We start from the raw sequence: 56,184 nt of genomic DNA on the forward strand, positions 1-56,184 counted from the left end.
GATCCAGGCGTTCTCGCTCGCGATGGTGACGTTCACGGTGCACTACCTGATGTTGCGCGGCTTCTACGCCAACGAGGACAACCGCACCCCCTTCTTCATCCAGGTCGTCATCGCGACGGTCAACATCGGCTTGGCCTATCACCTCGCCACCAACGTCGAGCCCGCTCGCGTCGCGATGATGCTCGCGCTGGCGTTCGGCATCGCCTATTTGGTCGGCGCCATCCTCTCGGCGTCACTGCTTGCCTTTGCGGTGGGCAACGTCTTCGACTGGGAGATGGTGGTGTTCTTCCTCCGACTCGTCGTCGCGTGCGCCTTGGCGGGGTTCGTCGCCCTCGGCTTCCTGCACGGCCTCGACACCGCAGGCATCGAGCCGGCCCGGGCGGTCGGGGGCGCGATCACGACGGTCGTTGCCGGATTGGCCGGTGCCGTCACGTACGTCACCGCTGCCCGCGTGCTCGGGATGGACCAGCTGACGTACGTCGTCGACACCCTGCGGCGCCGCGGCTGAATCGTCTGCCTCCGATCCACCCGCGGACTAGCATGGAATCAGTCCAAAGAGGGGTGTCGATGAGCGAGAGGCGGCTGCTGGCCTCCGGTGATGTGCTCGCACACCGTTACGAGCTCCAGGACCTCGTCAGCGAGAAGCTCGGCTCGACGACTTGGCGGGCACACGATGAGGTGCTCAACCGCAACGTCGGCATCGAGATGCTGTCGAGCTCCGATCCGCGCGCCGAGCACTTCCTGCAGGCCGCCCGTGAGTCGACGTCCGTCACCGATCCGCGGTTCCTCCGGGTCCTCGACCTGATCGAGGACGAGCAGCACCATCACCTCGTGGTCCGCGAATGGGCGCGGGCCTTCCCGCTTGACCAGCTGCTCGCGCAGTCACCCCTGCCCAACCGCCGCGCGGCGACCGTCATCGCGGAGGTCGCCGAAGCGCTGGCGCATGCTCATGAGCACGGGGTCTATCACCGCCGGCTCGCGCCGCACCAGGTGTTGCTCAAGCAGTCCGGCGCGGTCCGCGTCGTGGGCCTCGGCGTCGCGACCGCCCTGTCACCCGTCGGCCGGCAGGACTCCCTGGAGGACCTCCAGGGCTATGAGCAGCTCGACGTCCAGGCCATCGGCAAGCTGTTGTACGCCTGTCTGACGAGTCGCTGGCCCGGTGCACACATCGACGGCCTGGAAGCCGCCCCGACCGAGCACGGCCGGTTGCTCCGCCCCCGCCAGGTCCGCGCCGGCGTCTCCCGCGATGTCGACACCACGTGCGACCGCATCCTCGGCACGCCTCCCCGCAACCACGCGACGCCGCTGCGCAAGGCCGCCGACATCGCCCGGACGCTCCACCTGTCCGGCGAGGACGACGACCTGCACGACGACCAGCCGAGCCTCGCCAGCATGTCGTCGCCCGATCTCCTGCGCCTGGACCCCGTGATCGTTCCCGAGGGACCACCACCGGGCCTGGAGCCGCCGCGGCGCCGCCCCAAGGCGTACGAGCCGGCGCCACCGACGACGCTCGAGCGCGGCAAGGCGCGCGCCCGACGGGCTGCGAGAGGCGACCGGGGCCTGGTCCTGCTCGGCATCGTCGGGGCGCTGGTCATCGCGACGGTGCTCGCATTCCTCGTCGGCCGTTCGACCAACGACAGTGCCGACCCGATCGAACGCAGCAGCCCGTTGCGCATCCTGCCGATCCAGCGCGCGGGCGACTTCGACCCACACGGTGACGACAAGAGCGAGAACTCCGACGAGGCCCGGCTGGCGATCGACGACAATCTCACGACCGGTTGGCGCACCTCGACCTACCTCGGCTCGGCCGAGCTGGGCGGACTCAAGGACGGGGTCGGGCTGGTGCTGGACCTGGGCGGCCAGCGCGACGTCGACTCCTTGCGCGTACGCCTCGCCGGCGAGCCGACGAGCTTCTCGATCTACGCCTCGCCGTCGACTGCCACCAAGATCCCCACCAGGCTCCGCGACCTCCGTCGGGTCGCCGTTCTCAATGACGCCGGCACCGACGCGACGGTGTCCCTGGGCTCCGGCATCCTCACTCGGTACGTCGTCGTGTGGCTCCGATCACTGCCCGCGGTCGATGACGGGGGCTTCCGCGGCGAGATCCGCGAGGTCGTCATCCGCGGCCGCTCCTGACTCGCCGAGACGCTGTCGGGCACGGGAATGCCCAACACCTAGTATTCGTTGATACCCGTACCACGATCAGAAGGCATTTCATGAGCGACTCAGTCCGCAACCTCATCATCATCGGGTCGGGCCCCTCGGGCTACACCGCGGCCGTCTACGCCGCACGAGCGAACCTCGAGCCCCTGGTGTTCGAGGGCTCCGTGACCGCCGGCGGCGCCTTGATGAACACGACCGACGTCGAGAACTTCCCAGGCTTCCCCGACGGCATCATGGGCCCGGACCTGATGGACAAGCTGCGCGCCCAGTCCGAGCGCTTCGGCGCCGAGCTCATCAGCGATGACGTGACGGCGGTTGACCTCACCAGCGACATCAAGACTGTCTCGCTCGCCGACGGCACGACCTATCGCGCCCGCGCCGTCGTGCTCGCGATGGGTTCGGGCTATCGCAAGCTCGAGGTCGAGGGCGAGGACCGGCTGTCGGGTCACGGCGTGTCCTGGTGCGCGACGTGCGACGGCTTCTTCTTCCGCGAGCAGAACATCGTGGTGGTCGGTGGCGGCGACTCCGCTCTCGAGGAGGCGACGTTCCTGACGCGCTTCGCGTCCAAGGTCACGATGGTGCACCGTCGCGACCAGCTGCGTGGCTCCAAGATCATGCAGGACCGCGCCTTCGCCAACGACAAGATCGCGTTCGAGTGGAACGCCGAGGTCGCCGAGCTCCACGGTGAGGACAAGCTCGAGGGCATCACGTTGCGCGACACGGTGACCGGCGAGCTCCGCCGCATCGACGCGACGGGGCTGTTCATCGCGATCGGTCACGACCCTCGCTCCGAGCTGCTCAAGGGTCAGGTCGAGCTCGACGACGAAGGCTATGTCCTGGTCAAGCCCGGCAGCACCGCGACCAACCTGCCCGGCGTGTTCGCCGCCGGCGACCTGGTCGACCACACCTACCGTCAGGCCGTCACCGCGGCCGGCACCGGCTGCGCCGCTTCGCTTGATGCCGAGCGCTACCTGGCCGACCTCGAGCACGCCGGATCGCCCGCCCCGGCCGCCGCGCTGGTGGAATAACCACCGCCCCCAGACGTTGAACTCAAGACAGACCTGAAGGAGAACCCATGGCAGACATCACCGCCGTCACCGACGCCGACTTCGACGAGAAGGTGCTGAAGGCCGACGGCCCCGTGCTCGTCGACTTCTGGGCCAGCTGGTGCGGCCCGTGCCGCCAGCTCGCGCCGATCCTCGAGGAGATCGCCAAGGAGAAGGGCGAGAAGCTCACGATCGTCAAGATGGACGCTGACGCCAACCCGGTCACGCCGGCGCAGTACCGCGTCACCGGACTGCCGACCATGAACCTCTACTACAAGGGTGAGGTCGTCCGGTCGATCGTGGGCGTACGTCCCAAGAGCGCGATCCTCAGCGAGCTCGAGGAGCACGCCAGCTAGTCATCTGCAACAGACCAAGAGAAGCCCCGGTGATTGCTCACCGGGGCTTCTTATTGCTTTATCTATTTGTCGACTTATAGATTTAGTTCTTTTTGGGGTCCATGAGCTCGACGATGCGTTCGAGGTCCTCGAGGGTCGCGAACTCCACCGTGACCTTGCCCTTGGAGCGGCCGAGGTCGACCTTGACCCGGGTGTCGTAGCGCTCCGAGAGCCGGGCAGCCAGGTCGGCCAGACGTGGCGCCGACGGCTTGGCCGACTGCCGAACGGACGGCCGTTTGGCCGACTCGGGCCCGACCGTCACGATCTCCTCGAGGGCTCGCACCGACAGCCCTTCGGCCACGACCCGAGTGGCGAGCCGGTCCTGGATCTCGGGGTTGGCGACACTGACGAGAGCCCGTGCGTGGCCCGCCGAGAGCACCCCCGCTGCGACGCGCCGCTGGACAGCCGGCGACAGCTTGAGGAGCCGCAGCGTGTTGCTGATCTGCGGTCGTGACCGGCCGATACGATCGGCCAGCTCCTCGTGCGTGCAGCCGAAGTCCTCGAGCAGCTGCTGGTAGGCCGACGCCTCTTCCAGGGGATTGAGGTTCGACCGGTGGAGGTTCTCGAGCAACGCGTCGCGAAGGAGGTCCTCGTCGGACGTGTCCCGGACGATCGCGCCGATCGTGTCGAGACCCGCCTTGCCGCTGGCACGCCAGCGCCGCTCCCCCATGATCAGCTCATAGCGGTCCTTGGCGACCTCACGAACCACGATGGGCTGGAGCAGGCCGACCTCCTTGATGGAGTGGACCAGCTCGGCCATGTGGTCCTCGTCGAACACATGCCGTGGCTGCCGCGGGTTAGCCACGATCTGGTCGAGCGGGATCTCGGCAAATCGCGCGCCGTCGATCTCCTGCAGGCCGGAAGCCTTGGCCTCGGCCGGGCTCGACGGGATGAGCGACTCGAGCCCTCGTCCCAGTCCGCGTCGTTGACTCATCGTGCGTCCTCCCGAACCTGGTCGATGGTGCCGTTCATCGCGATCTCCCGCGCCGCTTCGAGATAGGACAGTGCGCCGGAGGACGCGCCGTCGTACGTGATGACGGTCTGCTGGTAGCTGGGCGCCTCCGAGATGCGGACCGATCGAGGGATCGCAGTCTTGAGCACCCGCTCATCGAAGTGGCTGCGCACCTCCTCGGCAACGCCCGCGGACAACCGGGTACGCGCGTCGTACATCGTCAGCAGGATCGTCGAGATGTCGAGCTTGGGGTTGAGGTGTGAGCGGATCAGCTCGATGTTGCGGACCAGCTGGCCGAGACCCTCGAGTGCGTAGTACTCGCACTGGATCGGGATCAGCACCTCGCGCCCGGCGACCATCGCGTTGACGGTCAGCAGGCCGAGCGAGGGCGGGCAGTCGATGAGGACGTAGTCAATGCGGTCCCCCGCGTCTGCGCAGTCAGCCAGGTACGCCTGCAGGGCCCGGTCGAGTCGTGACTCACGTGCGACGAGCGAGACCAGCTCGATCTCGGCGCCGGCCAGGTCGATCGACGCCGGCAGCACCGTGAGCCCCTCGATGTCCGGACACGGCTTGATCAGCTCGTCGAGGTCCGTGCCATCGACGATGGCTTCGTAGACACCCGGCGTGCCCTCCGCGTGAGGCACGTTCAAAGCCGTCGACGCGTTGCCCTGCGGGTCGAGGTCAATCACCAGGACGCGCAACCCCTTGATCGCCAGGGCCGCCGCGATGTTGACGGTGGTCGTGGTCTTGCCGACCCCGCCCTTCTGGTTGGCGACCACGAAGACGCGGGTCTCGGCCGGTGGGTCGAACGTGGGAGTCGCCGAGGCGCGCCGGACGAGAGCGATGTGCTCCTCGACTTCCGCGGCCAAGGGTGTCGAGTCGTCGTGCGACGGGACAGGCACTCGGTAGTTCGATGCGGTGGTGGGACCCGGTGTGTGCGGCGTCCCGCTCATGCCATGAACCCCGGTTGGCGCTCGATCATGAATTCCCCTCGTTGGTTTCACGTGAAACATGCAGGTGGTGGGGCGTCGATGCGCTCACTTGCTGACCTCCACGACAGTCGTCGGCACATCGCCGTTCGCGTACGTCGAGACCACGATAGTCGTCGCGCCGAGCCGGTGGAGGGTTGCCGTGGCCGCAGTGACCTCTTCTTGTGCCGTACGCCCCTTGAGCGCGAGCAGCACGCCACCCTTCTTGACCAGAGGAAGGCACCAGCGACCCAGCTTGTCGAGCGCAGCAACCGCGCGGGCGGTGACGACGTCGTACGTCTCGTGGACGTCCTCAGCCCGCGCCCGAAGTACCGTGACATTGTCGAGGCCGAGTTGCTCGACAGCGTCCTCGAGGAACCGGGTTCGACGCAGCAGTGGCTCGACAAGTGTCACCGCGAGGTCTGGCCGCGCGATCGCCCACACCAGGCCCGGTAGGCCAGCCCCCGTGCCGATGTCCGCGACGGAGGCGCCCTCGGGGACGCGCGGCACGACGACGGCCGAGTTCATCATGTGCCGGTCCCAGATGCGGGGGACCTCGCGAGGTCCGATGAGACCCTTCACAACTCCGTCGGTCGCGAGGATGTGTGCATACTGCTCCGCCACCGGGAGCCGGGAAGCGAACACCCCCGCCGCGTGCGACGGGGGTGTTTCACGTGAAACATCCTGATGGCCGGTGTCAGCCGGATCGGATGTGGACCCTGTCATCAGCGCACCTACTCAGCCGCCGTGTGGACGACGACGTAGCGATGCGGCTCGGTGCCTTCCGACGAGCTCGTCAGGCCAGCGTCGGCCACGGCGTCGTGAATGACCTTGCGCTCGAACGGCGTCATGGCGTCGAGTGCCACGGCCGGTTCGCCAGCGTTGACCTTCTCGATCGCGCCCTGCGCAATCGTGACGAGCTCGGCCCGACGGGCAGCCCGGAAGCCGGCGACGTCCAGCATCAGCCGGCTGCGCTCACCGGTCTCGCGATAGACCGCGAGACGCGTCAGCTCCTGCAGGGCGTCCAGCACTTCACCATCGCGGCCGACCAGGTGGTCCAGGTTGCCGCCGACGATCTCCACCGCGGCACGATCGCCATCGACGTCCATGTCGATGTCGCCATCGAGGTCCGCGATGTCGAGCAGACCCTCGAGGAAGTCCGCGGCGATGTCGCCTTCCTTCTCCAACTTCTTCGCGAGCTCGCTCACTTGGTGCCGTCCTTGTCCGTCTCGTCGTTCTTGCTCGTGATGTCGGGCTTTCGCTTCGGCGGGCCGGCGGGCTTCTTCTTCCGCTGGCTGCGCGCCTGGTTCTTGGGCTGCTGACGCGGCGGAGGCTTGGGCGCCTCCTCGACGACAGGCTTGAGGGGATCCTCGGCGACGGTCTTGCCGTGCTTGGCGTCGCGCTCCTGCTTGGCCTTGAACGCCGGCGTGCCCGGTGCCGGGTTGTTGCGGATGACGTAGAACTGCTGGCCCATGGTCCAGAAGTTCGAGGTCGTCCAGTAGAAGAGGACACCCAGGGGGAACGCCACGCCGCCGACCGCGAATACGATCGGGAGGATGTAGAGGAGCAGCTTCTGTTGCTGGGCGTACTGACCCGTCATGGCATCGGCCGGCATGTTCTTGGACATCAGCTGACGCTGCGTCGTGAACTGCGTGATGCACATGATGATGACGAGCGACATCGTGAGGATGCGGGTCTCGGTCAGCTCGGTGTTGACGAACGTGTCGGCGATACGCGCGCCGAGCAGCTTGGCGTTCGAGAGCGACAACGCATCCGACGAGTCAAGAAAGCCCTTGTGAAAGGCACCATCGGTTTCGGGGTTGTACTTCGCGGCGTGATCGATCGTGCGGAACAGCGCGAAGAAGATCGGCATCTGAAGGATCAAGGGAAGGCAGGAGGCGAACGGGTTGGTGCCCGTCTCCTTCCACAGCTTCATCTGCTCCTGCGTCAGGCGCTCACGGTCGTGCTTGTACTTCTGCTGGAGCGCCTTGATCTGCGGCTGGAGCAGCTGCATGTTGCGGCTCGACTTGATCTGCTTGACGAACAGCGGGATCAGCAGCGTGCGGATCGTGATCGTGAGGCCGATGATCGACAGGGCCCACGTCCACCCGCTGTGCGGGTCGAGCACGGTCGAAAAGATCTTGTGCCAGACCAGCAGGATCCCGGACACCGCGTAGTAGAGCGGCGTCATGATCGCCGATCCGATGTCGCCTAGGAAGCCGAACATTGTTCTCCTCTATGTGACTGTGGCACCGGGTCGTAGCCTCCGGCGCTCCAGGGGTGGCAGCGCAGGACACGACGTCCGGCCAGCCAGGTTCCGCGCACCGCTCCGTGAGTCTCCACGGCCTGCAAAGCGTAGGCCGAGCAGGTGGGGTGGTAGCGGCAGACCTGACCGTAGAGCGGACTGATGGCGAAGCGATACGCCTTCAGCAACCAGATCAGGGGGTACTTCATCGGGCACCGGCTCGCGCCAGCGCGGCATCCAGATGCTCCGCGAGCGTCGCTGAACGGACGCCGTGGGCGGCCGGAAGAGCCCGCACCACGACCCGGCTGCCCGCGGGCAACCCGTCGATGCGGTCGCGCATCAGGTGACGCAGCTGGCGCTTGACGCGGTTGCGGTCAACCGCCGAGCCCACGGCCTTGCTCACGACGAAACCGACGGACGTGGGTCCGCCGGTTCCCGGAACGACATGTGTGACGAGGGTGGGTTGTACGCCTTTGGCTCCACGACGGATCGTGTGCCGGAAGTCATCCCCGCTGCGCATGCGTTGGCCGCGCGCGAGCAACGGATCAGGCAGACAGCTTGGCGCGGCCCTTGCGGCGACGGTCCGCGAGGATCGCGCGGCCGGCGCGGGTGCGCATGCGGAGGCGGAAGCCGTGCTTCTTGGCACGACGACGGTTGTTCGGCTGGAAAGTACGCTTGCTCACGATGTGTTCCTCACGGATCTCAGTCTGGGCCGGTCGACGGCCACCGCTCGCCCACGACCGAGAAGTGCAGTTGTCGTGGGCATGCGGCGGAAGTCGTTCTAGGACGACTAGACAACGGTACGGGCGCCCCGGATCGCGGTCAAACTGATCCCCATACGCGTCGAACGCTTCGTCGTCCACACGACACGCCGAAGGTTGAGGACGAGCTGGGGAATTCCGCTTGTATGCACCCCTCATCGCTGCTAGCGTCACCGCGGTATCGAGTTTTCCACAAGGCAACCTCAACTCTCGAGTTCGCATTCACACCATGTGGAAAACCATGTGGACGTGTCGGGAGGCATTGGATGAACGACGGCCAGGAAACCAGCCCGGAAGAACATCTCAACCGAGTTTGGCAAGGTGCCGTCGACACGCTCTCCCCGGGCGCCAAGGTGTGGGTCTACTCCGCCAAGCCGCTGACGCTCCACAACAACATCCTGATCGTCGCGGTGCAGGACGATCTCACCCGCGCCCAGCTCGAGTCGCGGGTCAGGCCGGCACTCGAGCACGCGATCAGCTCGACCCTCCAGCAGGAGACGAGGCTCGTCGTCACGATCGAGCCCTCGCTGATCGAGATGCAGAGTCGACAAGACGATTTATCGACAAATGCTCCCAACGCGTACGGCCAGGACAACGACCTCGACGACGAGGACGATGACGACCAGGACGAGTTCGTGCCAACCTGGGCCGAGCGCAAGACCACACCGCCTCGCATCGGCAGCGTCGCGGAGGCCCGGCTCAACCCGCGCTACCTGTTCGAGAACTTCGTCATCGGCTCGTCCAACCGGTTCGCCCACGCCGCGGCAGTCGCCGTCGCCGAGGCGCCCGGCAAGGCGTACAACCCGCTCGTCATCCACGGCGAGTCCGGACTGGGCAAGACCCACCTGTTGCACGCGATCGGTCACTACGTCCTCAACCTCTACCCGTCCTCGCGCGTTCGCTACGTCAACAGCGAAGAGTTCACGAACGACGTCATCAACGCGATCCGTGAGAACCGCACCGCTGCGCTCAAGCGCAAGTACCGCGAGATCGACGTCCTCCTGGTCGACGACATCCAGTTCCTGGAGGGCAAGGAATCGACCCAGACCGAGTTCTTCCACACGTTCAACGCGCTGCACAACGAGAACAAGCAGATCGTGATGACGTCCGACCGGCCGCCCAAGAACCTCACGACCCTGGAGGACCGGCTGCGCAACCGGTTCGAGTGGGGCCTCACGACCGACGTTCAGCCCCCCGACCTCGAGACCCGCATCGCGATCCTCCGCAAGAAGGCCGCCAACGAGAAGCTCACGGCGCCGGCCGACGTGCTGGAGTTCATCGCCAGCAAGGTGCAGACCAACATCCGTGAGCTCGAGGGTGCACTCATCCGCGCCACCGCATTCGCCAACCTCAACGGCACGACGGTCGACCTGCAGCTCGCGCAGATCGTGCTCAAGGACCTCATCGCCGAAGGTGAGGAGCCCGACATCACGGTCGGCATGATCATGGCCCAGACCGCCGCGTACTCCGAGTTCTCGATCGACGACCTCTGCAGCACCAACCGCAGCCGCAACCTGGTGCTCGCCCGCCAGATCGCGATGTACCTGTGCCGCGAGCTCACCGAGATGTCACTGCCCAAGATCGGCCAGGAGTTCGGCAACCGCGACCACACCACGGTGATGCACGCGGACCGCAAGATCCGCAAGCTCATGGCCGAGAAGCACGCGGTCTACAACCAGGTCACCGAGCTGACGGCACGCATCAAGCAGCAAGCCCGTCAGTCATGACACGTGAATGGCCCGTCAGGACCATTCACACCTGGGACATACACAGCTGGGGATGGCACTGTGGGAAAACCCATCAGTCACGTGGACATCATCGGCCGCTGTGTGAACACCGTGTGAACGCAGATCACACATCCACAGGAACGTGTAGTTTCGCCGCCCGGCCGAACACAGGTTGTCCACCGGTCTCAACACCGGGATTCGACGCTGAATCAGGGTTGTCCACCGAATCCACAGACGCTACTACGACTACTACTCTTCTTTATCTCGGCAAACCCAGCGGAAGTCATGTCGCGGCCTGTGTGTGGATGACATCTTTCGCTCTTCCCCTGAATACCTCCGGTCACGGATACCGTGGCAGGATTCATCCCGACGGCTCCCGTCCTCGGAAAGGCCCCATCACGTGAAATTCCGCATCGACCGCGACACGCTTGCCGACGCCGTCGCCTGGACAGCCCGCAGCCTGCCCAACCGTCCGAGCGTTCCTGTGCTCGCCGGCCTGCTCATCGAGACCGCCGCGGACGGCCTCACCCTGTCCGGATTCGACTACGAGACCTCGACGCGCGCCACGCTTCCGGCCGAGGTCAGCGGTGACGGCCGCGCGCTCGTCTCCGGTCGCCTGCTCGCTGAGATCGTGAAGGCCCTCCCGGCCAAGCCGGTCGACATCTCGCTCGACGGCACCAAGGTGCAGGTCATCTGCGGCAATGCCCGCTTCAGCCTCCAGACGATGCCCGTCGAGGAATACCCCCAGCTGCCCGAGATGCCCACGGCCTCCGGCACGATCAAGGCCGACGACTTCGCCACCGCGGTGTCCCAGGCCAGCGCCGCCGCCGGACGCGACGAGATGCTCCCGCTGCTGACCGGCGTACGCCTCGAGCTCGAGGGCTCGACGATCTCGCTCATGGCGACCGACCGGTTCCGGGCCAGCCTCCGCGATCTCGAGTGGTATCCCGAGGCCAGCGACCTCTCGGCGCAGGCTCTCGTGCCGGCGCGTGTCCTCAACGAGACCGCCCGCTCGCTCACCTCAGGCGGCGACGTCACGATCGCGGTTTCGTCCGGCGAGACCGGCGACGGACTGATCGGTTTCGAAGGCGTCGTCGGCAACGGCACCCGTCGCACGACGACCCGCCTGCTCGAAGGTGACTTCCCGCGCGTACGCCAGCTGTTCCAGGCGCAGGCCGAGACCGTCGCCTATGTCGAGACCCAGGCGCTGGTCGACTCGGTCAAGCGCGTCGCGCTGGTCGCCGAGCGCAACACCCCCGTACGCCTGACGTTCTCCGACGGCCAGCTGTTGCTCGAAGCCGGCAGTGGCGACGAGGCCCAGGCGTCGGAGTCGATCGAGGCGACGATCAACGGCGCCGACATCTCGATCGGGTTCAACCCGACCTACCTGCTGGAGGGGCTCGCCGTCATGTCGGACCCCGTCGTGCACCTGTCGTTCACCCAGCACACCAAGCCGGCGGCCATCTCGGGCGTGCGCGAGATCGGAGCCGACCCCGATGTCGCGTTCCGTTACCTGATCATGCCCGTACGCCTGCAGAACTGACTCTCGGAGGGACTCGCACATGGACATCGGACTCGTCGGACTCGGCAAGATGGGTGGCAACATGCGCACCCGCATGCGCAACGGAGACGTCACCGTCGTCGGCTACGACCGCAACCCCGACATCTCCGACGTGGCGTCCCTCGAGGAGCTCGTCGACAAGCTGCCCTCGCCCAAGGTCGTGTGGGTCATGGTCCCAGCCGGCGACATCACCCGGGCAACCGTCGAGCAGCTCATCGAGCTGCTCGGTGAGGGCGACGTCATCGTCGACGGCGGCAACTCGCGCTGGACCGATGACGAGAAGCACGCCGCCCTTGCAGCAGAAAAGGGCATCGGCTACGTCGACTGCGGTGTCAGCGGTGGAGTCTGGGGCCTCGACAACGGCTACGCCCTGATGGCCGGCGGCACTGCCGAGGACATCGCCAAGGTCCAGCCTGCGTTCGACGCGCTGCGGCCCGATGGCGAGTCTGGCTTCGTCCACGCCGGCCGCGTGGGTGCCGGGCACTTCTCCAAGATGGTCCACAACGGCATCGAGTACGCCATGATGCAGGCGTACGCCGAGGGCTTCGAGCTGCTCGAGAAGGTCGACATCGTCGACAACGTCACCGAGGTCTTCGACTCGTGGCGCGAGGGCACGGTCGTACGCTCGTGGCTGCTCGACCTCCTGGTCAAGGCGCTCGAGGAGGACCCCGGTCTGTCCAAGGTCCGCGGCTACGCCGAGGACTCCGGCGAGGGCCGCTGGACCGTCGAGGCCGCGATCGACAACGCCGTGCCGATGCACACGATCGCCGCATCGCTGTTCGCTCGCTTCACCTCACGCCAGGACGAGTCGCCCGCGATGCAGGCCGTCGCGGCGATGCGCCAGCAGTTCGGCGGCCACGCGGTCAAGGCTGCCGAGGAGAAGGGCATCACGCCGGCAGAACCCGACCCGGCAGATCCCGTCTAGTCCGTGCACGTCAGTCGCCTGACCCTGCACGACTTCCGGTCGTACGACTCCGTCGAGATCGATCTCGAGCCGGGCGCCACGGCGTTCATCGGGTCCAACGGCCAGGGCAAGACCAACCTGGTCGAGGCGATCGACTACCTCTCGCGCCTCGACTCGCATCGCGTGTCGGGCGACGCGCCGCTGGTGCGAGCCGGCTCAGAACGTGCGGTCGTACGCGCTGATGTCGTGCGCGGCGACCGGACGGCGCTGCTCGAGCTCGAGATCACTCCCGGCAAGTCCAACCGGGCCCGCATCAACCGCGGCGCCCTGCCGCGTACCCGCGACCTCATCGGCGTGCTCCGCACCGTGATGTTCTCGCCCGAGGATCTCGCGCTGGTCAAGGGCGATCCTTCCGACCGCCGCAAGTTCCTCGACTCGCTGCTCGTTCTGCGCACGCCGCGGCTTGCCGGCGTGCGCGCCGACTACGACCGGGTGCTCAAGCAGCGCAATACCCTCCTCAAGTCGGCCCGCGGCAGGCGCAACGTCGAGATCGCGACCCTCGACATCTGGGACGAGAACCTCGCGCGTACGGGGGCCGAGCTCGTGTCGACCCGGCTCCTCCTCCTCGACGCACTCGCCCCGCACCTCGCCGAGGCGTACGTCCGGGTGGCCGCGGCATCAGCGCCCGACCGCCGCGTCGTCACCGCGACCTACAAGCCATCGCTCGAGCTCGACACCGGTGTTCGCGACCAGGAGACGATCCGGCTGGCGCTGCTCGACGAGATCGCGCGGCGCCGGGGCGACGAGATGGACCGCGGCATCAGCCTGGTCGGCCCGCACCGCGACGAGGTGCTCCTGATGATCGGCGACCTGCCCGCCAAGGGCTACGCGAGTCACGGCGAGGCATGGTCGTTGGCACTGGCGCTGAGGCTCGCTTCGTTCGAGCTGCTGCGCGAGGATGATGACGACCCCGTGCTGATCCTCGACGACGTGTTCGCCGAGCTCGACCAGGGTCGCCGCCAGCAGCTGGCCGAGCTCGTCGGCGATGCGGAGCAGGTGCTGGTGACCGCCGCGGTCGCGGACGACGTGCCAGATGCGCTCAAGGGTCATCGTTTCAATGTCGCCGGAGGGGAGGTCGTTCGTGACTGAGCCGAACGAGCCCACCCCGGACGACGGTCTCGACCTGGCGAGGGACATTGCGAAGTCCTATCGCGGCAAGGGCTCACCCGTGCCGCCGTCGGCGAAACGACGGGTCCGACCGGCCAAGCCGGCCCGGGCCGCCCGCGACGAGCCGAGTCCGCTCGCCGACCTGCTCGGCCAGGTCGTCAACGACCAGGGCTGGGATGAGCGACTCGCCGCGCAGCGCGTGTTCACCGACTGGGCCGGCATCGTCGGGCCCGAGGTCGCGCAACACTCCGAGGTCATCGCGTTCGACGACGGCGAGGTCGAGGTGCGTACGGACTCGACCGCATGGGCGACCCAGCTCCGGCTGCTGGCGCCCCGCATCGTCGCGAAGCTCAACGAGCTGATGGGTGACGGGTCGGTGCTGCGCATCGTGGTGCGTGGACCGCAGGCCCCGTCGTGGAAGAAGGGGCCCCGCTCGATCCGCGGCGCCCGAGGCCCGCGAGACACCTACGGCTAGAGGTCTCGATACACCGCCTCGTCCCTCGGCGGCACTCGACCAGCGAGTACTCGGTGATCGAGTGATCCCGAGGAACGAGGGATCGTATCGAGATCACTCAGCTGGTGAGACTGCTGCGGCGGCTACGACGAACATTGCGGTCACCGCGGTGACGGCTCCGAGGACGAGGGACGCCTGGGTGAAGCCGACCCACCCGTACGCCGGGCGCACGCCGATCGCGACGAGCGACGCCAGTGCTGCGCCGCAGCCGAGCAGGGCGCTGACGAACGTACCGGTCACCGGGGTCCGGGGACCGTGGATGCACAACGCGACGATCCCCGTCCAGACCAGGCTGACCGCGAGGGCCGCGACGACATCCGCGGGTCGGTGCCAACCGGCGACGATCGTCGAGGCACCCGTGAGGGTTGTGGCGAACCCGCCGCCCGCCGCGACCAATGGGCGTACGCCGCCGGGAGCCACCAACAGCGCGGCGCCGACGGCGCTTGCGACGACGGTGGTGTGGCCGCTCGGGAGACTGTTGAGCACGCCGAGGCCGAAGTCGGGACGGTCGAGGAACGAGTGCTTGAGCACCTGCGTCGTGATGTCGGCGCCGCCGATGATGATCGCCGCGCCGATCGCGAGCCGGCCCTTGCCGCGCAACAGGGCGACGCCGGCGCACGCGATCGCCACCGCGCCGATCGCGCCGATCGAGACGTAGCCCAGTCCGCTCAAGAGAGTGAGCTGCGTGTCGCGTCCGGCGACGACGGTCTTCATCGCCTCGTCATCCCACTGCTGTCCCTGGCTCGACTGCAGGGCCACGCGGATCATGACGACGAGCGTGACCGCCGCTGCGATCGCAGCGGCGAACGCCGGCAGTGCGGTGTCGCGACGGGTGGCTGTCGTGCTCATCCCTCTAAGATGCCCGATGGCCCCCAAGGTCCTGACGCCGCGTTCGCCGGCATCGCCGAATGGGCGGCTCGATGGCCCCGCGGACATACCGGAGGCCGGTGGAGGGTCCACGGCGTCGTCACAGCCGCCGTTTTGTCGCTCTCAGGGCCAATTGACGGTCGCGACGCGCCACCCGGGAACTGTGGGTAAGCGCTGAGACGCACATAACGGCCCGTATACTGGATGAGTGAGCCAAACTCCAGATCCTGAAGCCTCGTACGACGCCAGCAACATTCAGGTCCTCGAAGGTCTGGAGGCGGTTCGCAAGCGCCCCGGCATGTACATCGGCTCGACCGGTGAACGCGGGCTCCACCACCTCGTCTATGAGGTCGTCGACAACTCCGTCGACGAAGCGCTCGCGGGCTACGCCTCCCACATCGCGGTGACCCTCCAGGCCGACGGCGGTGTGCGGGTCGTCGACGACGGCCGCGGCATCCCGGTCGACGAGCACCCCACCGAGAAGATGCCGGCCGTCACGCTGGTCCTCACCTCGCTGCACGCCGGCGGCAAGTTCGGTGGCGGCGGCTACAAGGTCTCCGGTGGTCTGCACGGCGTTGGCGTCTCCGTCGTCAACGCGCTGTCGACCAAGCTCCACGTCGAGGTCAAGCGCGACGGCTACCGCTGGACCCAGTCGTTCACCTACGGCGTGCCCGATGCCCCGCTCGAGCGGCACGAGAAGACCGACGAGACCGGCACGACGACGACGTTCTACGCCAGCGAGGACATCTTCGAGAGTGTCGTCTACAGCTACGAGACGCTCAAGACCCGATTCCGCGAGATGGCCTTCCTCAACAAGGGCCTCGAGCTCGTGCTCCGCGACGACCGCGAGGAGGCCCAGGAGGCCTCCGAGGGCGACACCCCGGTCGACGCCGTCGAGCGTGATGCACGGTTCCGCTTCGACAAGGGCCTGGTCGACTACGTCGAGCACATCAACGTCGGCAGCAAGTCGCCGATCCACCGCGACGTCATCTCGATCGAGTCCGAGGACGAGTCCAAGGGCCTGTCGCTCGAGATCGCCATGCAGTGGAACGACAGCTTCATCGAGTCGGTCCACACGTTCGCCAACACGATCAACACCCACGAGGGCGGCACGCACGAAGAGGGCTTCCGCGCGGCGTTGACGTCGACGGTCAACAAGTTCGCGACGGCGCAGGGTCTGATCAAGAAGGCCGCCGACAACCTCTCGGGCGAGGACATCCGCGAGGGCCTCACGGCGATCGTGTCGATCAAGCTCGAGGAGCCGCAGTTCGAGGGCCAGACCAAGACCAAGCTCGGCAACAGCGAGGCCAAGGGCTACGTCCAGACGGTGCTCTACGACGAGCTCGGCGCCTGGTTCGAGCAGCACCCGACCGAGGGCAAGACGATCGTCCGCAAGTCGATCGACGCCGCGACCGCGCGCATGGCGGCACGCAAGGCCCGCGACCTGGCCCGCAACCGCAAGGGCTTCCTGGGCGGCGGCGGCCTGCCCGGCAAGCTCGCCGACTGCTCCTCGCGCAACCCCGAGGAGTGCGAGGTCTTCATCGTCGAGGGCAACTCGGCCGGCGGTTCGGCCAAGGGCGGGCGCGACCCCCGTACGCAGGCGATCCTCCCGTTGCGAGGCAAGATCCTCAACGTCGAGAAGGCTCGCATCGACAAGATCCTCCAGAACGCCGAGGTCCAGGCGATCATCTCGGCTCTCGGCACGGGCGTGCATGACGACTTCGACATCGACAAGCTGCGCTATCACAAGATCGTGCTGATGGCCGATGCCGATGTCGACGGCCAGCACATCTCGACGCTGCTGCTGACGCTGCTGTTCCGGTTCATGAAGCCGCTGATCGACGGCGGTCACGTCTACCTCGCCCAGCCGCCGCTCTACAAGATCAAGTGGAGCAACTCGCCCGACGAGCTGGCCTACTCGGACGCCGAGCGCGACGCGATGCTCAAGGCCGGTGCCGCCGACGGCAAGCGCCTGCCCAAGGAGGTCGGCCAGCAGATCCAGCGCTACAAGGGTCTCGGCGAGATGAACGACAGCGAGCTGTGGGACACCACCATGGATCCGGCCAACCGCATCCTGCGCCAGGTGACTCTCGAGGACGCGGCGATGGCCGACGAGATGTTCACGATCCTGATGGGCGAGGACGTCGAGCAGCGACGCTCGTTCATCCAGCGCAACGCCAAAGACGTCCGCTTCCTCGACATCTGACCTGACAGGACACCTCAGTGACTGAGACGACACCTCCCGAGCACGACCGGATCGAAGCGGTCGAGCTGCAGGACGAGATGCAGCGCTCCTACATCGACTACGCCATGAGCGTGATCGTGTCGCGCGCACTGCCGGACGTACGCGACGGGCTCAAGCCCGTGCACCGCCGGGTGCTCTACGCGATGTTCGACGGCGGCTACCGGCCCGACCGCGGCTTCTCCAAGTGCTCGCGCATCGTCGGTGACGTCATGGGTCAGTACCACCCCCACGGCGACACCGCGATCTACGACACCCTCGTACGCCTGGCGCAGCCGTGGGTCATGCGCGCCCCGATGATCGACGGGCAGGGCAACTTCGGCTCCCCGGGCGACGACGGTGCTGCCGCGATGCGTTACACCGAGTGCCGGCTCGCGCCGATCGCCATGGAGATGGTGCGCGACATCGACAAGAACACCGTCGACTTCCGCCCCAACTACGACGGCCGCTCACAGGAGCCGACGGTCCTCCCGTCGCGCATCCCCAACCTGCTGGTCAACGGCTCGGCCGGCATTGCGGTCGGCATGGCCACCAACATCCCGCCGCACAACCTGCGCGAGGTCGCCGAGGGTGCCCAGTGGGCGTTGTCCAACCCCGACGCCAGCAAGGAAGAGCTCCTCGAGGCGCTGATCGAGCGGGTCAAGGGTCCTGACTTCCCGTCCGACGCGCTGATCGTCGGCACCAAGGGCATCGAGGACATGTACCGCACGGGCCGCGGGTCGATCATGATGCGCGCGATCGTCTCGATCGAAGAGGACACCAAGGGCCGCATCCAGCTCGTCGTGACGGGCCTGCCCTACCAGGTCAACCCCGACAACCTGATGCGCAAGATCGCCGACCTCGTCAACGCCGGGCGCATCCAGGGCATCTCCGACCTGCGCGACGAGTCGTCGTCGCGCGTCGGCCGTCGCATCGTGGTCGAGATCCGCAAGGATGCGATCGCCCGCGTCGTGCTCAACAACCTCTACAAGCACACCGAGCTGCAGACCAACTTCAGCGCCAACATGCTGGCGCTGGTCGACGAGGTGCCGCGCACCCTGACGCTCGACGGCTTCGTCAGCAACTGGATCAACCACCAGATCGAAGTCATCCAGCGCCGCACCCAGTACCTCCTCGACGAGGCCGAGGCCAAGGCGCACATCTTCCGCGGCCTTGCCAAGGCGCTCGACGCGCTCGACGAGGTCATCGCCCTGATCCGCCGCAGCCCCACGGTCGACGAGGCGCGCCAAGGCCTGATCGGCCTGCTCGACATCGACGAGCTTCAGGCCAACGCGATCCTCGAGATGCAGCTGCGTCGCCTGGCAGCCCTCGAGCGTCAGAAGATCATGGACACCCTCGATGAGCTCGAGCGCGAGATCGCCGACTACAAGGACATCCTCGCCAAGCCCGAGCGGCAGCGACAGATCGTGTCCGACGAGCTCGCCGCGATTGTCGACAAGTACGGCGAGGACCGCCGTTCCAACATCATCCCCGCCGACGGCGACCTGTCCGACGAGGACCTGATCCCCGACGAGGAGGTCGTGGTCACGATCACCAAGGGCGGTTACGCCAAGCGCACCAAGACCGACCTCTACCGCGTCCAGAACCGTGGCGGCAAGGGCGTACGCGGTGCGGCTCTGCGTGGTGACGATCTCGTCGAGCACATGTTCGCGACGACGAGCCATCACTGGATCCTGTTCTTCACGACGGCCGGCCGGGTCTACCGGGCCAAGGCCTACCAGCTGCCCGAGGCCGGACGCGACGCCAAGGGCGGCCACGTCGCCGGACTGCTGTCGTTCCAGCCGGACGAGGAGATCGCACAGGTCCTGGCGATCCGCGACTACGAGCAGGCGCCCTACCTGGTCCTGGCGACCAAGAAGGGCCTGGTCAAGAAGACCCGGCTCGGTGACTACAACAGCCCCCGCCAGGCCGGCGTCATCGCGATCAACTTCCGCGACGAGGACGACGAGCTGATCGGTGCTGAGCTGGTCACCCCGGAGGACGACCTGATCCTCATCTCGCGCAAGGCCCAGGCGATCCGGTTCCGCGCGGACGATGAGCAGCTTCGCCCCATGGGACGGGCGACCTCCGGCGTCACGGGCATGAAGTTCCGCGAGGCCGACTCGATGCTCTCGATGTCGGTCATCCGCCGGTCGGCCGGTGCGCTGGAGTCGACGGAGGTGCCTGAGGAGGACCAGCTCTACGTCTTCACGGTCACCGACGGAGGCTTCGCCAAGAAGACCCCGGTCGAGCAGTATCGACTGCAGGGACGCGGCGGTCTCGGCATCAAGGCCATGCAGATCACCGAGAACCGCGGTGAGCTCGTCGGCGGACTGGTGCTCGTCGACACCGACGATGTCATCTCCGTGACGGCCGGGGGCCAGGTCACCCGAAGCCTCGTCTCAGGTGTCAATCCGACAGGCCGTGGCACGATGGGGGTGAGCTTCGTGAAGTTCAAGGGGGATGACCGGGTCGTGACCATTGCGCGCAACACCGAGCTTCTCCAGGACGAGGCGCAGGCCGAAGAGACGTCGACCGACGAGGATCAGGATCAGTGACCGAAGACGACAAGCAGGACCCGACCTCCGCGCCGGGCTCCAGCGCGGCAGACGCGGCGCCCACCCAGCAGATCCCTCGCATTCCCAAGCCGGTGAGCCGCCCTGCCAAGAAGACACCGGCCAAGAAGACCAACGCGGCCAAGAGTGCGACATCTGGCGGACCACAGACCGACAAGGGACGACCTCGCCCGACCCCGCCCGCGCCGCCGGCCGACAATTCGGACAAGTCCGAGAAGTCTGATGGCGACTCCTCTGACGGCGACCGCACGTCGTCGCCCGGTGGCCGTCCCCTGACGGCCGCCGACTACGCGCGTACGACCAAGCCGTCGCCCGCCACCACCGCGGTGATCCCGGCGGTCAAGGACAAGGTCGACAAACGCCCTGAACAGGACGGCGCCAAGACCAAGTCCGGCGCGACACTCGCCCCGGCGCCGCAGCCCAGCACCAAGAAGGAGCGGCGCGCGAGCCTGCGGCTGACCCACATCGAGCCGTGGTCGGTGACCAAGCTGGCCTTTGCGATCTCGGTCGCGTTAATGATCGTCGCGGTCGTCGCGGTGTCGATCTTCTGGGTCGTCATGGAGGCCACGGGAGTCTGGGACCAGATCAACGGCAGCGTCACCTCGGTGCTGAGCGATGACTCGACGAGCTTCAACATCACCGACTACCTCGGCTTCGGGCGCATGGTGGGACTGACCCTCGTGCTGTCGGCGATCAACGTCATCCTGACGACCGCACTGGCGACGATCGGCGCACATCTCTACAACCTGGCGGCTCAACTTCTCGGTGGTGTCGAGGTCACGTTCACCGAAGAACACTAAGACCCCTCCCCGTTTTGGGAGACGGCAAGGCGGTGCGGTAAAGTTCACCGCTGTTGCGGGCGTATAGCTCAGCTTGGTTAGAGCGCATCCCTGATAAGGATGAGGTCCGAGGTTCAAGTCCTCGTACGCCCACTCGCACAGGAGGTTCCATGAAGAAGATCATCGCCCTCGGGCTCGCTGCGGCCGGTGTCTTCTGGGCACTGTCGAAGTCCAAGCAGGACAAGCCCACCGACACGTGGGCGGCTGCCAGCGACAAGGTCTGACCCGGGACCAGCACGATCACGGGGCCGTGGCGCAATTGGTAGCGCACCTGCTTTGCAAGCAGGGGGTTAGGGGTTCGAGTCCCCTCGGCTCCACTGGATGAAGAAGGCCCTCCACCTGTTTGCGGTGGAGGGCCTTCTGCTTGTTTGTTGCATGACCCTTGCCGGTCAGCCGCCCCTGTGCCAACCTGCGAGGTGGAGGCGATCGCATGAGCTCGTTGGCTCCGGGGGCGTTGATCGACGGCAGTGCCGTCGAGGAGCTGCAAGCCATGTTCCACGGCGAGCTCATCCGCCCCGGCGATGCGAGCTATGACCACCACCGCAAGGTGTGGAACGGCTCGATCGACCGGCACCCAGGGCTGATTGCCCGTTGCACCGGGGTCGCCGATGTCCGCGCGGCTGTCGGTCTCGCCAAGGAGCGAGGGCTGCTGGTGGCGGTGCGCGGCGGAGGGCACAGCTTTCCGGGGTTGTCGGTGTGCGACGACGGCCTGCTGATCGACCTGGGCGCGATGAAGGGCATGCGGGTCGACCCGGAGAACCGAACCGTGCGGGCGCAGGCGGGCGTGCTGCTCGGTGAGCTCGATCGCGAGACGCAGGGATTCGGACTCGCGATGACCTCCGGCATCGTCACCCACACCGGCATGGCCGGCCTGACGCTCGGCGGTGGGATCGGCTGGATCATGCGCAAGTACGGCCTCACGATCGATCAGCTGCAGTCGGTGGACGTCGTCACCGCTGACGGGGAGGTGCTGACGGCCAGCGAGGACCAGAACGCCGACCTGTTCTGGGGCGTGAGGGGCGGCGGAGGAAACTTCGGCATCGTCACGGAGTTCGAGTTCCGGCTCAACGAGCTGGGACCGTACGTCGTGGCCGGCCCGGTGTTCTGGGCGATGGAGGACGCTGGCGAGGTGCTGCGCTTCCATCGCGACTGGGTGGCGGACTGCCCGGACGAGCTCATGACGATCGTCGTGCAACGCCGCGCTCCCGCACTTCCCACCGTGCCGCCGGAGCTGGTCGGCAAGCTCATCGTCGGGATCACCGCCTGCTATGCCGGACCGATCGAGGAGGGCGAGCGGGTCGTCCGTCCGCTCAAGGAGTTCGGGTCGCCGGTGCTCGACCTGTGCATGCCCAAGCCCTACCTGGCGCACCAGCAGATGTTCGACCCGTCCTTCAAGCACGGGTGGTCGTACTACGTCAGGTCCTGTGACGTGGCCGAGCTCAGCGACGACGTCATCGACGTCATGGTCGAGCACGGCCAGCGCATCACCTCACCGATCTCGAGCATCGCCCTGTGGCAGATGGGTGGGGCGGTGGCGCGGATCGGCGACGACGCGACCGCGTTCAACGGTCGGCAGGCCGGCTTCACGTTCAACATCAACGGCAACAGCATGACCCCCGATGGGTTCGACGCCGAGCGCGAATGGGCGCGCGACTACTGGGCGGCGCTCGAACCGTTCCACACGAGCGTCTACGTCAATTTCCTGATGGAGGAGGGCGAGGAGCGGGTCCGCAAGGCGTACGGCGCAGAGAAGTACGACCGGCTCAAGGCGCTCAAGCGTACGTACGACCCGACCAACCTCTTCCGGCTCAACCAGAACATCAAGCCCGACTGAGGACGCGTACGGTCGAGGGCTAGTGTCGGGCGGGTCACGCCATACGAGGGAGCCCGCATGCCGCAGACCGTACGAGGAGTGATCGCGCGCGCCAAGGGTGCGCCGGTCACCGTCGAGAACATCGTCATCCCCGACCCTGGACCTGGCGAGGCCGTGGTCGACATCTCGGCGTGCGGGGTCTGTCACACGGACCTGCACTACCGCGAGGGCGGCATCAACGACGAGTTCCCCTTCCTGCTCGGCCACGAGGCCGCCGGTGTCGTCGAGTCGGTGGGTGAGGGCGTCACGGACGTGGCACCGGGCGACTTCGTCGTGCTCAACTGGCGCGCGGTGTGCGGGCAGTGCCGAGCGTGCCTGCGCGGCCGCCCCTGGTACTGCTTCAACACGCACAACGCCACTCAGAAGATGACCCTGGAGGACGGCACCGAGCTGTCGCCCGCGCTGGGCATCGGCGCGTTTGTCGACAAGACGCTGGTCGCCGCCGGGCAGTGCACCAAGGTCGATCCCTCCGCCTCGCCCGCGGCGGTCGGGCTGCTGGGCTGCGGGGTGATGGCCGGCCTGGGTGCAGCGATCAACACCGGCAACGTGCAGCGCGGAGACTCCGTCGCGGTGATCGGTTGCGGTGGTGTCGGCAGCGCAGCGATCGCAGGAGCCCGACTGGCCAACGCCGGGACGATCATTGCGATCGACATCGACGACCGCAAGCTGGAGTGGGCTCGCGGGATGGGCGCGACGCATACGGTCAACGCCTCGGACGGCGACGTGGTCGAGGCCGTGCAAGCCCTGACAGGCGGCTTCGGCGCCGATGTCGTGATCGACGCGGTCGGTCGTCCCGAGACGTGGAAGCAGGCCTTCTATGCCCGCGACCTCGCCGGAACCGTCGTGCTGGTCGGCGTGCCGACTCCCGACATGCAGCTGGAGATCCCGCTGCTGGACGTGTTCGGCCGCGGCGGTTCGCTCAAGTCGTCCTGGTACGGCGACTGCCTGCCGAGCCGCGACTTCCCGATGCTCGTCGACCTCTACCTGCAGGGGCGGTTGGACCTCGACGCCTTCGTCACCGAGACGATCGGGATCGACGACGTGGAGGCGGCGTTCGCGAAGATGCACGAGGGCGGCGTCCTGCGATCCGTGGTGGAGCTGTGACCGAGCGCCAGCTGGGGGCACCCCCACGAGCTCTGCGAGTAGGGGGCGGGAACCAACAAGACTGGGTCGCAGCGCCGTCTGCGTACCGTGCTCTTCCCACGCAGGCGGAGCTGCGATGACCGCCAGAATCGACAAGGTGGTCACGTCCGGGCAGTTCGCGCTGGATGGTGGCAGCTGGGACGTCGACAACAACGTCTGGTTGATCGGCGACGACGCCGAGGTCATGGTGATCGACGCGGCTCACGACGCCGACGCGATCCTGGACGCCATCGACGGGCGCTCGGTCCTGGCGATCATCCTGACGCACGGGCACAACGATCACATCAATGCTGCCGTCGATCTCGGCCGCGAGACCGGTGCCGACGTGTGGTTCCCTCCGGCGGACCGGATGTTGTGGGACGCCGAGCACGGGACCCCTCCGGATCGGGAGCTGCTGGCGGGGGCGACGTTCACCGTCGCCGGCACGACACTCCGCGCCGTGCCCACCCCGGGACATTCGCCGGGCAGCACGTGCTTGTACGTCGAACAGCTCGGCGCGGTCTTCACGGGCGACACACTGTTCGCCGGTGGTCCAGGAGCGACCGGCCGCTCGTACTCGGACTTCGACACGATCATCGACTCGATTCGTGCCCGGCTCCTGACGCTGCCGGACGAGACCGTCGTGCACACGGGCCACGGCGATGACACCACGATCGGCGCCGAGGCGCCACACCTTGACGAGTGGGTCGCGCGGGGCAGCTGAGTTGCCGAAGGGCGTCAGCCCAGTCGACGCCACAGCACGAGCACGGCGACCGCGGCCACGCCGATCAGCGCAACCATGCCTGCGCGCCGTTTGCCGGCCTCGGCCTTCGCGGCGAGCGCGTCGACGGTCTCGCTCAGATGCTCCCTCGTGTCCTCGATGTCGTGCTCGATCGCGCTCATGAGGCGGCCCCGTGGCGGGCGGCCGCGACATCGGCCTTGACGCTCTCGACCCGTTCACGCGGAGCCTCCGGGACCCGGCTGACCCTCGTCTTGCCGACCAGGGCCGCGATCCCGGCGAGGACGAACAGCACCGCACCGACGATCAGGGCGGCCAACCACGCATCCAGCGCCTCGGCGACGCCCAGAATGGCGGCCGCGACGAGCGCACCGAGACCGTACAGGGCCAGTGTGCCGGCGGTCCCGAACAGGCCGGCGCCGACGCCGAGCCGCTTGCCGCTCGTGGCGATGTCCTGCTTCGCCAGCGCGATCTCGTCGCGGACAAGGGTCGAGATGTCGGCCGTGGCTTGAGCGATCAGCTCACCGGTCGACGCCTCCGACGTCGGCGTACGGGGTTCGGTCATGACATCCCCTGTCGGTGGGCGTCCGCGATGGGGGATTCACCCGGCACCGGCGGTGGCCCGATCACCTCGTCTCCCGGGCGGTAGTTGTCGGACGTGGGATCGGAGTCGTGCCCCTTGACCTTCTCCGTGATCTTGGTCTTGGCCTCACCCGCGACGTCGGCGACCTTGGCGCCGACCTTGCTCCCGACACCGGACCCGGCGTGCTTGGCCTGGGCCTGGACGTCGTCGACGGCGCTCTTGACCGTGGGGTTGTTCCAGGCCTTGTTGGCCTGGCGCTTGATCTGTTCATAACGCTCACGTCCGGCGCGGGCGCCGAGGACGTAGCCGGCGGCGCCGACCATGAGCACTGACAACTTCTTCACATTGACCACTCCTTCAGGGCGGGCTTACCCCGTTGGGGAGTGGTCACACGTCGCGGGTCGGCGGTCCTGAACCCATCGCCCAGCGGATCCCTTCGGTGATCACCATGCCGCTCGTACGCACGGCAGTCGCCTCGACGAGCGGAAGGTAGGGCAGGCGCAGCGGCCAGCGGGTCCAGCGCGGCATCATGCCCACCGCAGCCGCCGACAGGAGTCCGTACGGGGCGCGCAGCGTGAGCGGCACCGGCGGGTGGATGAGGATGAAGCGCGCCGCCCGCCGCGCGGCTGCGGTCCCTTCGAGGTCGGGCCGGTAGTCGGCCAGTACCTGTTCCAGCTCGGCGACCGTCTCCGGGACGTCGACCGCACCGAGCGCCCGGGCGATGTATGCGGTCTGGGCGACATAGGCATCCCGTCCGGCAGCGTCGAGAGGCTTGGCACCGTAGCGGTCGTGCGCCCGGAGGAAGCTGTCGATCTCGGCGACGTGCACCCAGCGGATGAGGTGCGGATCGGAGGCCGCGTACGTTCGACTGTCCGGCGCTATCCCGCGTACTCGATCGTGCACGGCACGGACGATCTCCACCGCGCGATCGGCATCCTCGATCGTCCCGAACGTCGTCTCGGCGAGGAACGTGCTGGTGCGTTGCAGACGGCCCCACGGGTCGCCACGAAAGCCGGAGTGCGCGTCGACGGCGGCCATGGCGAGTGGATGCATCGACTGCAGCAGGAGCGCCCGGATCCCGCCGACGAACATCGACGCGTCGGAATGCACGCGGCAGATGGCTGCATCCGGCGCGAACCGCCGCGGACCCTCGGACAGGTGGATCCGGTCGCGTCGCGTCGGACCCTCGTCACCGGCGACGCGGGAGAAGATCGCCTCACCCACCTGCCGGCGTACGAGCTCGAGCGGGTTCATGGCTCGACCGTACGCCGGACAGCGTGAAGCGGCCCGTCAGGAGATGTCGGTCAGCAGGTGGCCACGCGCCTCGCGGCGACGGCGCTGCTCGTCCGGATCCGGTACGGGCACCGCGGCGATGAGCCGCTTGGTGTAGTCCTCCTGCGGGTTGCCGAGCACCTGATCGCGCGGCCCGATCTCGACGAGCTTGCCGTTCTGCATGACCGCGACGCGGTTGGCGAGGGTGTCGACGACGGCGAGGTCGTGGCTGATGAACAGGCACGCGAACTGCAGTCGCTGCTGGAGCTCGGTGAACAGCTCGAGCACACGAGCCTGCACCGAAACGTCGAGCGCCGAGGTCGGCTCGTCAGCGATCAGGAGATCGGGATCGAGTGCCAGCGCCCGGGCGAGGCTGACGCGTTGGCGCTGGCCACCCGACAGCTCGTGCGGGAACCGTCCGACGTACGACCCACCCAGCTCGACGCTGTCGAGCAGCGCTCGCACCTTGGCGTCGATCTCGGACTGCTTCATCTCGGTCTGCACGTGCAGCGGCTCGGCGACGCACTGGCCGATCGACATGCGCGGGTTGAGCGACGACGCCGGGTCCTGGAACACGAAGCCGAAGCGGGACCGCAACGGCCGCAGCTGGCGGTCCGAGAGTCCGGAGACCTGGTTGCCCGAGACGTGGATCGTGCCGCTCGTGGGCTGTTGGAGACCCACGGTCGTACGCCCGACAGTCGACTTGCCCGAGCCGGACTCGCCGACCAGGCCCAACACCTCTCCCTTGCGGATCTCGAGCGAGACGTCGTCGACCGCGCGGAACGGCGGCTGGCCGAACCCGCCGGGGAACTCGACGACCAGGTTGTCGACCTTGAGCACCAGCTCGTTCTCGTCGACGAGGCCCGGGCCGTTCTCGCGCCCGAGGTGAGGGACGGCGTCGAGGAGCGCGCGGGTGTAGGGATGCCTGGGCGCTGCGAAGAGCTGGCCGGCGGGCGCCTGCTCGACGATGTTGCCGCGATACATCACGACGACGCGGTCGGCCATGTCGGCGACAACGCCCATGTTGTGGGTGATCAGGACGATCGCGGTGCCGAGCCGGTCACGCAGCGACAGGAGCAGCTCGAGGATCGCGGCCTGGACCGTGACGTCGAGGGCGGTCGTGGGCTCGTCGGCGATGATGACGTCCGGATCGCAGGCGATCGCCATCGCGATGACGACTCGCTGCTTCTGCCCGCCCGAGAGCTGGTGCGGGTAGTAGTCGACCCGGTGCTCAGGATCGGGCATGCCGACCAGCTCGAGCAGCTCCACGGCGCGCTTGCGGGCATCCTTCTTGGAGATCTCCTTGTGCGCCTGGATGCCCTCGATGATCTGCCAGCCGACGGTGTAGACCGGGTTGAGCGCGGTGGACGGCTCCTGGAACACCATCGACACCTGGTCGCCGCGGATCGGCTGCATGTCGCTGGTGGACATGCCGAGCAGCTCTCGGTCGCCCAGGCGTGCCGACCCGGTGACCGCCGCGGTCGACGGCAGCAGGCCGAGCACGGCCCGGGAGCTGACCGACTTGCCCGATCCGGACTCGCCGACGACGGCGACGACCTCGCCGGGTGCCACGTCGAAGCTGATGCCGTTGACGGCGTGGATCCGCCCTGCGTCGGTCCGGAATGTCACCGCCAGGTCCGAGAGCGACAGGGCGGCGACGCGTTTCTCGGTCGCATCCGCGACGCGAGTCTCGACCGACGGTTCGATGTCGCCGGTCAGCTCCTCGAACTCCTGCGTGATCTCCTTCTCGTCCGCCGACGTCGTCTCGGCGCCGCGGGTGCGCAGCAACGGGTTTAGGATGTCGTTGAGGCTCTCGCCGACCAGCGTCACGCCGAGCACGACCAGGACGATCGCGGTGCCCGGGAACACGCTGGTCCACCAGATGCCGTTGGAGGCGTCGGGCAGCGCCTTGTTGAGGTCGAAGCCCCACTCGGCGGCGGCCGACGGCTCGATGCCGAAGCCCAGGAAGCCCAGACCGGCCAGCGTCAGGATCGCCTCGGACGCGTTGAGCGTGCCGATGACCGGAAGGTTCTGGGCGACGTTGGAGAAGATGTGCCGACCGAGGATGCGCGGCGTGCGGACGCCGACAACCCGGGCCGAGTCGACGTACGGTTCCACCTTGACCGCGAGCGTCGCGCTGCGGATCACGCGGTAGTACTGCGGCACGAACACCACGGTGATCGAGATGGCAGCCGCGAGGATCCCCCCGAGGGCACCGCTGGAACCACCCGTGAGGACGATCGAGACGACGATCGCCAGCAGCAGGGACGGGAAGGCGTACAGCGCGTCCATGATCAGCACGAGGACGCGGTCGAGCCAGCCACCGAGGTATCCGGAGAGCAGTCCGAGCGGTACGCCGATCAGGCTCGACAGCACGACCGCGAGGATGATGACCTCGAGCGCGGTGCGGGTGCCGTAGATGACGCGGGACAAGACGTCGGTGCCGCCGACGGTCGTACCGAACCAGTGGTCCGCCGAAGGGGCCTGCTGGGTGCCGAAGAGGACTCCACCGGACCGGTCGTCGTTGAACCCGTACGGCGCGAGCTGTGGGGCGAAGATCGCGATGAGGATGAAGGCCGCGATGATCGCGAAGCCCAGGAGCAGCATGAAGCGCTGCAAGCCGTGGGACTGGCGGACGACAGCGGGAACGGCTTTCGAGAAGCTCAAGCGGCGGGTAGGCATCAGAACCTCACTCGGGGGTCGACGAAGGCGACGATCGCATCGATCAGGAGGCTCGCGACGCAGACGATCACGGCGATCGCGGTCACAATGCCCTGGACCGCGAGGAAGTCGCGCGCCTTGAGGTACTGCGTCAGCTCGTAGCCGATGCCCTTCCACTCGAACGTCGTCTCGGTCAGCACCGCGCCGGCCAGCAGCAGCGCGACCTGCATGCCCATGACCGTGACGACCGGGACCAGGGCGTTGCGGAAGGCGTGCTTGCGTACGACCCTCCGCTCGGAGACTCCGCGGGCTCTGGCGGCCGTGACGTAGTCCATCCGCAGCGTCTGCAGGAGGTTGATGCGTACGAGGCGCAGGAACACACCGCCGGTGAGCAGGCCCAGCGCGATGGCGGGCAGGACGGCATACTGCAGGACCTCGAGGATGATGCCGGGATCGCCCCAGAGGAGTGCGTCGACGATCATGATGTTGGTGTGCGGCTCGACGTTGTCGAGGATCAGCTCGGTCTGTGTCGAGGAGCGGCCCGATGAGGGCCAGCCGAAGGGCGTGAACGCGAGCTTGAGCAGCAAGCCGACGAAGAACACCGGCGCCGCGTAGACGAGGATCGCGAACAGGCGCAGGAGGACGTCCGGCAGTCGGTCGCGATAGCGCGCTGCGAGGCGGCCGAGCGGGATGCCGACGGTGAAGGCCACCAGCAGCGCCCAGAACGACAGCTCGAGAGTCGCGGCGCCGTACTCGATCAGGATCTCCGAGATGGGCCGATGGTCGGTCAGCGTCGTGCCGAAGTCACCGTGGAGCAGGCCCGTGAGGTACTCCCAGTACTGGGTCAGCATCGGCCGGTCGAGGCCGGCGGCGTGCTTGCGTTCAGCGATCTGCTCGGCATTGAGCCGGCCGCCCTGGGCTGCCGTCACGGGATCGCCGATGACGCGCATCAGCAGGAACACCATGGTGACGAGCACCCACAGCATGGGGATGATGAGGGCGACGCGCACCAGCATGTAGCGAGCCAAGGGGCTGAGCGGACCTCGCCGCCTCTTGGACGGTGGTTCGGTGGGAGTCGGCTCGAGCGGCGCGAGGACTTCGGCGGTCATGAGTTCCTCCGGTTGTGCGGTGGTTGAGGTGCGGAGCGAAGCGTGGGGGTCCCCCCACGAGCTCTGCGAGTAGGGGGCCTCGAAACCACATGCTTCGTGGTGGTTTCGAGACGCCTCGTACTTCGGCTCCTCAACCACCGGTTCTGACCAACATACGTAAGGGGCGGGTCCGATGGACCCGCCCCTGAGCCGTGATTACTTCGACAGCGACGTGAAACGGAACTTGAACGCGGGGTCGAGAGTCTCCTCGACACCCTTCACATCTTCACCGGCAACGGCGACCTGCGCACCCGTGAGCAGCGGAAGGATCGGCACCTGGGCGGCGACCAGGTCCTGGATCTGCTTCAGCGTGGCCACGCGCGAGTCCTTGTCGGCGTCGGTCGCCTCGCTCTTGAGCAACTTCGTCATCTCGGGGACTGGGTTGTCCTTGTCCGAGAAGTTGTAGTGCGACTGCAGGAAGTTGTTCGGCGCGAAGAACGGCGTCACGTAGTTGTCGGCGTCGGGGAAGTCCGGGAACCAGCCGAGCTGGAACATCGGGTAGGCATCCTTGACGCGCTCCTCGGAGTACGTGACGTACTCCGTGGACTGCAGGTCGACCTTGAACAGGCCGCTCTCCTCGAGCTGCCGCTTGACCATGTTGTACTCCTCGGTCGACGAGGAGCCGTAGTGGTCGGTGTTGTACTGCAGCTTGAGCGTGACCGGAGTCTTGACGCCGGCGTCGTCGAGGAACTTCTGGGCCTTGGCCTTGTCGGGCTTCTCGCCGTACGTGTCCTTGAACGGCTCGGTCGCGCCGACCTGTCCCTGCGGAACGGCCGAGTAGGCGGGCGTGTAGGTGCCCTTGTAGACCTGCGTCGAGAGCTCGTCGCGGTCGATCGAGGACGCCATCGCCTGGCGGATAGCGAGCTTCTGCTCATCGTTGTCGCCCGGCATCGTCTTCATGTTGAACACGATGTAGCGCAGCTCGCCGCCGGCACCCTTGTGGACCTTGACGCCCTTGGCCTTGCCGAGGCTGTCGATGTCGGTCGGGGTAAGCGAGCGCCACGCGACGTCGATCTTGTCGTTCTGGACGTCGAGCTTCATGTTGTTGGAGTCGGCGTACGTCTTGAGCGTGATCGTCTTGGCCTTCGGCTTGTTGTACGCGCCGTTGTAGTCGGGGTTGGCCTTGAACTCCGCGATCTGGGCCTTGGTGTACTTGCCGATCGTGTACGGACCCGAGAAGCCCTGAGCCTTGACCGCGGCGTCGTCGTCCAGGACCTTGTCAGCCGGGTAGGTCTCCTCGTCGACGATCGGTCCGGCGGAGGTGACGAGCACCTGGCCGAACGTCTGGTCGTTGGGCGAATTGAGGGTGAAGACGACGGTCTTGTCGTCCTTGGCCTCGACCGACTTCATGTTGCCCAGCAGCGAGGCCGGGCCGTTGGGGTCGTTGATCTTGACGATGCGGTTGAACGAGAACGCGACGTCGGACGCGGTCAGGGCGTTGCCGTTCGCGAACTTCAGTCCGTCCTTGATCGTGCAGACGTACTCGGTCGGCTGCTCGAAGTCGCACTTCGACGCGGCATCCGGAGTCAGCGTGGTGCTGCCGGCCGGGAAGTTCAGGAGGTACTGGTAGACCTGCGTCTGAACCGTCAGCGAGCCGTTGTCGTACGAGCCGGCTGGGTCGATCGAGACGACCTTGTCGGTCGTGCCGACGACGAGCCCCGAGCCCGCGTCCTTGTTGTCGTCATCCTTGCTTTGTCCACACGCTGCCAGCGCGATGCCGGCCAGTGCGGTGACCGCGATGATCGCGGTTCCCCGACGGAACTTCATGGTGCTCTCCTACGAGTTCGAGCCGCAACGCGTGGCCGCGGCGGGATTGTCCACATGATGGACTGAGCCGTTCCGCACGCTACACGCGCTCACGGCGGCTGTGCCTGCCAGCGAGATTGCAGTTTGGTTACTGAATCCGGCAGGGCGGCGAGCTCGTCGGTCGCGGCCACAAGGACAGAGCAGGACCCAGGCTGCCGTTTGGGAGTTGCACCAGGTGCTCGCGCGCCGAGTGCGGAGGGTTTTGGGAGGGAACTGGGAGTCCTCCGCCTCGACTTCGCGGGAGAGAGATCCTGCGGCGCCGGGGTCCGGCTCTGTACGGACAAGACTTCCGCAGATGGTCCTCACGGATTAGGGACCAAAGTCCCTAACGCGTTCGGCGAAGGTGGTCTCATCTCGCTCGAAATGACTAGTCCATCATGGTTCTTCCGACTGAATCCGTACACAAGACAGGCGGTCTCGTACGGAACACCCCGGTTTTCCGGGCATTTCGTGGCGGGCCCAAGGTCCTCACAGGTACGCTCCCGACGGGAGGGAACCCATGAGCGCAGCACGTACTGCCGTCACGACTGAACGTCTCGGGGGACTGCTCGACGCCGTCGTGGCGCTGTCGTCCGACCTGTCGCTGGAGAGTCTGCTCGAGCGCATCGTGCGGCAGGCATGCCTCCTCGTCGATGCGAAGTACGGAGCCCTCGGCGTCCTCGGGCTCCACGGTGACCGGCGGCTCACCCGGTTCGTGACGCATGGGTTCTCTGACGCCGAGATCGCCGCTGTCGGCGAGCTGCCGCGTGGCCACGGGATCCTGGGCCACATCATCGATCACCCGCAACCGCTGCGGCTGGAGAACCTCGGACGCCATCCGGCGACCTTCGGGTTCCCGTCCGACCATCCCGCGATGGACACGTTCCTCGGTGTCCCCATCCGCATCCACGACCGCATCTTCGGCAACCTCTATCTCACCGAGAAGCAGTCACCGGGAGGCTTCACCCGCGAGGACGAGGAGGTCGCCGTCGCGCTGGCCTCCGCCGTCGGCGTCGTGATCGAGAACGCCCGCCTCTATGACGAGGCCGAGCGTCAGCGCCGCTGGCTCGAAGCGGCCGCGGAGATCACGACGGCCCTCCTGGGCCCCATCTCCCGAGACACTGCCCTGCAGCTCGTGACCGACCGCGCCCGCGACGTCGCGGACGCCGACTTCGTTGCCCTGTTGATGCCGGCCGAGGCCGATGTCCTCGAGATCCGCGCGGTCTCCGGGACGGCCGTTCACGAGTTGATCGGCGAGACGGTCGGAGCCTTCGAGAGCCTGGCCGGCGAGGTCGCCCGTACGCAGGTCACGGCCGTCGTGCCCAACACCGCCCTGGAGCCGCGGTACTCACCGGCGACTACACCGCTGTGGCCCGACCTGGGCTCCGTGCTGATCCTGCCGCTGCGCAGTGGTGACGTGACAGGCGCGCTGACGGTGGGGTGGCATGAAGTGCTGAAGACCGACCGGTGGGAGCTCGACCCCGAGCTCCCGCAGCGCTTCGCCGACCAGCTGGCGCTGGTGCTCCAGGTGGCACAGGCGCAGGAGGACCAGGCCCGGCTCGCTGTGTTCGAGGACCGCGACCGCATCGGACGCGACCTGCACGACGTGGTGATCCAGCGACTCTTCGCGATCGGGCTGATGCTCGACAACACGATGCGCCTGATCCAGTCACCCGGCGCGGCGTCACGGCTCTCGTCAGCGATCGACGAGATCGACGCCACGATCAAGGACATCCGCCGGACCATCTTTGCGCTGGGCACCGACGCCGAAGCGGCAGACATCAAGGGCAGCGTGGAACGGATCCTGGGCCACGCGGCCCTGACCTTGGGCTTCTCGCCGGTCCTGGAGGCGCGCGGTCCGGTCGACAGTGCCGTTCCCGACGAGGCGCGTGAGCACCTGCTCGCGGTCCTCAACGAGGCGCTCTCCAACATCGTGCGGCACGCCTCCGCAAGCAGGGTCGAGGTGGTGCTCGACGTCACGGACGACATCCGGCTCCAGGTGCGAGACGACGGCACAGGTCTTGGCGACCGGGAGCCCGGTAGCGGTCTCACCAACATGCGGGCCCGGGCCCAGTTGCTGGGTGGCCACTTCGCCGTGAGTGACCGTGCCGGCGGAGGCCTGGAGCTGACCTGGGCCGTACCGAGGGAGCATCCATGACACGGGTGTTCCTCCTCGACGACCACGAGATCGTCCGGCGCGGCCTCAAGGACCTCCTCGAGCACGAGGCCGACATCACGGTCGTGGGCGAGGCCGGATCGGCGGCCGAGGCCCTCGCCCGCATACCCGCCAGCGGCCCGGACGTGGCGGTGCTCGACGCCCGCCTGCCCGACGGTTCGGGCATCGACGTGTGCCGCAGCATCCGCTCGTCGGACCCGTCGATCGCGGTCATCATCCTCACGTCGTACGACGACGACGAAGCCTTGTTCGCCGCCATCATGGCCGGTGCCGCGGGATATGTGCTCAAGCAGGTGCGCGGCCACGACCTCGTCGAGGCCGTACGCCGGGTTGCCACCGGCCAGTCACTGCTGGACCCGGTCGTGACGCAGCGCGTGCTGACCCGCATCCGCGAGGGCGATCCGCAGGCCAGCCCCCTCGAGCGGCTCACGGCTCAGGAGAGCCGGCTCCTGGAGCTCATCGGCGAAGGGCTCACGAATCGCCAGATCGCCGCCGAGATGTTCCTTGCCGAGAAGACGGTCAAGAACTACGTCTCGCAGCTCCTGGCCAAGCTGGGACTCCAGCGCCGGACCCAGGCCGCCGTGCTCGCCGCCCGTCATCCCACGGGGCAGGCGAAACGGCATCGGCGGCCGGATACTCTTGGGCCATGAGCCACAACCAGCATCTCTCCGAGTTCGACCCTGACATCGCCGCGCTCCTCGACGCCGAGCTGCACCGTCAGCAGTCGACGCTCGAGATGATCGCGTCGGAGAACTTTGCCCCCGTCGCCTCGCTCGAGGCCCAGGGCAGCGTCCTGACCAACAAGTACGCCGAGGGCTATCCCGGCAAGCGCTACTACGGTGGCTGCGAGTTCGTCGACCAGGTCGAGACGATTGCGATCGACCGGCTCAAGCAGCTGTTCGACGCAGGCTATGCCAACGTCCAGCCACACTCCGGCGCGACCGCCAACGCCGCCGCGCTGCACGCGATCGCCACAGTCGGCGACACGATCCTCGGGCTCGACCTGGCCAATGGTGGGCACCTGACCCACGGCATGAAGCTCAACTTCTCCGGCCGCCTCTACAACGTGGTGCCCTATCACGTCGTGCCGGAGACCGGCCTGGTCGACATGGACGAGGTCCGCGCGTTGGCGCAGGAGCACCGGCCGACCGTCATCATCGCGGGCTGGTCGGCATACCCCCGCCAGCTCGACTTCGCGCTGTTCCGCGAGATCGCCGACGAGGTCGGCGCCAAGCTCTGGGTCGACATGGCGCACTTCGCCGGCCTGGTCGCTGTTGGCCTGCACCCCAGCCCTCTGCCGCACGCGCACATCGTCACGACGACGACGCACAAGACCCTCGGCGGCCCGCGCGGTGGCGCGATCCTGACGAACGACGAGGAGATCGCCAAGAAGATGCGCTCCGCGGTGTTCCCCGGTCAGCAGGGCGGCCCGCTCGAGCACGTCATCGCCGCCAAGGCTGTCGCGTTCAAGATGGCCCTCGAGCCGGAGTTCAAGGAGCGCCAGGAACGTACGATCGAGGGCGCCAAGATCCTCGCCGAGCGCCTGATGTCCGCTGACACCCGTGCTGCCGGAGTCAATGTCCTCACCGGCGGCACCGACGTGCACCTCGTGCTGGTCGACCTCCGCGAGTCCGAGCTCGACGGTCAGCAAGCCGAGGACCGGCTCCACGAGGTCGGCATCACGGTCAACCGCAACGCCGTGCCCAACGACCCGCGTCCCCCGATGGTGACCTCCGGCCTGCGCATCGGCACGCCGGCGCTGGCCACGCGCGGTTTCGGCGCCGATGAGTTCACCGAGGTCGCCGACATCATCGCCGCGGCACTGCTGCCCGGCGACGTCGACATCGAGGGACTGCGCAAGCGGGTGACCGTGCTGGCCGAGCGCTTCCCGCTCTACCCGGACGTCGCGCCCTTCTCGAAGTGACCCTCGGAACGGCGAGGCTCTGGCTCCGGCCGGGCCTCGTCGGTCTGCACGTCTTTGCCGTCGTCGCGGTCGCGTTCTGCATCTTCATGGGGCTGTGGCAGCTCGGGGTCTATGACTCGCGCCAGGAGCACGAGCAGGCCGACAAGCGGGAGGTTCCGCGCGTCGCGCTGTCCGGGCTGTGGGGCTCCGACCAGCCGTTCGACGCCACGCTCAACCACCGTCCCGTGACGGTTCAGGGCACGTTCGCCCCGGCATCGGAGCAGGTGTGGGTGACGGGCAAGCAGCAGGACGGGCGCACCGGCGCCTGGTTGGTCGCTCCTTTGCTCGTCGACGGTGACGCGCTCCTGGTCGTACGCGGGTGGGCGCCGAAGGTGACCGACTTCCCGCCGGTGCCGGCCGGCGAGGTCACGATCGACGCGGTGCTCGAGGCCGGCGAGGCCGGCGGCGCGGCGTACGACCCGGATCGCCGCGAGATCGGCTCGGTCCGCATCCCGGCGCTGACCAATGAGCTGCCGTACGACCTCTACTCCGGGTTCGCGGTCAGCACCAGCGCGTCGGCGTCCGGCGGCCTCGATCTCGTGCCGCCCCCGGAGCCCGGCGAAGTGTCGTGGACCGTGGGCCTGCGCAACCTGGCGTACGCCGTGCAGTGGTGGGTGTTCGGCGCGTTCGCGGTGTTCATGTGGTGGCGGATGTCGACCGAGAGCGTGGCCGCTTCGAGGCCGAAGGTAGCCTGACGCCGTGAAAGCCGCACTGCTCCGTTATCGCGTCATGGCCAACATCGTCGGCGTCCTGCTGATCATCCTGATCCTGATCGGGGTGCCGCTGAAGTACCTGGCGTCCGAAGGCTCCGGGGCACAGGACCTCGGCGAGAACATTACGACCTACCTCGGCATCGCGCACGGGTGGCTCTACATGATCTTCCTCGTCATGGCCGCGATCCTCGCCCGCAAGGCGCGCTGGACCATCCCGTTCGCGATCACGACATTGCTTGCCGGCACCGTCCCGATCCTCAGCTTCTGGGCCGAGCACCGTGCGACGAAGGCCGTGAAGGCCGAATACGTTGACGCCGCCTAGCGGCCGGTGAAGGTTGCCTTGCCGGGGCCGTCACGGAGGAATGACTCCATACCGTCCTGCAGGTCCTGGGTCTCGAACAGCTCGGCGGCGATCGCCGTCACCTCGGCGTTGGCCCTCGGGACCCCGCCGGCCTCGAAGTGCCGCAGCACCTCCTTGGCAGCGCCGAACGCCTGCGTCGGACCCGTCGCGAGATGCGCGACGAACGCCAGCACGGCATCGTCGAAGCCCTCGACGGGCAGCACGCGATTGACCACGTTCCAGCGCTCCAGTGTGGCGGCGTCGTAGAGGTCGCCGGTGAACACGAACTCCTTGGCCCGTCCCACGCCCGCGCGTGCGGCGAGCCGCTGAGTGCCACCCATCGTCGGGGTCAGCCCGATGACGCGCTCGACCAGGCCGAACTTCGCCTTCTCGGACGCCAGGATGATGTCGCACGCGACCGCGACCTCGAAGGCCCAGGTCAGGGTCAGCGCGTGGGCGGCGAAGATCGTCGGGAACGGCAGCGCGTCGACGCGGTTCGGGAGCTCGATCATCCGGTCGTACAGCTGCTTGGTGTCGGCCTTGGTCTTGCGCGCGTGGAACTGCGACACATCGACCCCACCGGAGACGATCTTGCCCTCGGCCCGGATCAGCAGCGCGCGCGGCGGCGACGCCTCGACCTGGTCGAGCGCGCGGTCGAAGTCGTCGTGCAGCTCGAGTGAGTAGAGGTTGACCGGCGGCGCACTGAACGTGACGATCGCGATGCCGTCGTCGGTACGTTCGACCGTGACCGGCATCAGCGCGGGTCTGCCTCGTTGGGGTCGTACGAACCGCCCTTGTCGGCGACCGCGTTGCGGACCGCGACGGCTGCGCCGGCGATCAACGCGAACAGGAAGAACTTCCGGACGGGATGTCTCTTTTCCGACTTCGACATGCGGGTCACGATAGCCGCCGAACAGGCGGCGATCCCACCCGACCGGGGGCGGAGCCGTCTTGGCATCCCATGAAAAGATGGGCGGCAGCAACCGAAAGGAATCCCCTGTGGCCTCGCAGCTCATCGCGACCTTCACGACCAACCACGGCGCCATCGTCGTGGAGCTCTTCCCCAACCACGCTCCCAAGACCGTCGACAACTTCGTCGGCCTCGCCGAGGGCACCAAGGACTGGATCGACCCGGCCACCGGCCAGATCTCGAACAAGCCGTTCTACGACGGCCTCGGGTTCCACCGCATCATCCCCAACTTCATGCTCCAGGGCGGCGACCCGCTCGGCACCGGCACCGGCGGTCCCGGCTATGAGTTCGAGGACGAGTTCCACCCGGACCTGCAGTTCAACAAGCCCTACCGGCTGGCGATGGCCAACGCCGGACCCGGCACCAACGGCTCGCAGTTCTTCATCACCCTCGTGCCGACCGACTGGCTCAACCGCAAGCACACGATCTTCGGCGAGGTCGTCGACGCTGACAGCAAGGCCGTTGTCGACGCGATCGGCGCGACGGCGACGGACGGCTTCGACCGGCCGATCGAGCCCGTCGTCATCGAGAAGCTGACGATCGAGCGACGCGAGGCGTGAACCTCCCGGCTTCGGACTATCGCTGCTACCGACATCCTGACCGCGAGGCCTACATCTCGTGCCAGCGCTGTGAGCGGCTGATCTGTCCGGAGTGCATGAACGACGCGTCGGTCGGGTTCCAGTGCCCGTCGTGCATCGCCGAGGGGGCCAAGTCCGTCCGGTCTCCTCGTACGATCGCCGGCGGCACGGTCTCGGCCGACGTGGGCCTGGTGTCGATGGTGCTCATCGGCATCAACGTTGTCGCGTTCCTGCTGACGCTGGCGACCGGCGGCAACGACGGGGGTCTGTTCCAGCACGGGGCGATGCTCGCGCAGTCCCGGCCCAACATCAGCGGCGAGCTGCTGACGGGTGTGGCCGACGGAGCGTACTGGCGGCTGCTGACCTCGGCCTTCCTGCACGAGGGCCTGCTGCACATCGCGTTCAACATGTACGCGCTCTATCTCTTCGGCCCCTTCGTCGAGAAGGCGCTCGGCCGCGGCCGGTTCATCGTGGCGTACCTGACGATGGCGGTCGGGGCCTCGGTGTTCGTCTACTGGCTGTCGGAGCCATACGTGCTGACGATCGGCGCGTCCGGCGCGATCTCCGGGCTGTTCGGCATGGCGCTGATCTTCCTGCTCAAGGCGAAGCAGGACGTGTCGACCCTGCTGGTCCTGCTGGCGATCAATGCGTTCCTCAGCACTCAGGGCAACATCAGCTGGCAGGGACACCTCGGCGGCTTCATCGTCGGGTGCATCCTCGGAGCGGTCTTCGCGTACGCCCCTCGCGACCGCCGCACCCTGGTGCAGGCGGTGGTGCTCGCAGCGACGTGGATCGGCATCGTGGTGGCGATCGTCCTACGGACGAGCCAACTCACCGGTTAGTCCACAGATGTGAATGACACCGGTGTGATTATCAACAGCTGTGCACACAGGTGTGGATAACTACAACGGTGTAACTCACTCCCACTTCATGGCGAAGCCGAAGGCCGCCACGATGAAGCCCATGCCGACGACGAGGTTCCAGCTGCCGAGGTCGTCGTACCACTGGAGGAACGACGGGTAGTCGATCGTCTGGTTGCTCAAGGTGTAGAACACGACGATCCAGATGAGTCCGATCACGCCCGAGGTGACCATCGCCGGTCCCGCCCAGCGGTTGCCGATCTTCTGGGGTTTGGGTGCCTTGGGGGCCTTGTCTTTCGCCACGACGTCTCCGGATGGTTGCTGCGGGCTGAACCGCATCGATAGGTGCTCTCGGATAGCCTAGGCCATCGAGCGAGGAGGACTTCGGCATGGCAAAGGCGGGGACGCATGCACGCCAACGCTGGCCACTCGCGGTCCTGATGATCTTCGCGATCACCGGATTTCTCTTCGTCGCTGCGTCGGTCACTGCGGGGGGCGATGACCTTCGGCCGGCGGGCGGCGACACGGCATCGCTGGCCCAGGAGCGGGACCACCGGATCGATGAACGCCGCGAGGACGCCCGGCACCTGCGCGACGACATCGACGAGCTGTCTGCGAGTGTCAAGGGCGCCAACCTCAAGAAGCTCCGCGCCCGTGCCAAGGCGCTCGAGCAGCCGACCGGGCTCACCGCGCTCGAGGGTCCGGGCCTTCGAGTGACGCTCACGGACGCCCCATCGGCGCTCGGCCTCTCCGAAGACGTCGATCCCAGACTCCTGGTGCACCAGCAGGACATCCAGGCGTTCGTCAATGCCCTGTGGGCAGGCGGTGCCGAAGCCGTGACGCTGCAAGGTCAGCGGCTCATCTCGACAACCGGCATCAAGTGCGTCGGCGCGACCGTCGTGCTGGACGGCGTGCCCTACTTCCCGCCCTACGTCATCGAGGCGATCGGTAGCTCCGCCGCCATGAACGCCGCCATCAACACCTCGGCCGCCACGACCACGTACGCGCAGTACGCCCGTGACCCGGACTACCAGCTCGGCCTCGACATCGAGACCATCGACAACGTCAAGGCCGAGGCCTACGCCGGGCCGGTCAGCCTGCGCTACGCCAAGGCAACGGGCTAGCCGCCCTCGCCCTCGGTCCCGAGCACACCGGCGCCGTCAGTCCCGCCGTCGCCTGGATCAGTGTCGGCACCGGGGTTGGCCGAGACGGTGAGCTCGATCGTCGTTCCCGGCGCCACCTTCTCGTTGGGAGCGATGTTCTGGGCGGTCACCGTGCCGTCGGGTGATGGAGCCGCGGCATCGTCCTTGGTCGTGACCTTGAGCCCGAGGTCCTCCAGCGTCTTGGTGGCGTCCTCGATGTTCTGGTTGACGACGTTGGGGACCACGACCTGGCCCTTTGACACGAAGAGTGTGACCTTGGCACCGACGTCGACCTGCTCGCCGACGAGCGGCGTGCTGTTGATGACGACGCCACGATCGGCGGTGTTGTCGACATACTCGCGTTCGACCTTGAACTTGCCCTCGCCGTTCTCGAGCTGGTCCTTGGCGATCTTGAACTGGAGCTGGCGGACGTCAGGCATCGTGACCTGCTCGGGACCTTCGCTGACGATCAACGTGACGGTGCTGCCCTCGTCGGCGTCGTCGCCTGCCGGCGGGTCGGTCTCGATCACGAGCCCTTCCTCGACATCGCTGCTGGCCTGCTTCTCGGTCTTGGAGCTGACCACGAACTTCGCGTTCTCGAGCGCCCGCGTGGCGGTCTCGACGCTCCTGCCGCTGACATCCGGGACCGCGACCTGGGTGGGTGCGTCGGGGGACTCGGTGGCCTTGAAGATCGCGAACGCGATGCCGGCGAGCAGCAGCACGGCGATGAGGCCGATGATCCACCACTTCGCCCGGCTCTCGGGCTCCTCGTCTTCCTCGTCCGGATCAGGTTCGGCTCGGCGCGCACCGCCGGAAACCGGCAGGACGGGCGCGGCCGGCGCGATCGCCGTGCCGCCGCCCACGATCGCGGTGGCTGCGGCCGGTGCTTCGACGACCTGGCCGGCGAGCACCCGATCGATGTCCTTACGCATGTCGGCCGCGCTCTGGTAGCGGTCCTCCACGCGCTTGGCGAGCGACTTGGCGACGATGTTGTCGATCGCGGCGCTCACGTCAGGGTTGAGCTGCGACGGAGGCCGGGCCTCCTCGCGTACGTGCTGGTACGCCACCGAGACCGGGCTGTCGCCGACGAACGGCGGTCGACCAGTCAGGAGCTCGTAGAGCAGGCAGCCGGTGGAGTAGATGTCGCTGCGGGCGTCAACGGTCTCGCCGCGTGCCTGCTCCGGCGAGAGGTACTGGGCCGTGCCGATGACCGCTGCGGTCTGCGTCATCGCCGACGAGGTGTCGGCGATCGCGCGGGCGATGCCGAAGTCCATGACCTTGACCTGGCCGGACGGCGTCAGCATCACGTTGGCCGGCTTGATGTCGCGGTGGATGATGCCGGAGCGGTGGCTGTAGTCGAGCGCGCTCAGCACGTCCGCCGTGATCGACAGCGCGCGCTCGGGCAGGATCTTGCGGCCGTTCTCGGCACCTCGCAGGATGTCGCGGAGCGTCTGGCCCTCGACGTACTCCATGACGATGTAGGGCACGTGGCTGCCGTGCTTGTCGATCGACTCACCGGTGTCGTAGACCGCGACGATCGACGGGTGGTTGAGCGCGGCCGACGACTGGGCCTCACGGCGGAAGCGGGCCTGGAACGTGTCGTCCGCGGCGAGGTCGCCGCGGAGCTGCTTGACGGCGACCGTGCGGCCGAGGCGCAGGTCACGGCCGACACGGACGTCTGCCATGCCGCCTCGTCCGAGCAGACCGCCGAGCTCATAGCGGCCGCCCAGGCGGATGGTCTCGTCGCCGGATTCGGTCATGGTGTCAGTCTCCCAAAGGGTGATGTGAGGTAGGTGCGCTGCATAGACGGGACCAATAGGCACACCGTCGCCAAGCTTGCTTGTGGACTCACGAAGTTCGTACTCACTTTCCGAGCACCGCCTCCATGACGGACCTCGCGATGGGGCCCGCCAGGCGGCCGCCCGCGATCTCGTCGCGCGCGGTGTCGCTCGACTCGACCAGCACCGCTACGGCGACCTTGGGGTCGTCCTCGGGTGCGAACGACACGAACCAGGCGTACGGGGGGCGGTCGGGCGTCGACTGGGCGGTGCCGGTCTTGGCGCCGACGTCGACTCCGGAGATCCGGGCCGAGGTCGCGGTGCCACGGGTGACGGTGCTGACCATCATCTCGCGCAGCTTCCTGGCGTTGGAGCTGCTCATGGCCTGGCTGAAACGCTCCGGATTGGCCTGGTCAAGGACCCGGAGGTTGGGCGATCGCACGGTCTTGACGATGTAGGGCTTCATGACGTCGCCGCCGTTGGCGATGCCCGCAGCGACCATCGCCATCTGCAAGGGTGTCGTCGCGACCTCGTACTGGCCGATGCCGGACTGGGCGAGCTGCGGGGCCTCGAGCTTGTTGTCGCCGACTGTGAACCGGCTGGCGTCGCCGGCGAGGCCGTCGAGCGGGTCCGTGCCGAAGCCGAACTTCTTTGCCTGAGCGGCGAGCTTCTCCTGGCCGATCTTGCCGGCCAGGGCTCCGAACGCGACGTTGCACGAGACGTTGAGCGCCTGCTCGAACGTGATGCGGTCGCCGCCGCAGTTGCCGCCGTTCTCGTTGGGCAGCGAGTACTGGATGCCCGGGAACGTCAGCCGAGCGCCGGCCTTGATCCTGTCGTCGATGTTGTCGACGACCCCGTTCTCAAGGGCGGCCGCGGCCGTGACGAGCTTGAATGTCGACCCGGGCGGCAGCGTCTGCTGCGTCGTCCGGTTGAGCATCGGCTTGTCCTCGTCGGCGTTCAGGGCGTTCCAGGACTTCTGGACCGCGGCGAAGTCGTGGCTGGCCAACCGGTTGGGGTTGTACGACGGCTGGCTGACCATGGCCAGCACCGCACCGGTCTTGGGGTCGAGCGCGACGACGGCGCCCTTGGTGTTCTTGCCGAGCCGCTCGAGCCCTTCGGCCGCGGCCTTCTGGGCGAGCGGGTCGATCGTGAGCTCGACGCTGCCGCCCTTGGGCTGCTTGTTGGACACGAGGTCGACGACGCGGTTGACGAACAGCCGGTTGTCGCTGCCGGAAAGGACGCCGTTCTCGGAGTTCTCGAGACCGCCGCGCCCGAAGACGTACGAGAAGTAGCCCGTGACGGGTGCGTAGAGGCCGCCGTCGGGATAGCGCCGCTGGAACTTGTACTCGTCCTTGGACTTCACGCTCTCGGCCACGGGATCGCCGTCGACGAGGATCGCGCCGCGATCGCGGGAGAACTCCTCGTTGATGACGCGCTTGTTGCCGTTCTTGGCGTTGAGATCGTCAGCCTCGACGAACTGGACGTAGTTGATGTTGAGCAGCAGTGCAGCGAACAGCACGAGACACGCGATGGCGATGTTGCGGATCGGCCGGTTCATGACAGCTTCACCACCTGGGTCTCCTCGTCGCTCGCGAACGTGGAGATCTCGGGGGCCGGGCGGCGGGTCTGGTCGCTGATGCGCAGGAGCAGGCCGATGATCGCCCAGTTCATGACGACCGACGAGCCACCTTGCGCCATGAACGGGGTCGTCAGGCCGGTCAGTGGGATGAGTCGGGTGACGCCACCGACGACGACGAAGACCTGCAGCGCGAAGGAGAACGCGAGGCCCGCGGCGAGCAGCTTGCCGAACGCGTCACGGCAGGTCAGCGAGATGCGCAGGCCGCGCTCCACGATGAGGCCGTAGATCACGATGATCGCCATGAGCCCGGTCAGCCCGAGCTCCTCGCCCATCGACGCGGCGATGAAGTCCGAGAAGGAGTACGGGGTCAGCTGCGGACTGCCCTGTCCGAGTCCTTGGCCGAGGATGCCTCCGTGCGCGAGCCCGAACAGGCCGTTGATGATCTGTCCGTTGGCGTCGGGGTCGGCGAACGGGTCGTGCCAGGCGTCGAAGCGTACGCGCACGTGGCCGAACGCGAGGTAGCCGAAGTAGGCGCCGGCCCCGAACAGCAGGGCACCGACGACGAGCCAGCCGGGGCGCTCGGTGGCGACGTAGAGCATCACGACGAACAAGCCGAAGAACAGCAGCGACGAGCCGAGGTCGCGCTGGAACACCAGGATCGCGACGCTGATGAGCCAGCCCGCGAGAATCGGCCCGAGGTCGCGGCCGCGCGGCAGGTCGATGCCCATGATGCGGCGGCCGGCGAGCGCAAGGGCGTCACGCTTGACGACGAGATAGCCCGCGAAGAAGATCGCGAGGCAGACCTTGGCCGCCTCGCCGGGCTGGAAGCTGAACGGCCCGAAGTTGACCCAGATGCGGGCGCCGTTGATCGTACGTCCGAAGTGCGGCAGCAGCGGCAGGATCAGCAGGCCGATGGCGGCGAGGCCGAACGTGTAGGTCAGGGTCTGCAGCCGGCGGTGGTCGCGGACCAGCATGAGGATCGCGGCGAACGCGGCGATGCCGATCGCGGTCCATACGAGCTGGGAGTTGGCGAACGCCGCGCGCTGGGAGTCGATCTGCTGGCGGCCGAGGTCGAGCCGGTAGATCATCGCCAGGCCGAGGCCGTTGAGCGCGATGACCAGCGGCAGCAGCACGGGGTCGGCGTAGGGCGCCACACGACGCACGATCAGGTGCGTCGCGATCGCGACGACGATCAACGCGCCCCCGAGCTTGTAGGTGTCGGCGGGGATCGTGCCCTCGACCCCGAGCCCGACCGACGCATAGGCGGCGATGCCGATGAAGACCGCGAGAACGGTCAGGAAGAACTCGGCTCCTCGCCGTTTGCGAGGAACCCATGCGGGTGTGGTCATCGCTGCCATGCCGCGTTGGACGCCGTCGACTTGGTGGTCTTGGTGGGCGTCGGCTTGCTGGAGGGTGTCGGGGTCGGCGTGGGCGTGGGCTGGACCGCGAGCTGGTCGAGCTCCGCGACGGTCTTCTCGGCGTCGGCCTTGCTCGACGCCTCGATGCCGGCCTCGACCTGCTGGCGGCGGAACGCAGGGAGCGTGGCGAGCTCGACGTCGGTCACCTGCTCGACGTGCTGGAGCGTGATGCCGGGGATGTCGGCCTGGACGCCCTTGAAGATTGCGACCTTGCCGTCCTGGGCCGCCACGAAGTACTGCTTCTGCGACCAGCTGTAGGCCCACGCGCTGCCGGCCCCGACGATCAGGGCGACGAGCACGAGCACCGCAGCCCAGCGCACCCAACGCATGCGGCTCGGCGGTCGCGGCGCGTAGCGGAGCTCCTCGGGGTCGTACTCGGAGGACGATGCCGTGGTGGCGGTGTCGCTGCCGCTCGTGCCCTCGCCCGTACGCGGCCGGGCCTGGCCGGCGGCCGCTCCCACGAGCTGCGGCTGGCCGTCGGATGACGACAGGCGGTCGTCGGGCTCGGTGCCGGCCTCGACGAACTCGCCGATGACGACCGTGACGTTGTCGTAGCCGCCGGCCTCCAGCGCTAGACGTACGAGCTCGGTCGCGGCCATGTCGATCGTCTCGGACATGAGCGCGCCGCGGATGACCTCGTCGGTCACCATGTCGGTGAGCCCGTCGCTGCACAGGAGGTAACGGTCGCCGAGCATCGGCTGGACCCAGCTGAGGTCGGCGCCGTTGTCGTCGCGTCCGAGCATGGCTCGCAGGATGAGCGAACGGTGCGGGTGGACCCGAGCCTCAGCCGGCGAGATGCGGCCCTCGTCGATGAGGCTCTGGACGAACGTGTGGTCCTTGCTGATCTGGGTCAGCTCGCCGCCCCGCAGGCGGTAGACGCGGGAATCGCCGATGTGGGCGAAGGCGAACTTCTGGCCGTCCCACAGCAGGGCATCGAGCGTCGTGCCCATGCCTTCGACGGCGGGATCATCGGTGATGAGCTGGCCCAGCCTGGTGTTGGCCTTGGTGACCGCCTGCTCGAGGGCTGCCATCGCGTCAGGCTCGACGTTGTCGCTGTCGAGCTCGCGGATGATGTGCATGACCTCGGACGAGGCCAGGTCGCCAGCCGCGGCGCCGCCCATGCCGTCGGCGATCACCAGCAGGCGGGGGCTCGCATAACCGGAGTCCTGGTTGGCGGATCGGCGCAGACCGGTGTCGGTGTGCGCGACGTAGCGAAAGGTCAGGGCGGTCATGGGCTACTTCTGCAGCTCGACGATGGTCTTGCCGAGTCGGACGGCGATGCCGAGACCGATCGGGACGGGCGAGGTGATGCGCTGGCTGCCGAGGTAGGTGCCGTTGGTCGAGCCGAGGTCCTCCACGAACCACTGCTCGCCGTTGGTCGCGAACCGGGCGTGGCGCGTCGACACGTAGTCGTCGTCGAGCCGGATGGCGGCGTCGGTGCCGCGGCCCAGCAGGATCGGCTTGTCGCCGAGCGGCACGCTCTGGCCGGCGTTGGGACCGGAGACGACCTGGAGCTTGGTCGGCACGCCACGCGGTGCCTTGCGGCTCTTGGTCTTGGTCTTCGCCGGTGCCTTCTGCTTGTTCTTGGCCGGGCGCGGTGCCGCGGGGGCCTTGGTGCCGAAGATGTCGGAGCGGATGACCGACACCGCGGACAGCACGAACAGCCACAGCACGGCCAGGAAGCCGAGCTTGATCAGCGTGAGGGTGAGCTCTGACATCTAGTGGCCGACCTCGGTCATCCGGATCACGATCACGGTGTTGCCGAGACGGATCTCGGATCCGTCGGTGACGACACCCGTGGCGACCTTGTGACCGTTGAGGACGACACCGTTGGTCGAGTTGAGGTCGACGACCGTCACGGTCGTCTCGGCACCACTCTGGTGAACCTTGATCTCGGCGTGCCGTCGCGAGATGCCGGGATCGTCGATCTTGAGGTCGGCCTCGTTGCCCCGGCCGATGACGACACCCGGGGGCTCGACCGGGTGCTTCATGCCGTTGACCTCGAGCAGGACGTTGGAGCTGCGAATCGCGGTGTCGGTCATCCGCTGGCCGGCGACCGGCGTCACGGAGGCGCTGGTCTTGCTGCGTACGCGGAAGCGGCCGGTGCTGAGCTCACCCGTCTTGGTGAACGAGATCTCGAGCGGGCCGGCCATCGTGTAGCGCTGCTCGCTGACGTGCTCCTTGACGAGAGTCGCGAGCTCGTCGGCCAGCGTCGTGCTGAACGGGTTGAGCCGGTCGAAGTCGGGTGGGGACAGCTCGACGGTGAAGACGTTGGGCACGAGCATCCGCTCGCGCGACAAGATGTGGGCGGAGTTGTCGACCTCGCGCTGCAGGGCGGCGGCGATCTCGACCGGCTGCACGGCACTGCGGAACGCCCGAGCGAACGCGCTGGTCACGGCGCCCTCGAGGCGTTGTTCGAATCGCTGCAGCACCCCCGCCATCAGCCTCCGCCTTTCCCTAGTCGTGGTTCTACCCTGCGATCGTATCGGGAGAGCCCATCCTCGCTACTTCGCAGCAGGGGTGGGCGTGAGGAATCGCACCCGAATCAGCCTGTTAGACTCATTTACCGGTCCCCGGCACGTCGCGGGGATCATGCGCGGGTGGCGGAATGGTAGACGCGCTGGCTTCAGGTGCCAGTGTCCGCAAGGGCGTGGGGGTTCAAATCCCCCCTCGCGCACAAAAGGTAGACAGCAGGGCGTCGACACATTCGTCGGGGCCCTGCTGTCATCTGTATCTGTCGTCAGCAACAACCTCGACCGTCGAACCCTCGAGTGGTGTCGTCCGACTCCAGGCATTCACGTCGAACGGCGCATCGGCCTGCGGGACCGTGGCCGCGGCTGATGCGTGGTCGAGCACGCCTTGTGCCAGGTGCGCGTCGATCATCGCGAGTCGGTGTCGGTAGTCCGCCGCGAACTTCGCGGCGACGCGATCGGCCGTGAGCGAGGGTTCGTAGTCCGCGAGGCCGGCGATGGATGTCTCACGCAACTCGTAGCCCAGAGCTTCGGAGACTGCGACGATCACAGCACGTACCCGGTCCGAGACGGCGACCTGGACGACGGTGCTGAACAACGCGCTGGTGCCGGTGATCCGTTGCGCGGATCCGATGACCTTGGCGAGTCCGCCCACGTTCACGCTGTACTCGCCGGGGCAGTACTCGCCCTCCACCTCGCCAATGCGTGCGTCGATGTCACCCATGGCGCGCAGAACGTTCACGTGGCTCTCGGCGTTGTGCGCGAACGTCGAACCCCCGGCCTGCCGGAGATCGAAAGGACGCGTGACGTGGTCGATGATCACAGCCCCGCTGTCGTACGCGAGCATCCTGCCGCCCGGGGAGCGGACGACAGTGTCGAAGCCGGCAGCCCGGGCAACTGCTGTTGCTCGAAGAATGCCCGGCGACCGAACGTCCCGGGCGCTGAAGGCCACCGTCGGACCATGCGCGGTGGACACGCGCACCAGCTCTGACCAGGAGGTGTCCGTGGTCCGCAGGAGCAGCGCCGGGATCACCAGGTCGAAGATCGCTGAACGTGTGACTTGTCGCGGGTAGCCATGGACGAGGACTCTCCGGAACGCCCGGTCCTCTTCGTACGACACCCCACCAGTCTCGGTCATGGCAGCCCAATCGGTCAGGCCACGGTGAAAGACAGAACCCCCGGACCTCTGGGCCGGGGGTTCTGTCGTTTCCTCGTGGCTACGCCTGATCGGCGTCCAGGGCGGCTGACACGCGACGGTGCGCCTCCCAGATCTCTTGGGGCATGTTGTCGAACTGCTTGAGGTGCTCCTCGCGGAAGCCCATCTCCTGGCGCCAGCGCGCGTTGTCGATCGACAGGATGGTCTCGAGGTCCTCAGGCGTGATGTCGACGCCGTCGAGGTTGAGCTCCTCGGCGGTCGGGATGATGCCGACCGGCGTCTGACGACCCGTGACCTCACCGGCCTTGAGCTGCAGGAGCCACAGCAGCGGCCGCAGGTTGTCGCGGTAGCCGGGCCACAGGTAGTGACCGTCCTGGGGATCCTTCTGGAACCAGTTGACGTGCGCGAAGATCGGCAGGTCCTTGGCCGCCCCGACGATGTTGAGGTAGTGCTGGGCGTAGTCACCCTCGCCGTACGCCATGAACGGGCGGTTGGACATCGGGTCGTAGCGCAGCATGCCCTCGAGACCCTCGGCCGCGGACGTGGCCTCGGCGCCGAGCGTCAGGCCGTCGTAGACGCCTTCGGCCAGATCGGTGATGGCGCGGATCAGCGGCTCACGGTCGCGGGTGCGGCCTCCGAAGATGATCGCGTCGATCGGCACACCGGAGGCGGCGTTGTAGTCCTCGGCGATGTTGGGGACGTTGTCGAGCTGCGTCGTGAAGCGGCTGTTGGGGTGGGCCCAGGGGCTGTCGTCGCCGTTCTCGCGATCGGCGATCGGGGAACCTGTCCAGTCGAGCCAGCCATGCTTGTCGGCCGGCGGGTGGGGCGTACGACCTTCCCACCAGACCTCGTGCGTCTCGACGTTGTAGGCGATGTTGGTGAAGATCGCCTGCGTGCCCTCGGCGACCGAGGCGAGCGCGGTCGGGTTGGTGCCCTCGTTGGTGTCCTTGGCAACGCCGAAGACGCCGTACTCGGGGTTCATGCCGTAGAGCTTGCCGCTGGCCTCGTCGACCCACAGCCACGCGATGTCGTCACCGTAGAACGACACGTGATAGCGGTCGCCGAGCACATCGGGGGCGAGCATCATGGCGAGGTTGGTCTTGCCCGAGGCGCTCGGGAAGCCGCCGCAGATGTGGTACGTCTTGCCGGTCTGCTTGTCCTTGATGCCGATCAACATGTACTGCTCGGCGAGGAACTTGCGCGACGCCCAGCCGTCATATGCAGCCTGGCGCAGTCCGTGCGCGATCTTGCCGAGCAGGGCGTTGCCGCCGTAGGACGAGCCGAAGTGCAGGATCGTACGTTCGTCGGCGACCGTCACGAAGTAGCGCTGGTCATTGGGGGTGCCCTGGCCGAGGTTCTCCAGGTCACCGGTCACGTGCACGGCGCGAACGAACTGCTCGGGGTCCTCCAGGGCCTCGAGAAATTCTGCGCCGACGCGCGCCATGCGGATCATGTGCAGCACGACGGTGCGGGTGTCGGTCACCTGCACGCCGGCCGCCCACGGCGCGAGTGCGTTGCCGGGAGGTGACATCAGGTAGGGGATGACGTACATCGTCTTGCCCGCCGAGGCGCCGCGCATGCGGTCCTCGAGCAGGGGCTTCATCTCCGAGGCGGGTCGCCAGTTGTTGTAGACGCCCTTGTCCGCGGGATTGTTCGTGGCGACGATCGTGCGCTCCTCCGAACGCGCGGTGTCCTTCACGTAGCTGCGTGAGTAGTAGAGCCCTTCGCCTGCCGGCTCGAGCTCACCGGCCTCGAGCGCCTCGGCGATGAGCCGCGAGTCGTCAGCTGCGCTGACCACCTCGACCCGCTCTGCTCCGGTCAGATCTGCCCAGTAGCGCACGTACTCGCGCACGTGAGAATTCTTGAGTCCTGCTTCGTCCAGTGCTGCGTCGACATCAACCATCGAACGATCATGCCCTCTCCAGTGGCAGAACGCACGGGTCTATCTCACACGTGGCATATGTCTCGCAATTTGTCTTTGCAGACTGCAAATTCAGCGGGATCGTCAGTGCCCTCTGGCAAGGACCGGAACCGTATTAACCAGCGCGTCATCGCGGACCAGGTGCACCTCGTCGGAGAGGTTCATCATGGTGCAGACATGGTGCGGCACGACCAGCACGCGTTCACCGATCGCGGGCGCCGTTGACGGGTCGTCGGTGTGGAAGACGCCGTGCTCCTCACTCAGGAACGCCGGGTGCAGGTCGGGCCGGTGCAGCACGTGGACCCAGTCGTCCCGGCCCACGCCGTCACTGCTGAGCATCTTGGTGCCGGCGTCGATCACGACCCGGCTCGGCGTCGGCCGCGAGATGACCGTCGCCAGCACGAAGGCCGCGCACGTCTCGTGGGTCGCGACGCCGAGGCGCACCATGTTGGCGTCGTTCATCAGGTACGTGCCGGGGCGCGACTCCGTGATGCCGAGCCCGAAGCCGGCCCGGGCGGACGGCGTCGATCCGACGCTGATCTCCTCGACGGCCACGCCCCGACGGCGCAGCTCCTCGGACGTACGCATGAGGTCGTCGGCTTCGGCGCTGGCGATCCGGACGAGGTCACCTGGGCTCGTCGCGGCATACGCATGACCGGCGTGGCTCGAGACCCCGATGAGCCGGACACCCGGGACGGCGGCGATCTCGAGGCCGAGCTCGACACTGGGCGCGCCGGGCGCACGGCCGAGACGGCCCTGGCCGGTGTCGACCTCGAGCAGCACGTCGAACGGCTCGGAGCCGGCCGCGTTGCCCAGCAGGGTCGCGGACTCGACCGAGTCGAGCGTCACCCGGATCTCAGCCCGCTCGCGCAAGGTCACCAGCCGGTCGACCTTGTCGGCCGACAGGGGCGGATAGGCCAGCGTGATGCTCGGGCATCCGGCGTCGATCATGGTCTCCACCTCGCGCAGGGTTGCGCAGGTCGCACCGATCGCTCCGCCGTCGAGCTGCAGGTGCATGAGCAGCGGGATCTTGTGGGACTTGATGTGCGGCCGCAGGCGTACGCCGTGGGCGGCCGCCGCGCCGGCCATCTCCTCGACGTTCCGGACGACCTGGTCCAGGTCGATCACCACGGCGGGCGTCTCGACGTGGAACGCCTCGGCTCTCAGCATGGAGCCATCATGGTCCAGACGTCAGATCAGGCCGCGGACGTACTCGGCCTGGCCGAGGTGCTTGAGGTCGTCGCCGATCACGCTGATGAGGCGTACGCCGAGAGTCACCGGCGGGTCCCACGAGCTGTCGACGATGCGATCGAGGTCGGCGTTGGTGAGCTCCTGGACATACCGGATCGTCACGTCCGTGACCGCCTCGGCGTAGCCGACCAGCAGCTCGGCGGTGACGTGGACCGTGTCGACGTCGTCGCGGCTGTGGCCGTAGCCCGTGGCCCTCTCGCTGAACGGCAGTCCGAAGCGCTTGTGCCAGCCGGCCGACGACCAGACCTCGTCGGAGCCGGCCGCGTCGGCGACGTGGTTGTCCTGCACCCGCATGAGGTGCCAGACGAGCCAGCCGATCGTGTTGGCACCCGGTGCGACGCGCTGGCTCAGCTCCGCGGGCGAGAGACCGTCGACGACCATCGCGGTGCCCTCGTGGATCCGTCCGAACGTGTCGACCAGCAGGTCAGCGGCCGACGTCATGACCCCGCCTCGCTGAGAAACCCACGATAGCGAGGTGGCGTCATGACCACCCTGATTGTTCGCTCGCTTCGCTCGCTCATGACCCCGGCCATTCGCCGGTGACGCGCTGGAAGCCCTTGGCACCCTGCCGCTGGATGATCGCCTTGACCGCGGCGAAGATCGCGCCCTGCAGCAGTGCGGCCAGGAGGATCTCCTTGAACGCGTACTCCGACTGCAGCGGGGTGGGCGGGTCGGCGTCGTCGCCGCGACTGACCCGCTTCCAGATCTGCTTGAACAGCATCGAGGCGATGAGACCGCCGGCGATCGAGCTGACGATGCCGACGGGGCGATAGAGGATCTTGGCTGACGTGCTGGGCTGACGAGAGGCGGGCATACGAATCAGGCCTTCGCGATGACGTGGCGGGTTGTCGGTGTGGTCATGTCATTCCCTTTGTACACCGATCAGAGGAACTCGGCGCCAGAGTCAGCTGGCGACCTTGTGGCGCGTGAGGGCGGCGCGCTCACTCTCGGTCATGCCACCCCAGACTCCGTAGGGCTCCTGCACCGTCAACGCGTGCTCGCGGCAACGGTCGATGACCGGGCACGTGAAGCAGAGCCGCTTGGCGTTCTGCTCCCTGCGCTCACGCTTGGCGCCCCGCTCGGCCTCCGGCGAGAAGAAGACCTCGCTGTCGGCACCCATGCACGCACCTTGGTACTGCCACTCGTAGGTCTCGATGAGTGGGAGCGGGAGTCTCTTGACGTTGACCATGCGGGGGTATTGCCCCCGGGTTGCGTTTTCAAACATCTGTGGATCGGTGCGTTTTCCGCTGGTCAGGCGGCCTGTCGAAGACCTGGCCGGATAGCCTGACGGGCATGACCGAACCCCGTGTCCTCACCGAGATCGACGGCCCGATCGCGTACGTATGGCTCAACCGTCCGGACAAGCTCAACGGCGTCGACCTCGACCTGATCACCGACCTGATCGCGGCTGCCGAGTCCCTCAAGGGCAACCGCGACATCCGCGCCGTCGTGCTGCAGGGCAAGGGCCGGTCGTTCTGCGCGGGCCTCGACTTCGCGGCGGCGTTCCAGGACAAGAAGCGCGTCGCCCGGTTCTTCTTCGCCGGTCCGCGGACGGTCAACCAGTTCCAGAAAGTCACCGCGATCTGGCGGAGCCTGCCGGTGCCCGTCATCGCCGTGGTGCACGGCCATTGCTACGGAGCGGGCCTGCAGCTCGCCGCCGGCGCCGACTTCCGGTTCACGACGCCGGACGCGACCTGGTCGATCCTCGAGGCGAAGTGGGGACTCGTCCCCGACATGGCCGGCACGGTGCCTTTCAACGAGCTGCTCCCGGCCGATGTGGTGATGCGGCTGTCGATGACCGGCGAGTCGTTCACGGGTGAGAAGGCGGCCGAGCTCGGTCTCGCGACCGAGGTCAGCACCGATCCCCTGAAAGCGGCGCTCGCACTCGTCGACCAGCTCGTCGAGCGCTCCCCCGACTCGGTCGCGGCGACGAAACGGCTGATCTACGGCACCCGACACCGGGGCCTCCGTGGGGCGTACCGGCTCGAGCGCCGGCTCCAGGCGGCGATGTTCAAGTCCCGCAACACCACGATCGCCCGCAAGGCCGGCATGGCCAAGGAGACCCCCGTCTTCGGCCCCCGCACTTACGGTTCCTAGCGACGAAGTCGCGGTGGGGGTCCCCCCACGAGCTCTGCGAGTAGGGGGAGGGAGCGAAGCGACCGAAGGACGATTAAGCGTGTGCCCGGAGGGTTGTTACTGTGGTCGGCGTGACTGAAGAACAGCCCTCCAAGAAGGTCGCCAACCAGTACGAACGTGGCTACGACTACACGAAGTACTGGGACAACCGCGACTACGAGAACGCCGCCGAGCACATCGCGATCCGGCGGCTGCTGAAGGGCAACCACTACCGCAAGGCGGCCGACATCGGTGGCGGCTTCGGACGCCTGTGCATCCTCCTGCGTACGTTCTCGGACGAGGTCACGCTGGCCGAGCCGGCCGCGACCCAGCTCGAGGCGGCGAAGCGGGTGCTCGAGGGCACCGACATCAAGCAGGTCCAGATGCAGGCCGACGACCTCAAGTTCGAGGACGGCGAGCTCGACCTGATCACCATGATCCGCGTCATGCACCACCTCCCCGACCCGACCGCGGAGTTCGCGGAGATCTCCCGCGTGCTCGCCCCCGGCGGCACCGCGATCATCGAGGTCGCCAACTACGGCCACTTCAAGAACCGGCGCCGCCACAAGAAGGAAGGCACGCCGTTGCCGACCGAGCCGGTCAACATCCGCAAGGCCAAGGCCGACGAGCCCGACGCGATCGCGTTCGTCAACCACAACATCGACACCGTCGTCGGTCAGCTCGGGGCCGCGGGCCTCAAGCTCGAGAACAAGCTCTCGGTCTCCAACCTGCGCAGCCAGACCCTCAAGCGGGCGCTGCCGACCAGCGCGATGCTGGCCGCCGAGCGCCTGACGCAGCGTCGTCTGGCGCGCAGCAACTTCGGGCCCAGCATCTTCCTCAAGCTGCGCAAGCCCTGACGCACTACGTCACGATTGCCCGCAACGCCTCGGCAGAGCTCGAGGCAAAGAAGTCACGGTTCCTCTGTGATCTGCGCCGGGTCGAGACGGAGGCTGACGCGCGTACGTTCGTCGAGTCGATCCGCAAGCAGCACTTCTCGGCACGGCACCACTGCACGGCCTTCGTGATCGGACCGGACTCGGCGCTGCAACGCTCGAACGATGACGGTGAGCCGGCGGGCACCGCGGGGGCGCCGATGCTCGAGGTGCTCACCCGCCGAGGCGTCAGCGATGTCGTCGCGGTGGTGACGAGGTGGTTCGGGGGCACTCTGCTCGGGGCCGGCGGGCTCGTCCGGGCGTACGGGGAGAGCGTCGGGCTCGCGCTTGACGCGGCTGGCGTGCGGCGCCGCGAGCAGCGCCACGTCATGACCGTGACGATCGCCGCAGGAGGCGCCGGAGTGCTCGACAACCGGCTGCGGGCGCTCGGTGAGGTGACCGATGTCGCGTACGGCACGGAGGCCGTGTTCACTGTCGCAGCGGTCGATCCGATCGCGTTCGCCGGTGAGGTGGCCCGGGCGAGCGCCGGACGTGCCGTCGTAGATCAGGTCGGCACGGCCTGGGTCGACGTGTGAGCGTTGATAGCCCTGATGGTCTGTGGTTTCGAGGCTGCGGCCGCGGGCGGCCTTCGCACCTCAACCACCAATTAGCCCGACCGGACTCAGGCGGAGGCGAAGCGCGCGGCTGAGCGGGCCTTGGCCTTCGCCGCCTCGACCTCGCGGTCCTTGGGCGGCGCGGTCGTCACCAGGTCCTCGAGGAGGTGCCCCGTGA

General features: G+C 67.4%; 58 protein-coding genes and 3 tRNA genes (2 of these 61 running past the window's edge). 29 read left to right on the plus strand and 32 right to left on the minus strand.

The genetic code is table 11. The features are described 5' to 3' along the window. From murJ to trxA, 4 genes are all read left to right on the plus strand, one after another. On the plus strand, positions 1 to 508 hold the 3' portion of the coding sequence (gene murJ, locus AC1DVU_RS04655) for a murein biosynthesis integral membrane protein MurJ (protein ID WP_476921256.1). Its footprint begins 1,130 nt before the window's first position; 508 of the gene's 1,638 nt are visible here — the last part of the coding sequence; its start codon lies off the left edge, out of view; the stop codon is at positions 506 to 508. Positions 509 to 567: 59 nt separating this feature from the next. Continuing rightward, positions 568 to 2,136, plus strand: a complete 1,569-nt coding sequence (locus AC1DVU_RS04660) for a protein kinase family protein (RefSeq protein WP_476921257.1) — start codon at positions 568 to 570, stop codon at positions 2,134 to 2,136. 80 nt (positions 2,137 to 2,216) lie between these two features. Continuing rightward, complete coding sequence (trxB, locus tag AC1DVU_RS04665; protein WP_476921258.1) at positions 2,217 to 3,191, plus strand: thioredoxin-disulfide reductase; 975 nt, start codon at positions 2,217 to 2,219, stop codon at positions 3,189 to 3,191. A gap of 47 nt (positions 3,192 to 3,238) precedes the next feature. After that, entirely contained in the window at positions 3,239 to 3,565 is a 327-nt protein-coding gene (trxA, locus tag AC1DVU_RS04670; protein WP_056210625.1) for a thioredoxin, read from the plus strand. Positions 3,566 to 3,647: 82 nt separating this feature from the next. On the opposite strand, the gene AC1DVU_RS04675 is transcribed toward trxA, so the two are convergent. From AC1DVU_RS04675 to rpmH, 8 genes are all read right to left on the minus strand, one after another. Beyond that, positions 3,648 to 4,538: a ParB/RepB/Spo0J family partition protein gene (locus AC1DVU_RS04675; RefSeq protein WP_476921259.1), complete on the minus strand. Its 891-nt coding sequence runs from the start codon at positions 4,536 to 4,538 to the stop codon at positions 3,648 to 3,650. Then, positions 4,535 to 5,509 carry a ParA family protein gene (locus tag AC1DVU_RS04680; RefSeq protein ID WP_476921260.1) on the minus strand — a complete coding sequence of 325 codons (975 nt, stop codon included), beginning with the start codon at positions 5,507 to 5,509 and terminating at the stop codon, positions 4,535 to 4,537. The genes AC1DVU_RS04675 and AC1DVU_RS04680 overlap by 4 nt, the downstream gene beginning before the upstream one ends. Before the next feature lie 84 nt (positions 5,510 to 5,593). Continuing rightward, entirely contained in the window at positions 5,594 to 6,148 is a 555-nt protein-coding gene (gene rsmG / locus AC1DVU_RS04685) for a 16S rRNA (guanine(527)-N(7))-methyltransferase RsmG (protein WP_476921261.1), read from the minus strand. 110 nt (positions 6,149 to 6,258) lie between these two features. After that, complete coding sequence (locus AC1DVU_RS04690) at positions 6,259 to 6,732, minus strand: Jag family protein (protein ID WP_476921262.1); 474 nt, start codon at positions 6,730 to 6,732, stop codon at positions 6,259 to 6,261. Beyond that, on the minus strand, positions 6,729 to 7,751 hold the full coding sequence (gene yidC / locus AC1DVU_RS04695; RefSeq protein WP_476921263.1) for a membrane protein insertase YidC: 1,023 nt from the start codon (positions 7,749 to 7,751) through the stop codon (positions 6,729 to 6,731). The genes AC1DVU_RS04690 and yidC overlap by 4 nt, the downstream gene beginning before the upstream one ends. Continuing rightward, positions 7,736 to 7,978: a membrane protein insertion efficiency factor YidD gene (gene yidD / locus AC1DVU_RS04700; protein ID WP_082530509.1), complete on the minus strand. Its 243-nt coding sequence runs from the start codon at positions 7,976 to 7,978 to the stop codon at positions 7,736 to 7,738. The genes yidC and yidD overlap by 16 nt, the downstream gene beginning before the upstream one ends. Next, a complete protein-coding gene (rnpA, locus tag AC1DVU_RS04705) occupies positions 7,975 to 8,310 on the minus strand; it encodes a ribonuclease P protein component (RefSeq protein ID WP_476921264.1) in 336 nt (111 codons plus the stop codon). The genes yidD and rnpA overlap by 4 nt, the downstream gene beginning before the upstream one ends. Before the next feature lie 4 nt (positions 8,311 to 8,314). After that, entirely contained in the window at positions 8,315 to 8,452 is a 138-nt protein-coding gene (gene rpmH / locus AC1DVU_RS04710) for a 50S ribosomal protein L34 (protein WP_056210619.1), read from the minus strand. A gap of 344 nt (positions 8,453 to 8,796) precedes the next feature. Here rpmH and dnaA point away from each other — a divergent pair, with 344 nt between their 5' ends. From dnaA to AC1DVU_RS04735, 5 genes are all read left to right on the plus strand, one after another. Next, positions 8,797 to 10,257, plus strand: coding sequence for a chromosomal replication initiator protein DnaA (gene dnaA / locus AC1DVU_RS04715; protein ID WP_476921265.1), 1,461 nt, complete (start codon positions 8,797 to 8,799; stop codon positions 10,255 to 10,257). Positions 10,258 to 10,657: 400 nt separating this feature from the next. Then, positions 10,658 to 11,800: a DNA polymerase III subunit beta gene (dnaN, locus tag AC1DVU_RS04720; protein WP_476921266.1), complete on the plus strand. Its 1,143-nt coding sequence runs from the start codon at positions 10,658 to 10,660 to the stop codon at positions 11,798 to 11,800. Positions 11,801 to 11,819: 19 nt separating this feature from the next. After that, complete coding sequence (gnd, locus tag AC1DVU_RS04725; RefSeq protein ID WP_476921267.1) at positions 11,820 to 12,743, plus strand: phosphogluconate dehydrogenase (NAD(+)-dependent, decarboxylating); 924 nt, start codon at positions 11,820 to 11,822, stop codon at positions 12,741 to 12,743. Positions 12,744 to 12,746: 3 nt separating this feature from the next. After that, positions 12,747 to 13,871 (plus strand): DNA replication/repair protein RecF, encoded by a 1,125-nt coding sequence (gene recF, locus AC1DVU_RS04730; RefSeq protein WP_476921268.1) that lies wholly within the window; start codon positions 12,747 to 12,749, stop codon positions 13,869 to 13,871. Next, entirely contained in the window at positions 13,864 to 14,364 is a 501-nt protein-coding gene (locus tag AC1DVU_RS04735) for a DciA family protein (protein ID WP_476921269.1), read from the plus strand. Before recF ends, AC1DVU_RS04735 begins: the two co-directional genes overlap by 8 nt. A 93-nt stretch (positions 14,365 to 14,457) precedes the next feature. Here AC1DVU_RS04735 and AC1DVU_RS04740 read toward each other — a convergent pair whose 3' ends face one another. Then, a complete protein-coding gene (locus AC1DVU_RS04740; RefSeq protein ID WP_476921270.1) occupies positions 14,458 to 15,252 on the minus strand; it encodes a phosphatase PAP2 family protein in 795 nt (264 codons plus the stop codon). 226 nt (positions 15,253 to 15,478) lie between these two features. On the opposite strand from AC1DVU_RS04740, the gene gyrB reads away from it, so the two are divergent. The 8 genes from gyrB (at position 15,479) to AC1DVU_RS04780 (ending at position 24,625) form a co-directional block, all read left to right on the plus strand. Further along, a complete protein-coding gene (gene gyrB / locus AC1DVU_RS04745) occupies positions 15,479 to 17,476 on the plus strand; it encodes a DNA topoisomerase (ATP-hydrolyzing) subunit B (protein WP_476921271.1) in 1,998 nt (665 codons plus the stop codon). A gap of 17 nt (positions 17,477 to 17,493) precedes the next feature. Next, complete coding sequence (gene gyrA / locus AC1DVU_RS04750; protein ID WP_476921272.1) at positions 17,494 to 20,049, plus strand: DNA gyrase subunit A; 2,556 nt, start codon at positions 17,494 to 17,496, stop codon at positions 20,047 to 20,049. Beyond that, the gene (locus AC1DVU_RS04755) at positions 20,046 to 20,867 is read left to right on the plus strand and encodes a DUF3566 domain-containing protein (protein ID WP_476921273.1); all 822 of its coding nucleotides are present in this window, start codon (positions 20,046 to 20,048) and stop codon (positions 20,865 to 20,867) included. Before gyrA ends, AC1DVU_RS04755 begins: the two co-directional genes overlap by 4 nt. A 57-nt stretch (positions 20,868 to 20,924) precedes the next feature. Beyond that, positions 20,925 to 20,999: transfer RNA gene (locus AC1DVU_RS04760), tRNA-Ile, on the plus strand. A gap of 151 nt (positions 21,000 to 21,150) precedes the next feature. Beyond that, positions 21,151 to 21,223 (plus strand) — tRNA-Ala (locus AC1DVU_RS04765). 113 nt (positions 21,224 to 21,336) lie between these two features. Next, positions 21,337 to 22,740 carry an FAD-binding oxidoreductase gene (locus AC1DVU_RS04770; protein ID WP_476921274.1) on the plus strand — a complete coding sequence of 468 codons (1,404 nt, stop codon included), beginning with the start codon at positions 21,337 to 21,339 and terminating at the stop codon, positions 22,738 to 22,740. 57 nt (positions 22,741 to 22,797) lie between these two features. Continuing rightward, positions 22,798 to 23,883: an S-(hydroxymethyl)mycothiol dehydrogenase gene (locus AC1DVU_RS04775; protein ID WP_476921275.1), complete on the plus strand. Its 1,086-nt coding sequence runs from the start codon at positions 22,798 to 22,800 to the stop codon at positions 23,881 to 23,883. Between the two features lie 115 nt (positions 23,884 to 23,998). Then, positions 23,999 to 24,625 carry an MBL fold metallo-hydrolase gene (locus AC1DVU_RS04780; protein ID WP_476921276.1) on the plus strand — a complete coding sequence of 209 codons (627 nt, stop codon included), beginning with the start codon at positions 23,999 to 24,001 and terminating at the stop codon, positions 24,623 to 24,625. 14 nt (positions 24,626 to 24,639) lie between these two features. Here AC1DVU_RS04780 and AC1DVU_RS04785 read toward each other — a convergent pair whose 3' ends face one another. The 7 genes from AC1DVU_RS04785 to AC1DVU_RS04815 all read right to left on the minus strand — a co-directional run bounded on the left by AC1DVU_RS04785 (position 24,640) and on the right by AC1DVU_RS04815 (position 32,071). After that, entirely contained in the window at positions 24,640 to 24,804 is a 165-nt protein-coding gene (locus tag AC1DVU_RS04785; RefSeq protein ID WP_476921277.1) for a DUF3618 domain-containing protein, read from the minus strand. Next, positions 24,801 to 25,205, minus strand: a complete 405-nt coding sequence (locus AC1DVU_RS04790) for a phage holin family protein (protein ID WP_476921278.1) — start codon at positions 25,203 to 25,205, stop codon at positions 24,801 to 24,803. Before AC1DVU_RS04790 ends, AC1DVU_RS04785 begins: the two co-directional genes overlap by 4 nt. Next, complete coding sequence (locus AC1DVU_RS04795) at positions 25,202 to 25,567, minus strand: hypothetical protein (protein ID WP_476921279.1); 366 nt, start codon at positions 25,565 to 25,567, stop codon at positions 25,202 to 25,204. The genes AC1DVU_RS04790 and AC1DVU_RS04795 overlap by 4 nt, the downstream gene beginning before the upstream one ends. 43 nt (positions 25,568 to 25,610) lie before the next feature. After that, entirely contained in the window at positions 25,611 to 26,477 is an 867-nt protein-coding gene (locus tag AC1DVU_RS04800; protein WP_476921280.1) for an oxygenase MpaB family protein, read from the minus strand. A 36-nt stretch (positions 26,478 to 26,513) separates the two neighbouring features. Further along, positions 26,514 to 29,177 carry a dipeptide ABC transporter ATP-binding protein gene (locus tag AC1DVU_RS04805; protein ID WP_476921281.1) on the minus strand — a complete coding sequence of 888 codons (2,664 nt, stop codon included), beginning with the start codon at positions 29,175 to 29,177 and terminating at the stop codon, positions 26,514 to 26,516. Next, positions 29,177 to 30,265 (minus strand): ABC transporter permease, encoded by a 1,089-nt coding sequence (locus AC1DVU_RS04810; protein ID WP_476921282.1) that lies wholly within the window; start codon positions 30,263 to 30,265, stop codon positions 29,177 to 29,179. Before AC1DVU_RS04810 ends, AC1DVU_RS04805 begins: the two co-directional genes overlap by 1 nt. A 195-nt stretch (positions 30,266 to 30,460) precedes the next feature. Continuing rightward, positions 30,461 to 32,071, minus strand: coding sequence for an ABC transporter substrate-binding protein (locus AC1DVU_RS04815; protein ID WP_476921283.1), 1,611 nt, complete (start codon positions 32,069 to 32,071; stop codon positions 30,461 to 30,463). Positions 32,072 to 32,609: 538 nt separating this feature from the next. Between AC1DVU_RS04815 and AC1DVU_RS04820 the strand changes: the two genes are divergently transcribed. The 5 genes from AC1DVU_RS04820 to AC1DVU_RS04840 are packed head-to-tail and all read left to right on the plus strand — an operon-like array spanning position 32,610 to position 37,263. Continuing rightward, positions 32,610 to 34,247: a GAF domain-containing sensor histidine kinase gene (locus AC1DVU_RS04820; protein ID WP_476921284.1), complete on the plus strand. Its 1,638-nt coding sequence runs from the start codon at positions 32,610 to 32,612 to the stop codon at positions 34,245 to 34,247. Then, positions 34,244 to 34,915: a response regulator gene (locus AC1DVU_RS04825; RefSeq protein WP_476921285.1), complete on the plus strand. Its 672-nt coding sequence runs from the start codon at positions 34,244 to 34,246 to the stop codon at positions 34,913 to 34,915. The genes AC1DVU_RS04820 and AC1DVU_RS04825 overlap by 4 nt, the downstream gene beginning before the upstream one ends. Continuing rightward, complete coding sequence (glyA, locus tag AC1DVU_RS04830) at positions 34,912 to 36,189, plus strand: serine hydroxymethyltransferase (RefSeq protein ID WP_476921286.1); 1,278 nt, start codon at positions 34,912 to 34,914, stop codon at positions 36,187 to 36,189. Before AC1DVU_RS04825 ends, glyA begins: the two co-directional genes overlap by 4 nt. Continuing rightward, positions 36,186 to 36,923, plus strand: coding sequence for an SURF1 family protein (locus tag AC1DVU_RS04835; protein WP_476921287.1), 738 nt, complete (start codon positions 36,186 to 36,188; stop codon positions 36,921 to 36,923). Before glyA ends, AC1DVU_RS04835 begins: the two co-directional genes overlap by 4 nt. 4 nt (positions 36,924 to 36,927) lie before the next feature. Continuing rightward, positions 36,928 to 37,263, plus strand: a complete 336-nt coding sequence (locus AC1DVU_RS04840; RefSeq protein WP_476921288.1) for a DUF3817 domain-containing protein — start codon at positions 36,928 to 36,930, stop codon at positions 37,261 to 37,263. On the opposite strand, the gene AC1DVU_RS04845 is transcribed toward AC1DVU_RS04840, so the two are convergent. Continuing rightward, positions 37,260 to 38,036 carry an enoyl-CoA hydratase/isomerase family protein gene (locus tag AC1DVU_RS04845; protein ID WP_476921289.1) on the minus strand — a complete coding sequence of 259 codons (777 nt, stop codon included), beginning with the start codon at positions 38,034 to 38,036 and terminating at the stop codon, positions 37,260 to 37,262. The genes AC1DVU_RS04840 and AC1DVU_RS04845 overlap by 4 nt on opposite strands. Then, positions 38,036 to 38,173: a hypothetical protein gene (locus tag AC1DVU_RS04850; RefSeq protein WP_476921290.1), complete on the minus strand. Its 138-nt coding sequence runs from the start codon at positions 38,171 to 38,173 to the stop codon at positions 38,036 to 38,038. Before AC1DVU_RS04850 ends, AC1DVU_RS04845 begins: the two co-directional genes overlap by 1 nt. A gap of 107 nt (positions 38,174 to 38,280) precedes the next feature. On the opposite strand from AC1DVU_RS04850, the gene AC1DVU_RS04855 reads away from it, so the two are divergent. Together AC1DVU_RS04855 and AC1DVU_RS04860 are read left to right on the plus strand one after the other, a co-directional pair. Next, positions 38,281 to 38,811: a peptidylprolyl isomerase gene (locus tag AC1DVU_RS04855; RefSeq protein WP_476921291.1), complete on the plus strand. Its 531-nt coding sequence runs from the start codon at positions 38,281 to 38,283 to the stop codon at positions 38,809 to 38,811. 95 nt (positions 38,812 to 38,906) lie between these two features. After that, a complete protein-coding gene (locus AC1DVU_RS04860) occupies positions 38,907 to 39,671 on the plus strand; it encodes a rhomboid family intramembrane serine protease (protein ID WP_476921292.1) in 765 nt (254 codons plus the stop codon). A gap of 75 nt (positions 39,672 to 39,746) precedes the next feature. Here the strand turns inward: AC1DVU_RS04860 and AC1DVU_RS04865 are convergent, their stop codons facing one another. After that, positions 39,747 to 39,992, minus strand: coding sequence for a cell division protein CrgA (locus AC1DVU_RS04865; RefSeq protein WP_476921293.1), 246 nt, complete (start codon positions 39,990 to 39,992; stop codon positions 39,747 to 39,749). An 86-nt stretch (positions 39,993 to 40,078) separates the two neighbouring features. On the opposite strand from AC1DVU_RS04865, the gene AC1DVU_RS04870 reads away from it, so the two are divergent. Beyond that, positions 40,079 to 40,813, plus strand: coding sequence for a DUF881 domain-containing protein (locus AC1DVU_RS04870; RefSeq protein WP_476921294.1), 735 nt, complete (start codon positions 40,079 to 40,081; stop codon positions 40,811 to 40,813). Here the strand turns inward: AC1DVU_RS04870 and pknB are convergent. From pknB to AC1DVU_RS04900, 6 genes are all read right to left on the minus strand, one after another. Then, positions 40,810 to 42,591: a Stk1 family PASTA domain-containing Ser/Thr kinase gene (gene pknB / locus AC1DVU_RS04875; protein WP_476921295.1), complete on the minus strand. Its 1,782-nt coding sequence runs from the start codon at positions 42,589 to 42,591 to the stop codon at positions 40,810 to 40,812. The two genes, AC1DVU_RS04870 and pknB, sit on opposite strands and share 4 nt — an antisense overlap. Before the next feature lie 103 nt (positions 42,592 to 42,694). After that, positions 42,695 to 44,167, minus strand: a complete 1,473-nt coding sequence (locus AC1DVU_RS04880; RefSeq protein WP_476921296.1) for a peptidoglycan D,D-transpeptidase FtsI family protein — start codon at positions 44,165 to 44,167, stop codon at positions 42,695 to 42,697. Continuing rightward, positions 44,164 to 45,537, minus strand: a complete 1,374-nt coding sequence (locus AC1DVU_RS04885) for an FtsW/RodA/SpoVE family cell cycle protein (RefSeq protein ID WP_476921297.1) — start codon at positions 45,535 to 45,537, stop codon at positions 44,164 to 44,166. Before AC1DVU_RS04885 ends, AC1DVU_RS04880 begins: the two co-directional genes overlap by 4 nt. Further along, positions 45,534 to 46,838: a PP2C family protein-serine/threonine phosphatase gene (locus AC1DVU_RS04890; protein ID WP_476921298.1), complete on the minus strand. Its 1,305-nt coding sequence runs from the start codon at positions 46,836 to 46,838 to the stop codon at positions 45,534 to 45,536. Before AC1DVU_RS04890 ends, AC1DVU_RS04885 begins: the two co-directional genes overlap by 4 nt. A 3-nt stretch (positions 46,839 to 46,841) precedes the next feature. Beyond that, entirely contained in the window at positions 46,842 to 47,324 is a 483-nt protein-coding gene (locus AC1DVU_RS04895; protein WP_476921299.1) for an FHA domain-containing protein FhaB/FipA, read from the minus strand. Next, the gene (locus AC1DVU_RS04900) at positions 47,325 to 48,047 is read right to left on the minus strand and encodes an FhaA domain-containing protein (RefSeq protein WP_476921300.1); all 723 of its coding nucleotides are present in this window, start codon (positions 48,045 to 48,047) and stop codon (positions 47,325 to 47,327) included. Between the two features lie 153 nt (positions 48,048 to 48,200). Between AC1DVU_RS04900 and AC1DVU_RS04905 the strand changes: the two genes are divergently transcribed. After that, positions 48,201 to 48,283: transfer RNA gene (locus tag AC1DVU_RS04905), tRNA-Leu, on the plus strand. A gap of 47 nt (positions 48,284 to 48,330) precedes the next feature. Here AC1DVU_RS04905 and AC1DVU_RS04910 read toward each other — a convergent pair. From AC1DVU_RS04910 to AC1DVU_RS04935, 6 genes are all read right to left on the minus strand, one after another. Next, entirely contained in the window at positions 48,331 to 49,215 is an 885-nt protein-coding gene (locus AC1DVU_RS04910) for a hypothetical protein (protein WP_476921301.1), read from the minus strand. Positions 49,216 to 49,294: 79 nt separating this feature from the next. Then, on the minus strand, positions 49,295 to 51,136 hold the full coding sequence (locus AC1DVU_RS04915) for a phosphoenolpyruvate carboxykinase (GTP) (protein ID WP_476921302.1): 1,842 nt from the start codon (positions 51,134 to 51,136) through the stop codon (positions 49,295 to 49,297). Between the two features lie 102 nt (positions 51,137 to 51,238). Then, entirely contained in the window at positions 51,239 to 52,324 is a 1,086-nt protein-coding gene (locus AC1DVU_RS04920; RefSeq protein WP_476921303.1) for an alanine racemase, read from the minus strand. Positions 52,325 to 52,345: 21 nt separating this feature from the next. Beyond that, positions 52,346 to 52,846 (minus strand): mycothiol transferase, encoded by a 501-nt coding sequence (locus tag AC1DVU_RS04925; RefSeq protein WP_476921304.1) that lies wholly within the window; start codon positions 52,844 to 52,846, stop codon positions 52,346 to 52,348. Between the two features lie 76 nt (positions 52,847 to 52,922). Further along, a complete protein-coding gene (locus AC1DVU_RS04930; protein WP_476921305.1) occupies positions 52,923 to 53,219 on the minus strand; it encodes a DUF4235 domain-containing protein in 297 nt (98 codons plus the stop codon). A gap of 90 nt (positions 53,220 to 53,309) precedes the next feature. Beyond that, on the minus strand, positions 53,310 to 53,630 hold the full coding sequence (locus AC1DVU_RS04935; RefSeq protein ID WP_476921306.1) for a WhiB family transcriptional regulator: 321 nt from the start codon (positions 53,628 to 53,630) through the stop codon (positions 53,310 to 53,312). Positions 53,631 to 53,698: 68 nt separating this feature from the next. On the opposite strand from AC1DVU_RS04935, the gene AC1DVU_RS04940 reads away from it, so the two are divergent. From AC1DVU_RS04940 to AC1DVU_RS04950, 3 genes are all read left to right on the plus strand, one after another. After that, complete coding sequence (locus AC1DVU_RS04940; RefSeq protein WP_476921307.1) at positions 53,699 to 54,502, plus strand: crotonase/enoyl-CoA hydratase family protein; 804 nt, start codon at positions 53,699 to 53,701, stop codon at positions 54,500 to 54,502. A gap of 110 nt (positions 54,503 to 54,612) precedes the next feature. Next, positions 54,613 to 55,377 (plus strand): class I SAM-dependent methyltransferase, encoded by a 765-nt coding sequence (locus AC1DVU_RS04945; protein WP_476921308.1) that lies wholly within the window; start codon positions 54,613 to 54,615, stop codon positions 55,375 to 55,377. Beyond that, positions 55,374 to 55,988 (plus strand): YigZ family protein, encoded by a 615-nt coding sequence (locus tag AC1DVU_RS04950; RefSeq protein WP_476921595.1) that lies wholly within the window; start codon positions 55,374 to 55,376, stop codon positions 55,986 to 55,988. The genes AC1DVU_RS04945 and AC1DVU_RS04950 overlap by 4 nt, the downstream gene beginning before the upstream one ends. 86 nt (positions 55,989 to 56,074) lie before the next feature. On the opposite strand, the gene AC1DVU_RS04955 is transcribed toward AC1DVU_RS04950, so the two are convergent. Beyond that, positions 56,075 to 56,184: the 3' end of a DUF2277 domain-containing protein gene (locus tag AC1DVU_RS04955; RefSeq protein ID WP_056400739.1), read on the minus strand. It continues 163 nt past the right edge of the window; 110 of the gene's 273 nt are visible here — the last part of the coding sequence; its start codon lies beyond the right edge, outside the window; it ends in the stop codon at positions 56,075 to 56,077.

This window comes from Aeromicrobium sp. P2_G6, assembly GCF_056403535.1.

Coding starts and splice junctions, on each gene's coding strand:
- AC1DVU_RS04660 (WP_476921257.1), top strand. CDS start 568: ATGAGCGAGAGGCGGCTGCTGGCCTCCGGTGATGTGCTCGCACACCGT.
- AC1DVU_RS04910 (WP_476921301.1), bottom strand. CDS start 49,215: ATGACCGAGACTGGTGGGGTGTCGTACGAAGAGGACCGGGCGTTCCGG.
- AC1DVU_RS04770 (WP_476921274.1), top strand. CDS start 21,337: ATGAGCTCGTTGGCTCCGGGGGCGTTGATCGACGGCAGTGCCGTCGAG.
- AC1DVU_RS04780 (WP_476921276.1), top strand. CDS start 23,999: ATGACCGCCAGAATCGACAAGGTGGTCACGTCCGGGCAGTTCGCGCTG.
- pknB (WP_476921295.1), bottom strand. CDS start 42,591: ATGACCGAATCCGGCGACGAGACCATCCGCCTGGGCGGCCGCTATGAG.
- AC1DVU_RS04915 (WP_476921302.1), bottom strand. CDS start 51,136: ATGGTTGATGTCGACGCAGCACTGGACGAAGCAGGACTCAAGAATTCT.
- AC1DVU_RS04775 (WP_476921275.1), top strand. CDS start 22,798: ATGCCGCAGACCGTACGAGGAGTGATCGCGCGCGCCAAGGGTGCGCCG.
- AC1DVU_RS04890 (WP_476921298.1), bottom strand. CDS start 46,838: ATGACCGCCCTGACCTTTCGCTACGTCGCGCACACCGACACCGGTCTG.
- AC1DVU_RS04940 (WP_476921307.1), top strand. CDS start 53,699: ATGACCGAACCCCGTGTCCTCACCGAGATCGACGGCCCGATCGCGTAC.
- trxA (WP_056210625.1), top strand. CDS start 3,239: ATGGCAGACATCACCGCCGTCACCGACGCCGACTTCGACGAGAAGGTG.
- AC1DVU_RS04680 (WP_476921260.1), bottom strand. CDS start 5,509: ATGAGCGGGACGCCGCACACACCGGGTCCCACCACCGCATCGAACTAC.
- AC1DVU_RS04850 (WP_476921290.1), bottom strand. CDS start 38,173: ATGTCGAAGTCGGAAAAGAGACATCCCGTCCGGAAGTTCTTCCTGTTC.
- dnaA (WP_476921265.1), top strand. CDS start 8,797: ATGAACGACGGCCAGGAAACCAGCCCGGAAGAACATCTCAACCGAGTT.
- yidD (WP_082530509.1), bottom strand. CDS start 7,978: ATGAAGTACCCCCTGATCTGGTTGCTGAAGGCGTATCGCTTCGCCATC.
- AC1DVU_RS04895 (WP_476921299.1), bottom strand. CDS start 47,324: ATGTCAGAGCTCACCCTCACGCTGATCAAGCTCGGCTTCCTGGCCGTG.
- AC1DVU_RS04825 (WP_476921285.1), top strand. CDS start 34,244: ATGACACGGGTGTTCCTCCTCGACGACCACGAGATCGTCCGGCGCGGC.
- AC1DVU_RS04805 (WP_476921281.1), bottom strand. CDS start 29,177: ATGCCTACCCGCCGCTTGAGCTTCTCGAAAGCCGTTCCCGCTGTCGTC.
- yidC (WP_476921263.1), bottom strand. CDS start 7,751: ATGTTCGGCTTCCTAGGCGACATCGGATCGGCGATCATGACGCCGCTC.
- glyA (WP_476921286.1), top strand. CDS start 34,912: ATGAGCCACAACCAGCATCTCTCCGAGTTCGACCCTGACATCGCCGCG.
- AC1DVU_RS04925 (WP_476921304.1), bottom strand. CDS start 52,846: ATGACGTCGGCCGCTGACCTGCTGGTCGACACGTTCGGACGGATCCAC.
- AC1DVU_RS04935 (WP_476921306.1), bottom strand. CDS start 53,630: ATGTTTGAAAACGCAACCCGGGGGCAATACCCCCGCATGGTCAACGTC.
- AC1DVU_RS04860 (WP_476921292.1), top strand. CDS start 38,907: ATGAACGACGCGTCGGTCGGGTTCCAGTGCCCGTCGTGCATCGCCGAG.
- AC1DVU_RS04815 (WP_476921283.1), bottom strand. CDS start 32,071: ATGAAGTTCCGTCGGGGAACCGCGATCATCGCGGTCACCGCACTGGCC.
- AC1DVU_RS04870 (WP_476921294.1), top strand. CDS start 40,079: ATGGCAAAGGCGGGGACGCATGCACGCCAACGCTGGCCACTCGCGGTC.
- AC1DVU_RS04900 (WP_476921300.1), bottom strand. CDS start 48,047: ATGGCGGGGGTGCTGCAGCGATTCGAACAACGCCTCGAGGGCGCCGTG.
- AC1DVU_RS04845 (WP_476921289.1), bottom strand. CDS start 38,036: ATGCCGGTCACGGTCGAACGTACCGACGACGGCATCGCGATCGTCACG.
- AC1DVU_RS04800 (WP_476921280.1), bottom strand. CDS start 26,477: ATGAACCCGCTCGAGCTCGTACGCCGGCAGGTGGGTGAGGCGATCTTC.
- AC1DVU_RS04920 (WP_476921303.1), bottom strand. CDS start 52,324: ATGCTGAGAGCCGAGGCGTTCCACGTCGAGACGCCCGCCGTGGTGATC.
- AC1DVU_RS04740 (WP_476921270.1), bottom strand. CDS start 15,252: ATGAGCACGACAGCCACCCGTCGCGACACCGCACTGCCGGCGTTCGCC.
- gnd (WP_476921267.1), top strand. CDS start 11,820: ATGGACATCGGACTCGTCGGACTCGGCAAGATGGGTGGCAACATGCGC.
- AC1DVU_RS04885 (WP_476921297.1), bottom strand. CDS start 45,537: ATGACCACACCCGCATGGGTTCCTCGCAAACGGCGAGGAGCCGAGTTC.
- AC1DVU_RS04820 (WP_476921284.1), top strand. CDS start 32,610: ATGAGCGCAGCACGTACTGCCGTCACGACTGAACGTCTCGGGGGACTG.
- AC1DVU_RS04790 (WP_476921278.1), bottom strand. CDS start 25,205: ATGACCGAACCCCGTACGCCGACGTCGGAGGCGTCGACCGGTGAGCTG.
- AC1DVU_RS04930 (WP_476921305.1), bottom strand. CDS start 53,219: ATGCCCGCCTCTCGTCAGCCCAGCACGTCAGCCAAGATCCTCTATCGC.
- AC1DVU_RS04785 (WP_476921277.1), bottom strand. CDS start 24,804: ATGAGCGCGATCGAGCACGACATCGAGGACACGAGGGAGCATCTGAGC.
- AC1DVU_RS04880 (WP_476921296.1), bottom strand. CDS start 44,167: ATGAACCGGCCGATCCGCAACATCGCCATCGCGTGTCTCGTGCTGTTC.
- AC1DVU_RS04810 (WP_476921282.1), bottom strand. CDS start 30,265: ATGACCGCCGAAGTCCTCGCGCCGCTCGAGCCGACTCCCACCGAACCA.
- trxB (WP_476921258.1), top strand. CDS start 2,217: ATGAGCGACTCAGTCCGCAACCTCATCATCATCGGGTCGGGCCCCTCG.
- AC1DVU_RS04675 (WP_476921259.1), bottom strand. CDS start 4,538: ATGAGTCAACGACGCGGACTGGGACGAGGGCTCGAGTCGCTCATCCCG.